The organism is Jiella avicenniae, assembly GCF_021390325.1.
Taxonomy (GTDB): Bacteria; Pseudomonadota; Alphaproteobacteria; order Rhizobiales; family Rhizobiaceae; genus Jiella; species Jiella avicenniae.
This window is the reverse complement of sequence record NZ_JAJUWU010000016.1, coordinates 57377-115047: the sequence shown is the minus strand read 5'-3', so window position 1 is coordinate 115047 and position 57671 is coordinate 57377. Positions and strand designations below refer to the sequence as shown.

Sequence of the window (57671 nt, the reverse complement as noted above, 5' to 3'; positions counted from 1 at the left end):
GGAGGAAAACATGCGCTTGAAATCGTTCGCCCTGGTTGCCGGCTTCGTCGCCGCGGCCTCGTTCGGGACGACGGCCCTCGCTGCGGATACAACCCTGCGGCTCGGCCACGGGCAGGATCCATCCGACCCGGTCCACACGGCTGCGCAGAAGTTTGCCGACGCCGTGGCCGAAAAGACGGGCGGCGACGTGGAGGTGAAGATATTCCCCTCGGCCAGCCTCGGCGATTACGAGCAGATGCAGGAGGCCATGCAGCAGGGCGGCATCGACATCGTCATCGAGTCGATCGGCACCCTGTCGCGCTATCATCCGCTGGCCGGTGTGGAGAGCATGCCGTATCTCTTCGACGACGCCAAGCACTATGCCGCGGTGTGGAACGGCCCCGTCGGCGAGGAAATCAAGAAGAAGATCGCCGACGAGGCGAACTTCCTCGTGCTCGGTCACATGTATCGCGGCGCACGTCAGCTCACGGCAAACCGCGAAATTCGTTCGCTCGACGACCTCGCCGGCCTGAAGATGCGCGTTTCCCCGATGAAGGAACGGCTCGTCACCTGGACGACGTTCGGCGCGAGCCCGACGCCCATGTCTTGGTCGGAGGTGTTCACCGCCCTGCAACAGGGGGTGATCGAGGCGCAGGAGAACCCGCTCGCCACGATCCAGTCTGCCAGCCTCGACGAGGTTCAGGATTATCTGATCCTGACGGCGCACATGGCCAACGGCTTCACCTTCCAGTTCAATGCCGATGCCTTCGAGGCCATGCCCGAGGAAACCCGGCAGGCGCTCCGCGAATCCGCCAACGAAGCCGCGGACTGGTACAACGACTACATTACGAAAGAGGAGGAGGCGATCCTCCAGGACCTGAAGTCGAAAGGCATGACGGTGATCGAGATCGACCGCGCGCCCTTCCGGGCCAAGGCGAGCGAGGTGGTCGCCGAATTTCCGGAGCTTCAGGAGTGGTACGAGAAGATGGTCGCAGCCAGCGACTGACCTGATCTTCCGAAAGACGGGCGCGGCTGCCCCGCAGAACGCCGCGCCTCTTCAAGCGCCGGACGTGCGAACAACGGCACGGAGGTCGCTCCGCCAAATGAAATCGACGCATCGCGCCTTCCGAGAATCGACGACGATTCGACGCTGATGCTGGAACATCGAGACAAGTCCGGAGAACATGTGATGAGCGACGGAACGCCCAAGGCGGCATACGAAATCGCCGTGGTCCGCGGAGACGGCATTGGCCCCGAAGTATGCGAAGCAGGACTGCAGGCGCTCGCTGCCGCACTTCCCGATCCCGCCAAGCTCTCGCTGAAAGAGTATCCGGCGGGTGCCGGTTGCTATCAGGAGACCGGCGTCGCGTTTCCCGAGACGACCTTCGAGGCCTGCCGCGACGCCGATGCGATCTTCCATGGTGCGGCCGGCATCCCCGGCGTCACCTATCGCGACGGGACCGAGGCGGGACTCGACTTCGGCCTCCAGCTCCGGTTTCGTCTCGACCTCTACGCCAACATCCGGCCGATCAAGCTGCATCCCGGTATCGTTTCGGCGTTGCGCCACTTCGAGCCCGGTTCGATCGACTACGTGATCCTGCGCGAGAATACCGAAGGCTTCTATGCCGCGCGCGGCGGCGGCAACGTGGTTCGCGGCGAGATCGCCAGCGACACCTCCATCATTACCCGCGCCGGCACCGAGCGGATCGTGCGCCAGGCCTTCGAACTCGCCCGTACCCGCAACGGTGCGCCGCGGGACGGCAAGAAGCGGGTGACGGTCTGCGACAAGGCGAACGTGCTGCGCTCCTACGCCTTCTTCCGGAAGGTCGCGACGGAAGTCGCAGAAAACTATCCGGACGTCGAACTCGACTTCGCGCTCGTCGACGCGATGACGGTCCACCTGGTCAAGCGGCCGGATTTCTACGACGTCATCGTCACGGAAAACATGTTCGGCGACATCATCTCAGACCTCGGCGCTGCGACCGTCGGCGGGATGGGCATGTCGCCCACGGCGGAGATCGGCGCGCAGAACGGTTTCTTCCAGGCCGCTCATGGCTCGGCGCCGGACATTGCCGGCCAGGGCATCGCAAACCCGCTGGGAACGATCCTCGCAGGCGCCATGATGCTCGAATGGCTCGGCAAGCGCCACCGGGACAACGTGCTGATGGACGCCGCCGCGCGCATCGACCGGGCCGTCGGAAAGGTGATCGAGGATCCTGCGATGCTACCGGGCGATCTCGGTGGCCGCGCGACATCGGCGGCGATCACGGAAGCAGTCTGTCGCGAGTGCCGTCAGCCGGCGTGATGCGAGGCTGCGACAACCGTCGCCTTATCGCCGGCCCGCGGGGCCCAACGGCTCGAAAGGCCGGCCCGGGCCAAGCGGGCCGAGGGACGCGGCGAGGTCGCGGAGAGTGAGGTCGTTGCCGAGGCCCGCGTCCCTGCTCCGCCCGCGCGATTCCGCCCCAGCACGATCTCCGACGCGGATCGCGATTGGCCGATCCTCGCAAGCACACTGGCACACTTGCCGGCACGTCAGCCCGATGGCTGACGTCAGCCGTCAGCCGTCAGCCTTCCCGGGGCGATTCATGCGCTCGATTTCGAGAATGAGGGCGGAGTGATCGGGGTCGCCTTCATGGGCTGCGAGATCGGCGAACAGTTGCGTCGTTTGATCGAGAAACGGGGCGGTGAAACCGATCTCTTCGGCCGCGGCACAGGCGTTTCGAAGGTCCTTGAGATGGGTCACCGTGCGCCCCTTGGTCTCGAAATCGCGATCGACCATGCGCTGGCCATGGAGATCGAGGACGCGCGACTGGGCGAAGCCGCCCATCAGAGCCTTTCTGACGCTCGCCGGGTCGGCGCCGCCGGCCGACGCCATCGCCAGACCTTCGGCGACCGCACCGATCGTCGCGCCGACGATCAGCTGGTTGATCAGCTTGGCGAGCTGGCCGGAGCCGATGGGCCCGACGAGGGTCGGTGTGCCGAGTTTCCTCAAGATCGGTTCGGCGCGGTCGAAATCCTCGGCCGAACCGCCGCACATGATGGCGAGCGTCCCGGCCTCCGCCCCGACCGTGCCGCCGGAAACCGGCGCGTCGAGATAGTCGACGCCCGCCTCGGCAAGCCGGGCCGCATGCTCGCGCGCCTCGGCAGGCCGGATCGAACTCATGTCGATCAGCAGGCTTCCCTTCGCGAGACCCTTGACCGCCGCCTCCGGCATGCCGAACAGCACCTCGCCGACGATCCCGCCATGTTCCAGCATGACGATGACCACGTCCGCGCCGGTGACGGCCTCGGCCGGCGTTTCGGCGAGGGTCGCGCCCTTCTCGACCAGCGGCAGCGCCTTCTCGCGGGTGCGGTTCCAGACGGTGACGTCATGGCCGGCATCGATCAGCCGGGGCGCCATGCGGCTTCCCATCAGTCCGATGCCGAGGACGGCGATGCGGGCCCCCGCAGCCATCAGACCATCACCTCGTCGAGCAGGGCCCGATACTTCTCGGCCGTGAGTTCCACCGGGTTGGTGGCATGGGAATGGTCGGCAAGCGCCCGCTCGACCACCCAGGGCAGGCTGTCCTCCGAAACGCCCAGGGTGCGAAGCCCCTTGGCGATGCCGAGCCTGCGATTGAGGTCGGCGAGTTCTTTTTCCAGATCGGCGCTTTCCGCCAGTCCCATGGCCCGTTTGAGCCGGGCGAGCTTGTCGCCGACATGCGGTGCATTCACCCGGACGACCGGCGGCAGCAGGATCGCATTCAGTGTGCCATGATGGAGCGACGGCCTCTTGAGACCGCCGAGGGCGTGGCTCAGGGCATGGATGGCGCCGAGCCCCTTCTGGAAGGTCAGGCCGCCTTCGAGCGCCCCCATCATCATCTCAGAACGCGCCTCGAGGTCGCTCCCGTCGGCGACCGCCTTTTCGAGGTTCCGCCAGATGCGCCCTGCCCCGTCGAGCGCGATCGCCTCGGCCGGGGGATTGAAGCGCGGCGAAAACAGCGTCTCGACGCAGTGCGACAGGGCGTCGAGCCCGGTGGCGGCCGTGAGCCCGGCCGGCAGGCCCAAGGTCAGTTCGGGATCGCAGATCGCCATCTTGGGAATGAGATGGCCGCTGATGAAACCTAGCTTCCGCCCGTCCATCAGGGTGATGAGGGCGGCCCGGCCGACTTCCGAGCCCGTCCCCGCCGTCGTCGGAACGGCGATCAGCGGCAGAACCTTGGGCGTGATCCGGGCAACCCCGCCATAGATCGCGGCATAATGTTCGAGATCGCCCTCGTGGGTCGCGAGCAGCGCGACCCCCTTGGCGAGGTCGATCGGCGAACCGCCGCCGATCGCGACGATGCCGTCGCAATCCCTCGAGCGGCAGATTTCGAGCGCGGCGAGCACCGCCTCCTCGGTCGGGTTGGACGGCACGTCCAGGAAGGTCGCGGCCGATCCCGGACAGAGTTCGAGAATGCGGCTGGTGATCCCCGCGTCGCTCACCCCCTTGTCGCTGATGACGAGGGGCCGCGAAACGCCGAGCGCTTCCAGGCTTTCGGAGAGTTGCTTGACCGCTCCCGGCTCGAAATGGATCTGGGTCAGATAGTTGATCAGGCTCATGGCTCAGGTCTCGCGGGGCGGAAGTGGGCGGATGTGGTCGAAACGCGGGTTCTTCTTGAAGACATCGGCGCGGACTCCGCCCGCCTTCAGCTCCGAACCGATTTTCGCCTCGATACGCGCGAGTTCCTCGGCATCCCCGATGATCTGTTCGGCCACATCCCGGGGAATGACGACGACACCGTCCGCATCGATGAGGACCATATCACCGGGACGAACCGCGAGCGACCCGCCGGCAAGCGCGGGCATCTGGACTGCGACGTCCTTTTCGACCAGTCGCCAGCGGCGCGCCCCGTTGTTGGGAACGACGCGTCCCGAATAGCAGGGGATGCCGTAACCGCGAATTTCGTCGGCGTCGCGGACGGCGCCATTGGTGACGATCGCCGCGCAACCTTCCCGCTGGAGGCTGTAGGCGACGAAGCCGCCGATGACGGCGCCCTCCGTGAAACCGCCGCTGTCGATGAACAGGACCGTGCCCGAGGAGCAGACGCTCTCCAGCGTGTCGGCCGGCAGGCCCGGCGCGGCATGGGCGGCCTTGAGCGCGGCTTCGCCCCGGACACAGGCGGCGATGCCGGCGACGGGCTGATGCGGCTTGAGCCCGGCGATCGACGGGTGAAGCACGTGGTTCGGCAGTCCCGCCTCGTCGAGCACGTCGCTGACCTGCCCGGTTTCGAGTGCGCCGAGGCGGGCGAGCAGCGCTTTCGTGTCAGCTTGCGGCATCGATCTCGACTCCCAATTCCTTCGCCGTCGCAATCACCTCGTCGAGCACCTTGCGGCCGAGCAGGATGCCCTCTGCGATCTGGCGTTCCTTTTTGAGGAACTCGATTTCGCCGGGCATGAAGATCTGCTCGAAGCCCGGCGCGAGTTCGGACGCCTTCATGATGTCGATGTAGTCGTCCATGCGTTGCTTGAACGACGCGACGTCGGTGAAGGCGGCGATGTTGAGCGCGATGACGAAATGACCGTTGCGTTGCGGCGTATCCAGATCGTCGTAGAGGTTCGTCAGTTCGGCGCCGAAGGCCCCGCCGGTCAGGATGCCGGACAGGATCTCGCAGGCGAGGATCAGCCCCCAGCCCTTGTGGCCGCCGACCGGCAGGATCCAGCCGCCGTTTCGCACCCAGTTCGGATCGCGCGTCGGCCGGCCTTCCGCATCGACGAGCCAGCCGTCGGGAAGCTCCATGCCTTTTTCGGCATAGTAGAGAATCTTGCCGCGCGAACTCATGCCGAGCGCGGCATCCAGCACGATCGGCCGATGGCGGGCTGTCGGGACGCCGATGGAGATCGGCAGCGGGCCGGTCAAGGGGGTCTTGCCGCCCCAGACCGGCATGATCGGCGACCCGTTCGTGGTGGCGATGCCGATCATGTCCTTCGCGACCGCCTGCTGGACGTAGAAGGCGCCCTCGCCGTTGTGGTTGGAATTGCGGATCCCGACCGCCCCGATGCCGTTCGTCCGCGCCTTTTCGATCGCCAGATCCATCGCCCGCTTGGTCAGCACCGAGCCCAGCCCCGACCCGCCGTCGATCAGCGCGGTGCCCGGCGTCTCGCTGACGACGTCGAACGCCGAGGTCGGCTTGAAGCCCCCCTCCCGCAGGCGCTTGAGATAGACCGGCAGACGCAGGACGCCATGGGAGTTCATGCCCCGCGCATCGGCCAGGACGAGGGATTCTGCGACGATGGCGGCATCCTCCGGCGGCACGTCGACGGTCGTCAGAAGCTTGACGACCAGCCCCCTCAGGTCTTCGAAGGGAATGCGATAATTGCCCTCGTCGTCGGGAACCGCAGGCAGTTTCCAGACGGGATCGGACGTGTCGGGTCGGGTCGGTTGGGACATTTTTTCACCATTGGGCCAAGCGGCTTCAGTCGAGCAGGAGATGCGGCAGCCACAGGGAGATGGCCGGCACGTAGGTCAGCACCAGAACCACCCCCATGCTGACGAGAAGGAAGGGCACGACGGCCACGATGCCCTTGTCGAGGGGGATGTCGCCGATCCGACAGGCCAGCGCGAGGACGATGCCGAGGGGCGGCGTGATCAGTCCGAGGCAGATGTTCGCCGTGACGATGACGCCGAAGTGGATCGGATCGATGCCGTAGGTGACGGCGATCGGAAACAGGACCGGGACCACCATGACCTTCGCGGCATTGGTCTCCATGAAGGTGCCGAGGACGAGCAGGAGCGCGTTCACGAGGAGCAGGAAGACGATCGGATTCTGCGTGAAATCGCCGATCGCCGCCGCGACGCGCTGGGGCACCTCGTCATAGGCGAGGATCCAGGCGAACAGCGATGCGCTTCCGATGATGATCATCACCACGGCCGTCGTCTCGATGGAGGAGCGGACGGCTTGCATGATGCTCTTGAAGTCGAGTTCGCGATGGACGACGACGCCGACGAAGAGCGCGTAGACGACGGCGACGGCCGAGGCCTCGGTCACGGTGAAGACGCCGAAGAGGATGCCGCCGAGGATGATGACGGGCATCATCAGGGCCGTCAGCGCCTCCCTGAACACCCGCCACAGCTCCTTCAGGCTGGTCTTCTCGAAGACGGGGAAGTCGAGGCGATAGGCCTGGATGACGATGAGGACGCAGATGGCACCCGACCAGAGGAGACCGGGCAGAATTCCGGCGAAGAACAGGCGGATCACCGACTGGTCGGTGAGGAAGCCGTAGACGATCCAGGCGATCGAAGGCGGGATCAGCGGCGACATCGGCGAGGAGGCCGCCGTGACCGCGACGCTGTAGGGCGCCTTGTATCCGAGCCGCTTCATCGCCGGGATGAAGGTGCCGCCGATGGCACTGGTGTCGGCGACGGCCGAGCCCGAAATGCCGCCGAAGAAGATCGACGCGACGACGTTGCCGAGCGCCAGCCCGCCGCGCAGGCGCCCCACCAGGGCGTTGGCGAGCGCGATGATGCGGTCGCTGAGCCCGCCCGCCGTCATCAGCGAGCCGGCGAGGAGAAAGAACGGGATCGCGAGCAGCGAGAAGCTGTCCATCCCGGCGAAGAGGCGCTGCGGCACCATCAGCGGATTGATGCCTGATCCGAAGGTCAGCGCCGCGATGCCGCCGATGATGATGGCAAAGCCCAGCGGCATGCCGAGGATCATCAGGACGAAGAAGCTGACGAAGAGGATCGTGGTCATGCCACGCGCCCCTTGTCCATCAAACGGTTCGCGACGACGAAGAGCGCGATCAGCGCTCCGCCGACGGGCAGCGCGAAATAGGCGTAGCTCATCGGCACGCCGATGCCGCTCGCGAGCCGGACCTGGCCGCGCAGCGCGAATTCGAAGCCGAAATAGGCGATGTAGCCGCCCATGACGACGACGATCACGTCGCGCAGACAGGCGATGGCGATCTGCAGGGGCTGCGGCAGGATGTCGACGAAGACGGTGACCGCCACGTGCTCGCTCCGGCGCAAGACGAGTGCGCTGCCGAGCATGGTCGTCCAGACCATCGAATAGCGCGCCAGCTCCTCCGACCAGACGGTCGGGCTGAGCAGGACGTAGCGCGCGAAAACCTGCCAGATGATGGCGAGGACCATGACCGTGAAGATGACGATCAGGACGGCCGAGAGGAGGCGTTCCAGAAAGGCGATGACGTTACGCATGTCGATCCGCATGAGGTGACGCGACTGGGTGGGCGACGGCCGGGTCCGGCCGCCGCCTCTTTGCGCATGCCGCCGGTCACTTGCCGACGTTCTGGAAGCGCTCGATCCACTCCTGGAGATCTTCCGGATACATGTCCTTCATCGGCTCGAGCTTGGCGCGGAAGGCCTCGCGGTCCGGCTCGACGATGGTCGCCCCGTTCTCTTCCAGCGTCTTCCGATAGCCGTCGATCGAGCCGAGGATCTCCTCGGTCGCCCAGTCCATCGCCGCCTCGCCCTCTTCCTGCAGCACTTTCTGCACGTCCTCGGGCAGGCCGTTGAACGTGTCGGCCGAGAAGATGAAGGTGTAGTAGGGGTTCACGTGATGCGTGAGGATCACGTAGGGCACGGCTTCGTAGTATTTCGAACGCAGATGCGCTTCGAGCGGGTTCTCCGCGCCGTCGATGATGCCCTGCTGGAGCGAGGTGTAGACCTCCAGGCTCGGCATCGGCACAGGGCTCGCGCCGAGCGTTTCCCAGGTCCGGCGATAGGTGACCTGGTTCGGAACGCGCATCTTCAGGCCGGACAGGTCTTCGGGCGTCTTGACCTCGCGCCGGCTCGCCATTTCGCGCGAGCCGCGGAAGCCGGCGCCGATGAGCTTGTAGCCGGTGCGTTTCTCCAGTTCGTCGTAAAACTCCTGGCCGACGCCGGCATCGCCGAAGATCTGCTTGAAGTGGTCGGCGTCGCGAATGAGGTAGGGATAGGCGCCGAGACCGGCGAGTTCGTCATAGACGTCGAGCTGGCTGACCTCCTGGATGACGAAGTCGACGCTGCCGAACTTCAACGCCTCGATCGTCTCGCCGGCGTTCCCGAGCGAGCCCGAATAGGACATGTTCATGTCGACCCGGCCGTCGGTGCGCTTCTCGACGGCCTCGGCGAAACGGTCGCCGACCTTCGCCCAGACGTTGTCGGGCGGCGCGATCGTCGCGCCCTGCAGCCGGATCGTCTCCTGAGCATTCGCGGCGGTCGCCATCACGGCGATGGTGACGGCGGCAAGTGTGCCTTTCAGTTTCATGACATTCTCCTCCCAGACATGAATTCTCGTAAAATTCGGTCCCGTGCGCTGCTCCCGGCCAAATTGCTATACGCTAACATAGCCTCGCGCAAGGCATGCCGTCCGGCGAAGGATCGCCGTGATCAGCATGGAGACCGCAAGAATGAACATGATATCGTACTTGTCAATCCATTTATTAATGCATACGTTGTGGCGACAAATAAGGCGGTCGGGGTGAGCACGCGAATGAAGGGACTCGTCGACGACGCCTATGGCCGGCTCAAAAAAGAGATCATGACGAGCGGAATTCCCGCCGGCCTCCAGGCGACGGAACAGGAATTCGCCGACCGTTTCGGGGTGAGCCGGACCCCGATGCGCGAAGCTCTGCTGCGCCTCAGTGCCGAAGGGCTCGTGGAACTCATTCCGCGACGCGGCGCACGGATCCTGTCGCTGTCGGTCGAAGACATGCGCGAGGTCTACGACATTCTGATCGCGCTCGAGCCGGAGGCGGCGGCACGCGTCGCGGCCTCGACGGTCTCAGAGGAGGCGCTCTCGGGTCTGGAAGACGCCACGAAGCGCATGGAAGAGGCGCTCGAAAAGGACGACCTCGACGCCTGGGCGAGCGCCGACACCGACTTTCACGAGCAACTTCTTCGATTGTGCGGAAACGCGCGGATGCAACGGATCATCCGCACCCTTCTCGACCAGTCGCACCGCGCGCGCAGCATCACCCTGCGCCTGCGCAGCAAGCCCCACCAGTCGACGCAGGAACATCGCGAGATCATCGAATGCATCCGGCGCGGCGATCTGGAAACCACCCGCAGGACCTTCCGCGAACACCGTGTGCGCGCCGCCGACGAACTGATGGCGATCCTCGAAAACATGAAGCATTTGCGGCTCTGAAGCCGCGGCGACAGCCGGAGCAGAATGATGGAATTCAACATTGCGACGATCAAGGGCGATGGCATCGGCGTCGACGTGACGGATGCCGCGATGGCCGTGATCGGTGCGGCCCAACGCCGGGTCGGCGGATTTTCGATCCTGTTTCACGAGGTGGATGCGGGTGCGGCCTATTATCGGGAAACGGGTCGGGACATTTCGCCCGAGGCCGAGCGCGCCGCGCGCGAACTCGATGCGATCCTTCTCGGCGCCATCGGTCTGCCGACGGTGCGCCACGAGGACGGGACCGAGATCACCCCGCATCTGCGTCTGCGCGAGGAGTTCCAGCTCTATGCCGGGGTGCGGCCGGTCAAGGCCTATGCCAACACGCCGCAGCGTCTGGCGGACCCGCGCGCCAGAAGCATCGACTTCATCGTTCTGAGGGAATGCACCGAGGGCCTATTCTATTCAGCCGCCACCCACAAGCGGAAAGGGATCGCCAATGACGACGAGGTGCAGGACATCCTGCGGATCACTCGACCGACCACGGAAAAGCTGCACGACTTCGCGTTCCATCTCGCCCGCAAGCGCAAGGAACGTGGCGGCAAGGGCCGGGTGACCTGCGTCGACAAATCCAACGTCTTCCGGTCCATGGCCTTCTTCCGCAAGATCTTCGACGAACGGGCGGTCGCCTTTCCGGACATCCGGGCCGATCACAACTACATCGACGCCCAGGCTCTCGACCTCGTGCGCAAGCCCTGGGAGTTCGACGTCATGGTGATGGAGAACATGTTCGGCGACATCCTGTCGGATCTCGGCGGCGGACTGGTCGGCGGCATGGGTATCGCCTCCTGCGCCGAGATCGGCGACGCGCACGGGCTGTTTCAGCCGGCCCATGGCTCGGCCCCCGACATCATGGGCGAGGACAAGGCCAATCCCCTCGCCGCGATCCTGAGCGGTGCCCTGATGCTCGACTATCTGGCGGACCGCAGCGGCAACGAGACGCTCGTGGCCGCTGCCGAACTGATCAACGACACCGTCGCCGCGGCCTTCGAGGCGAACCGCATCCGGCCGATGGAATATGGCGGCGAGATGGGGACGAAGGCCGTGACCCGCGAACTCATTGCGATGATCGAAACGCCATGAGGCCGGGCGGTTCGGATCCGGGATGAGGCGGTCCGGATGCCGAACTTCGGCCGTGGTCGGATCGCAGCCTCGCCCTCACGTGCTGTCGCGCACGACGAGTTCGAAGCCGACGTCGACCATCCGCTCGACGGAGCGACCGGCGATGGTCTCGACGATCATGCGCCCGGCCTGGCGGCCGATTTCATAGCGGGGCACGCGGATCGTCGTGATCGCGGGATCGATCACCGAAGCGATGTCCTGATCGTTGAAGCCGGCGATGGCGAGATCCGTCGGCACCCCGATCCCTTGCTTGCGGCACTCGCTGATCATCCCGGCTGCCCAGAGATCCGAAGCGCAGAACACCGCGTCGGGCATCGGCTGCATGCTTCTGTAGACATGCAGCAACTGCCGTCCTTCGACGATGCCGAACGGGCTCCTCAGGACCAGCGCCGGATCGAAGGCGATCCCGGCCTCGTCCAGGCCCTGCCTGTAGCCGGCGAGTCGCTGCAATATCCGGTCGTTGGTGGCGGGATCGGTTCCCACGAAGCCGATGCGCCGATAGCCCCGCGCGATCAGATGGCGCGTCATGGCCAGCGCGGCCTGGTGATTGGAATAGCCGACGGCCATGCCGATCGGTGTTTCGGGCAGCGTCCCGATCTCGACCACGGGCATCGCCGCCTTGCGCAGGAATTCCACGGTGCGCTCGCTGTGATTGGCCCCCTGGATGACGACGCCGGCCGGGCGATAGCCGAGGATGCTCCTCAGGATCGCCTCTTCCCGTTCCACCGACCCGGTGCTGTGGCCGAGAAGCACGTTGTAGCCATGGGCGTCGACGACGTCGGAGACACCCTGGATCGCCTCGGCGAAGACGCCGTGCGAGACGAAGGGCACGATCATCGAGACGATCGTCGACTGGGAACTCGCCAGTCCGCCGGCGACCAGATTGGGCACATAGCCGAGCTCGGCGATCGCGTCTTCCACGAGCTGCCGGGTCCGCTCGCTGACCTTTCCCGGCGTTCTCAGGAAACGCGAGACCGTGATCAGCGAGACACCGGCATGCCGCGCCACGTCGTGCATGCTGGCCTGGGGATGGGCTTTTCGCGTCCGCTTGACGTTGCCGGTCGAAGACTTGTTCATGGCGGAAGCCATAAGTGGCATCCCCGAAGATGAAAAGCGCGCAAACACTCGACAGCCGGGAGGCCGGACATTGGAACACTGCATCGTCACCGTCATCTTCACCATCAAGCCGGGACAGGAGGCGGAATTTCTCGAAGTGATGGAGGAAAACGCTCGACGCTCCCTGGAAGACGAGCCGGGATGCCGGCGCTTCGACGTGGTCGCGGTCGCCGGACGACCGGGGCTGATCGTGCTCTACGAGATCTATGACGACGACGCGGCTTTCGCCGCTCATCGAGAGACGCCGCATTTTCTCGAGTTCGACCGCGTTTCCGCGCCGATGGTCGAGACCAAGCAGGCCTTCGTCGGCCAGTGGACGCCGGGACGCCCCAAGCCGACAGAGACGCTCTGAACGCGCGCCCGAAGTCTCGACGGCCGTCGACGGATTTCCGATCGGCGACGAAGAGCGGAAGCCTCAGCTTCCGTGCGCCCGGCGCGCGCTCAGTCCGGTGAGTGACAAGCCCGTTCCAGCTCGGCGACGGCGTCTTCGCGGCGTATCGTGGCAAAGCGTTCGATCGCCCGAGCGGCGTTTCCATGGTTTCGCAGCACGTAGGCGGCATTCTCCGGGTGTCGCCGCGCCCGCCATTCGCTGATCGCGATCGTCATCGCGTGCCGGGTCGCGATGAGGTCGAAGAGGAGCGGAATTTCCTCCGCGGCCAAGGGGTGAACGGCGTGATAGGCCGAGAGCAGCATGGTGGCGAAGCCAAGCGGCGGCCCTTCGGCCGGGACGTGATAGGAACAGGCGACCGCAACGTCGAAGATCCGTGGCGCCTCCAGCATGTCCCCGAAATCGAGAATGCCGACGATCCGGCCCGGTTCGTCTTCCGCGACGAGAAGATTGGACGGGTTGAAGTCGTTGTGGACGATCTGCCGCTCCAAAGACGCCTGCCGCGGTGCGATCTCGGCGTCGAATCGAGCGAGAATCGCTTCGACCCGTCTCCGCAAATCCGGATTGGCAATGCTCGGCGCCAGCGACCGCAGCTTTGGTGCCCGCTGCATATCCCACAGGATCTCGTCACCCGGCGCAGGACGGGAAAACGTCGACAAAGCGAGGGACAATTCCCCCAGCAGCCGGCCGATCGCCGGCACATGCGTCGCGGTTCTCTCCACGCTGGCAAGAACGTTCCCGGGCAGATAGGTCAGAAGCCGCACCATGTGCTCTTCGCCGTCAGCCAAAGCGACGACCTCGCGCCGGCCCTGGAGGGTCCCGACGACGCGCGCGACCGGCAATGCCGGTGCAACGTCGGCAATGTGAACGAAAGCCGCGTTTTGAAAGCGGACCACCTCGGGGTTCTCGGCCGAATTGGCGATCTTGAGCACGAAACGGCGGCCGTCGCTCGCCTCGACGCCCATGGTGAGGTCGCGCTCGCTGGCCAAGGTCCGCAACTCGCCCTCGGTCCCGTAGTGATCCCACAGCAGAGCCCTGATCTCGGCGGACGTGAAGCGCGGTGTCATGACGGTGAAGGTCGCGGGGGCACCGGCGGCGTCGGCGAGGGTCATGGGGCGCTTCGATCCTTCTCGGGATGATGGACGGGAGGTGGCAGCCGGAGCCACGCCGAAAAGATTCACCCGGCAGCACCTCGCACTTCGGCCAATCACATTCAGGCAACATGATATACCACAGAATCGAGCGAGAATTGATAAAGTGCGAAAAACTCGAAGAACTGCAATTTTTTCGAAGACACAGCGGGCGGTGTCCGGATTTTGATATATGTTGCCGCATGAAAGACGAAGCGCATCGGAAGCCACCGCTCCGCGAGCCCTCCGCCGCGGAATCAATCCGCGGTTCGCGTTTCGTCACGAGCATGCGCGGGCGACGGCGCGGTCGCGTGCGTTTCCGAGGCCCTCATGGCTCCGCCGCCTCGCGCCATCTCGGGAGAGGCCGGAACCGAACGTGAGAAGTCGAACCGTCGCCGCGATACCCCTGCGCGGGCAGCGCACGAACCGGAGAGAGCAGCTATGAGTGCCAAAGCCGATCTTTCGATGCCGAACGCCTATGTTCCCGGCGTCGGCAATCTTTCGGCGAAATACGAGGCGATGATCGAGCGGCGCGCCCGCGTGCTCGGCCCTGCCTATCGTCTGATGTACGAGACGCCGCTGCATCTCGTGCGTGGCGAGGGCGTCTGGCTCTACGACGAGGAAGGCCGTGCCTATCTCGACGCCTACAACAACGTCGCCTCCCTCGGCCACTGCCATCCGCGCGTCGTCGAAGCCATCCGCGAGCAGGTCGGCATCCTCGCCACAAACACCCGCTACATTCACGGCCTGATCCTCGATTATGCCGAGCGGCTGGTCGCGACCTTCCCGGCTGAACTCTCGCAGGTCATGTTCGCCTGCACCGGCAGCGAAGCCAACGACCTCGCCATGCGGATCGCCCGCGCCTTCACCGGCGGCACCGGCATCGTCGTCACCGAAAATGCCTATCACGGCATCTCCGAGGCAGTCGCATGCTTCTCGCCATCGCTCGGCCAAGCGGTCGATCTCGGCATGCACGTCCGGACCGTCCCGGCCCCTGATGCCTATCGTGTGGCCGGCTCCGACGTCGGCGGAAAATTCACGGCCGACGTCGAAGCGGCGATCGCCGACCTGAAACGCCATGGAATCAAGCCGGCAGCCCTCATCGTCGACACGCTGTTCACCAGCGACGGCGTGTTGCCGGGGCCGAAGGGTTTCCTCGCCGGCGCCGTCGATGCGATTCACGCGGCCGGCGGCATCTTCGTCGCCGACGAGGTCCAGCCCGGCTTCGGACGCGCCGGCGACGCCATGTGGGGATTTCAGCGCCACGACGTCGTTCCCGACCTGGTCACGCTGGGAAAACCGATGGGCAACGGCCATCCGATCTCGGCCGTCGTCATGCGCCCCGAAGTCTGCGACGAATTCGGCCGCAACGCGCGCTATTTCAACACTTTCGGCGGCAACGCCGTGTCCTGCGCGGCGGCAATGGCGGTGCTTCGAACGATCGAGGAAGACGGGCTGATGGCCAATTCCGCCCGGGTCGGCGGCTACCTGACGGAGGGTATTCGCGGCATATCCGAAGGCCACGACGCCGTCGGCGACGTTCGCGGCGCCGGCCTCTTCATCGGCGTGGAGATCGTGACCGATCGCGCCAACCGCTCTCCCGACCGCCAGCGCGCCTCCCGGATCGTCAACCGGATGCGCGACCTCGGCGTCCTCATCAGCGTCACCGGAAAATTCCACAACGCCTTGAAGATCCGCCCGCCGCTCGTCTTCACTGAGGCGAACGCCGACCGGTTCATCGCGGCGATGGACGAGGCGCTGAAGACGACGGGTTGACGGCGCCAGGAGCAACCGGACAGCCGGCTCGGCCTGCCCCGGACCTATTGTGCCGCATCGCCTTCCGCGTGCTCGGCCTTCTCCGGCCGCCTGCCGCGCCGGTGCCTCGTCGACCTTGCGGCGCCCATCCGCAAAAGCTGCGGCAGGATGTGCCTGCTGGCGATGGTGATGTCGGCAACGAGACCCTCGCGGGCGTCCGCGCCATCCCGGCCTTCGAGAGCCCTCAGGATCCGCTTGTGCTCGCGATTGGCCTCGGGGCCGTATTGCTCCGAGACGAAGAGTTCGGACACGTAAGGCCCTGTCTGCCCCCAGAGATCCTGAATGATGCCGACGAGGCGCGGCGAACGGGCCTCGTCGTAGAGGGCGAAATGGAAGGTCTGGTTGAGGGCGCGATAGGCGGCGTGATCGTGCGCCTCCACGGCAACGTCGATGTCGGCGACGAGGCCCCTCAGGCGTTCCAGCCCGGCGGCGTCGACACGCTGGGCGGCAAGGTCCACCGCAAGCCCCTCCAGCTCACAGCGGATCCGCAGCAACTCCACATAGGCGTCGAGTTCCAGTTCCGGCACGGCGATCGAGCGGTTCGGCTTCATCACGAGAAGGCGCTCGGCAACGAGCCGCTGCAGCGCCTCGCGCACCGGCGTCGTCGACACGCCGAAGGCGGCGGCGATCGTGCGGATGACGAGGGTCTCGCCCGGTCGAAACGCCGCGGCCATCAGGCCCTCTTTGATCCGGTCGTAGGTCTGATCGTTGAGCGAGCGATATTCGAGCTTGTCCACGCGGCCTCCTGAAGGCCGTGATATCACACCTGTCGGAGGAGATCAGCGGCCACCGGAGACCGGCGTGACGTGACGGCGCTCAGGAAGAACCGAGAAATTCGCCGAGCCGGTTCAACCTCGCCTTTTCCTCTCGCCGTGCCGCGAGCGCTCCGTCCATGTCGATGGATTCGAAACGCACCGGCTGGTGCGGCTGGAGTTGGCCGATCAGGTCCATGTCGGCCGAGATCACCGTGCCGACCATGAAGTAGCCGCCCCCCGAGACCGCATCGCGATGGAGCACGATGGGCTCGGTGCCGCCCGGCACCTGGATCGAGCCGTAGGGATAGCAGCTGTCGACGATGTTGGACGGATCGGAGCCGGCGCCGAAGGGCGGCTCACGCGGGACGAAATCCAGCGCCCGACCGCCCTTGAAGCGGTAGCCGATCCGGTCGGCCTCCGGCGCGACCTTCCACTCGTCCTCGAAGAAGGTGCCCTGGGACTCCTCGGTGATGCGGTGCCAGTAGAGGCCCGGCATCGCCCGCAGCACCGTCCCCGATTGCGGGGCGTTGCGACGGATGTCTTCCGGAATGGTGACGCCCAGCCTGGGCGACCCCGCCGACACGCCGAACTTCACCGCATCGCCGGCCCTGAGCGCCCTGCCCTCGTAGCCGCCGAGCCCGCCCAGCGCATAGGTCGAGCGGGAGCCGTGGACCTCCGGCACGTCGATCCCGCCGGCGATGGCGACGTAGGCACGCGCCCCGGCCTTCAGATATCCGAAGGAAAGCTCCTGCCCCGCAGAGACCGCGAACGCCGTCCACAGCGGCTGTTCGACCCCGTCGAGCTTCGGCGGCATGGTCGCGCCGGTGATCGCGACCACGGCATCGGCCGAGAATTTCAGGACCGGGCCGAGAAACACCGCCTCGAGGCCGGCCGCGCCGTCGGCATTGCCGACCAGACGGTTGGCGGCGATCAGCGCGAAGCGGTCCATCGCGCCGGAGATCGGCAGGCCGAGATGGTAGTAGCCCGGCCGTCCGAGATCCTGGACCGTGGTGGCAAGGCCCGGCTTGACGACTTCGAACATCGCAGCAGCATCAGCCATCGAGCGCCTCCAGGAGCTTGGCGTTGTTGCCTTCGGGATCGGCGTTGAAGGCATCGAGCGAGAATTGGACGGAGGCGATCTTCGGCTGATAGCGCCCCGCCTCGACCTCTTTGAGCGTCGCGTCGTAGGTCTCTCGGTCGATCGGCTTGAAGCGGATGATGTCGCCCGGCCTGAACAGGAAGAGATCCTTCAGATAGCTCCGCTCGCCCTTCGGATCGTAGATCGGCATCGGTGTGATGCCGAACATCTGGTAGCCGCCGGCCCCGCGCACCGAATAGACGCAGCCGAAACAGCCGCCATAACCGACCGTCAGGCGCGGCGTATCGGTGCGGGGCCGCAGGTATTTCGGCACCTGGATCTGCCGTGAGCGTTCGACCAGCTGATAGGTGAAGGGCAGCCCGGCGACGAAGCCCACCATCGAGACGAACCAGGGCGCCCCGGAATGGGCCTCGATGAAGCTTTCCACGCTCGCGTAGCCGTTGATCCGCGCAGCATATTCGAGATCGGTCGACTTCGGATCCTGATGGCGCTCGCGAAACCGCATCAGCGTCTCGTGCGTCCACGGATCGTTGTAGAAGACCGGCATCTCGATGATGCGGGTGTCGATCGTCTTTTCGGCGTTCTCGGCCGCCGCCTCGAAGCCCTTCAACCGCTCCATCAACGCGTCCGGCGCGATCACGTCCGGGTCGAACTTCACCTGGAAGGACGCATTGGCAGGGCAGATCTCGGTGATGCCGTCGATCCCGGCCTCGCGGATCGCCGTGGTCATGGACAGGCTCTTGAAGAACGCCTCGAGCGACATTTCCTCATCCACCTCGACGAAGATGTGCTCGTCGCCGCCGAAAGAATAACGCGTCTTCATCGGCCCTCTTTCCCTGCTTCGGTTTGATCCATCCGGGCTTGTCCCGGCTCGACACGATCGTCTGCGAGCGGACGGCCCTTCAGCCATTCTTCCAGCCAGCCGGTGTGGAACGCGCTGCGGCGCACGTCGTCGTTGCGCGTGAGCGCCAGATGCAGCGCCGCCGTCGTCGGCAGCCCCTCCACGGTCAGCTCGCCGAGGGCGCGAGCGAGACGGGCGATCGCGGCTTCGCGGGTCTCGGCATGGGCGATCAGCTTGCCGAGCAACGAATCGTAGAAGGGCGGCACCTGGTAGCCGGCATAGAGCATCGTATCGAAGCGCACGCCCATGCCGCCGGGAACCTCCAGCGCCGACGCGGTGCCCGGATGCGGCCGGAAGTCGGCCGCCGGGTCCTCGGCATTGATCCGCGCCTCGACCGCATGGCCGCGCAGCGCGACATCGGCTTGCGAGAGCGACAGTTTCTCACCGCCGGCGATGCGGATCATCCAGGCGACCAGATCGACGCCGGTGACCATCTCCGTCACCGGATGCTCGACCTGGATACGGGTGTTCATCTCGATGAAGAAGAACTCCCCGCTCGCCTCGTCGAACAGATATTCGAGCGTCCCGGCGCCGCGATAGGCGACCCGCTCGGCGAGTTTCACCGCCGAGGCGCAGAGTTCCTCCCGCTGCCCGGGCGTCAGGCACGCCGCGGGCGCCTCCTCCCAGACCTTCTGGCGGCGGCGCTGGAGCGAGCATTCGCGCTCGTAGAGGTGGATCGCCCGCTCGCCGTCGCCGAGGATCTGGACCTCGACGTGCCGGGCACGGCGCACGAAGCGCTCGAGATAGAGCCCGCCATCGCCGAATGCGGCCTTGGCCTCGGCGCTCGCCTGGGGAACGAGGCTCGCGAGCTGATCGGCGTCGTCGGCGATGCGGATGCCGCGCCCGCCGCCGCCCGCCGCGGCCTTGATCATCACCGGATAACCGACGGCGCCGGCGGCTGCCTGCGCTGCAGCGGCGTCCTTCACGATCCCGTCCGACCCGGGCACGGTCGGGACCCCGGCGAGCTGCGCCTCGCGCCGGGCCTCGGCCTTGTCGCCCATCTTGGCGATGGTCTCCGGCTTCGGACCGATGAAGATCAGACCGGCTGCCTCCACCTTCGCGGCGAAGGCGGCGTTTTCCGAGAGGAAACCGTAACCCGGATGCACCGCGTCGCAGCCGGTCTCGAGCGCCGCGGCAATGAGGGCATCGGCATTCAGATAGGATTTCGAGGCATGGGCCGGGCCCACCTTCGCCGTCTCGTCGGCCAGCCGGGCCGCCAGCATGGTTTCGTCCGCCGCGCTTACAGCCTGCACCGTGGCGATGCCGAGCTCCTGCGCCGCGCGCACGATCCGAACGGCGATCTCGCCGCGATTGGCGACGAAGATCTTCCCGATCGCCATCGATCAGGCTTCGAGATCGTAGAGCGGCTGGCCGGCCATCACCGCGTCTTCGTTCTCGACGTGAAAGGCAACGAGGGTGCCGGCCGCCTCGGCGACGACGGGGGTGAAGGACTTCATCACCTCGATCAGGCCCACCGTGTCGCCGACGGCAATCGCGTCACCCACATTCTTGAACACCGGCTCCTCGGGCGAAGGGGCGCGATAGAACGTGCCGGGGATCGGCGCCTCGATGGTGGTCTTCGTCATGGGGGCTCGCCTGTGCTCGAGGAGAATTTCGACGAGCCTTGCAAAACTTCACGTCGGCGTAAAATTGCAAAACCGAAAACGTCACATCAAGAAAACAGATACCCCTATCCGGGATCGCCGGCAGTGATACAAAAGCCCACCGCAGGGCCAGTCCTGTGCGATCCTGCCGATGCGGGCGCGTCGTCCCAGCGTCACCGAAGAGAGTTCGCCCGTTGTCGATATCGCTGAAGCAGATCCGCTATTTCGTCGCCGCAGCCGAGAGCGGCCGGATCAGCCGCGCTGCCGTGGAACTCAACGTCTCCCAGTCGGCGGTGACGACCGCGATCCAGCAGCTCGAGGTCCTGGTCGGCGCGCCCCTGCTCGAACGCACGCCCCAGGGCGTGCGCGTGACGATCGAGGGCGGGCGCTTCCTGCCCCAGGCCAAGCAGATCCTCTCCTCCGTCGCGGAAGCGATCCGCAGCCCGCATATGAGCGGCGAGCAGATCACGGGCCAGGTCCGCGTCGGCGTGACCTATACCGTGTCCGGCTACTTCCTGCCGCCGCATCTGATCCGTTTCAACGCGAACTACCCCGGCATTACGCTCGAACTCTTCGAAGCGCCCCGCCCGGTCCTGGAGCAGGCGATCGTCGACGGAGCCCTCGACGTGGCCGTCATGCTGGTCTCCAATCTGGAAGACCGGGAGCACATCGCCAGCGAGATCCTCGAGCGCTCGCCGCGCCGTCTCTGGCTCGCCCCCAGCCACCCCCTGACCCGCAACGAGCGCGTCACCCTCTCCGACATCGAGCCGCATCCCTATCTGATGCTGACCGTCGACGAGGCGAAAATCACGTCGATGCGCTACTGGACGATTGCCGGTCTCGAACCGAAGGTGAGCTTCCGCACGGCCTCGGTCGAGGCGGTCCGTTCCATGGTCGCGGCCGGCATCGGCGTGACCATCCTGTCCGAGATGGTCTATCGGCCCTGGTCCCTCGACGGCCAGCGCATCGAGACGCGGGTCATCGACGAGGGCGTGCCGAGCATGGATGTCGGTCTCGCATGGAAGCGGGAGACGGCTTTCGACGCAGCCTGCACCGCCTTCTGCAATTTCATGCGCTATGCGACGGCGAGCAGCGGTAACCTGCAGCAGTAACCGAGTCGCCGGCGCCATAGATTTTGCAGATACCGGGTCGCGATTTATTCGATTTGACCCGACGCCCTGATCCCGTCCACCTTCAGAACCACTGCAAAGACGGCGGTTCGAGCAAAGGACGAGCAACTTGGGCGTCACCATCAATTGCGATATGGGCGAAGGCTTCAGCCTGTACGAGTGCGGCGACGATGCCGGACTGATGCCCTTCGTCGACATCGCCAACGTCGCCTGCGGCTTTCACGCCTCGGATCCCTCGGTGATGCGGGCGACGGTGGCGCTCGCCGCCCGCCACGGCGTCGCGGTGGGGGCGCATCCCTCTTTCCCGGATCTCCAGGGTTTCGGGCGCCGCGAGATGACGATGGACCGGGAAGAGCTGGCTGCCTGCCTGATCTACCAGATCGGGGCGCTCAAGGGCTTTCTCGACGAAAAGCGGCTGAAGCTCAACCACATCAAGCCCCATGGCGCACTCTACGGCGCGGCGATGCGGCACGAGCACGTCGCCAACGGCATCGCCGACGCGGCGCAGATCTTCGACGTTCCGCTGCTGTGCATGCGCGGCACGCTGCAGGAGGAGGTCTATGCCGCACGCGGCGTTCCCTTCCTGGCCGAATATTATGCCGACCTCGACTACGATGCGTCCGGCGGACTGATCATCACCAGGAAGCATGACGCCAAGGACCCGGAAGAAGCCGCACGCCGGGTCAAGCGGGTGCTGCTCGACAACAAGGCGACCACCACCGAGGGGACGCTGATCGACATGCGGGCGGACACGATCTGCATCCATTCCGACACGCCCGGCGCAGTCGAACTCGCCCGGGCCGTCCGGCAGGCGGTGGGCGAAGTCGCCTAAAATTGCATCGCCCGGTGGATGGACTCGCCGGTAGCCGTCGCGTCCACTGCACCGGCGCGACGAGAGGCGAAAAGAGCGACAAAACGACGAGGCGCCCGCAAGGGCTGTCCAGAGGCGCGACGAAGGGGATGCAAACGCCGCACGTTCGAGGATGATCGGAGTGAGTGTAATGCACGAGAGATTTTCGACCCGCGATCTCGCCCCGCCACAGCGTCGGTCGGCTTGGCAAAAGGCCGTCTCCGAGATCTATTTCCCCCTCGATCTGGCCTTTCACGGCTCGCGGCTCTTCGACGGCACGCTCGATGCCTGGACGCTCGGCGCCGTGTCGATCTCGCGAAACTGCTCCAATGGCATGCTGTATCGCCGCCATCAGCACCACCTCGTCGAGGAGCGGGACGAAAGCTACCTGATCACCGTGCCGGAACTTTCCGAGGTTCGCTTCGTCCAGGACGGCCAGGACGTTTCCTGCGCGCCGGGCGGCTTCCTGATCGAGCGCAGCCATCTTCCTTACGAGTTCAGCCACGCCGATCCGGCCTCGCTGTGGGTCCTGAAGGTGCCCCGCGCGGTATTGGAATCCCACATCAGCCGTCCCGAACGCCTTGCGACGTTGCGCTTCGACGCGAGGTCCGGCGCAGGTGCGCTCTTCGTCGACATGCTGCGCCTGGCGGTCGGACGCATCACAGAGTTCAACGAGGCCTCGTGCCGGCTGATCGGCGGGCAGCTCGTGGAGCTCCTCGCCGCGGCAGTGACGGAAGACAGCCGGGTCCTGTCCGGTTCGTCGACCACGGTGCGTAACGCCCATCTGTGCCGGGCCGAAGAGATCGTCCGCAACCGGCTCGGCGAGCCTGGCCTGACCCCGCAGAGGGTCGCCGACGCCTGCGGCATCTCACTGCGCTATCTCCAGCAGATTTTCGAGGAAGAAAACATCACCGTCGGCGGATACATCCGCAGCCAGCGCCTCGCGGCCAGTGACCAGCGGCTGCGCGATCCCCGCTTTCGAGGATCGATTTCCGAGATCGCCTATTCGTGCGGATTCAGCGATCAGGCCCAGTTCAGCCGCAGCTATCGCGCTCGGTTCGGTCGGACGCCGAGCGAGGCACGCACGGCGGCCCGCAGCCCCGGCTGACGCGCGCAGCCGGCCGTCGCCGGCCCTCGCCTGCTCACGCATGACGTCTGCATGACCATTGTGCTGCGCAGCAAATATGCATTTTTCGCAAGCGCAAAAAAATCAGGCCGCGAGTTCGCGCACGCGCAAGGAATCACGCGCCAATCGTCAAGAAGCGTCGAATGAAAGCTGTTTAGCTCGCCTCATGAGCCCACGGCCAAGCCGCTGACGAGGAGCGGTCTGGCGCAGGATCGGGAACGAGACCGTTGCAGAACCTCCGCGTAGCCGTCGATGTCGGCGGCACCTTCACCGACATGTGCATCATGGACGAGACCACCGGTCTCATCCGGATCGAGAAGACGTCGTCGACCAGCGATCCGATCGAGGGGATCATGACGGGCGTTGCCAAGGCCGGCATCGACCTTGCCGACGTCGCGCTGTTCTCGCATGGCACGACGGTTGCGACCAATGCGCTGATCACCCGCCGCCTGCCGCGAACCGCCCTCGTCTCCACCAGGGGCTTCCGAGACGTGATCGAGATCCGCCGCGCCAACAAGGAAGACCTGTGGGACGCCTACAAGGACGTCGTCAAGCCCTACGTCCCGCGCCGCGACCGGCTCACCGTTCCAGAGCGCGTCGACGCATCGGGCGCGATCATCGAGACGCTGGATCTCGATGCTGCCCGCGAGGTTGCGCGTATCCTGAAAAAGCGCGGCGTCGAGGCGATCGCCGTGTGTTTCATGAACGCCTATCTGAACGGCGAGAACGAGCGGGCGATGCGCGACATCCTCGTCGAGGCGATGCCCGACGTTCCGGTGTCGGTTTCGTCGGAGGTGCTGCCCGAGATCTTCGAGCACGAGCGGTTCTCGACCACCGTCGTCAACGCGGCTCTCAGCCCCGTCGTCGTCAGCTACACCAATCGGTTGGGGGACCGGCTGGCCGCCGACGGCTACACCCGCGACCTCCTGCTCCTGCACACCGGCGGCGGCGTGATGACGCCCGCGAGCGTCAAGGACTTCGCCGCCCGCCTTGCCGGCTCGGGCATTGCCGCCGGTGCCATCGCCAGCCGCCACATCGCCGGCCTCTGCGGCTTCCCCAACTCCATCGGCCTGGACATGGGCGGCACGTCGACCGACGTTTCGCTGGCCTATGAAGGCCAGTCGCGGGTGACCAAGGACTGGTACATCGAGTTCGGCTATCCCATCCGCTTCTCCTCGATCGAGGTGATGACCATCGGTGCCGGCGGCGGCTCGCTCGCCTGGACCGACGAGGCCGGCTCGCTGCGCAACGGTCCGCAATCGGCCGGCGCCAACCCGGGACCGGCCTGTTACGGGAACGGCAACGAACAGCCGACCAACACCGACGCCAACGTCACCCTCGGCCGGCTCGGCACCAGCCTTGCCGGCGGCTCGGTGCAACTCGACGCAGGGCTCGCCCGAACGGCGGTGGAAAGCGTCGCCCAATCGTTCGATCTCTCGATCGAGGCAGCGGCGGACGCGATCGTCCGGGTGGCCAACGCCAACATGTCCGACGCGGTGCGGCTGATCTCGATCAGCCGCGGCTACGACCCCCGCGACTTCGCCCTCGTCGCCTTCGGCGGAGCCGGCGCGTTGCACGGTGCCGACGTGGCCCGTGAACTCGCCATCCCCGTCGTGATCGTGCCGACGAATCCCGGCGTCACCTCGGCACTCGGCTGCCTGCTCGTCGACATGCAGCACGATTTTTCCGAAAACTGCATGGTCGAGGCGGCGGAAGCCGATCCCGAGACCATCGAGGCCCAGTTCGCGCGGATCGAGAGGGAAGCCCTGCACCGCCTGACCCACGAAGGCGTCGAGCCCGAGGACATCGTCTTCCAGCGCTCGGTCGACATGATGTATCGCGGCCAATGGCGGTCCCTTGCGGTCACGGCACCGAGCCCGATCCGCTCGATCGCCGACCTGGTCGAAGAGTTTCACCGCGAACATCACCGCGAATACAACTTCCGCCGGGACGACACGCCGGTCAGTCTCTTCCGGGTCAATCTGAAGGCGATCGGCGTCGTGCCGAAGGCCGACCTGAAGGTTCACGAGCCGACCGGCGAGACGCCCGGCCCCGCCAGCCGCCGGACCGTCTGGTTCGACGACGCGCCCCACGACACCCCGATCTACGACCGCGCGGAGCTACCGGCCGGCTTCGCGCTCGAGGGACCTGCCATCGTCGAGCAGGTGGACTCCACCACCGTCGTGCCGCCCTGGGCGAAGGCCGAGGTCGACAAGTATCTCAACATCATCATTCGCGCGAAGGGGTGAGACCGATGGCGAGCGAACCACTCGATCCCGTGACCTTCGAGGTCCTGAAGAACTCCTTCATCACCGCCGTCGACCAGATGGGCGAGCAGGTGCTGCGAACCTGCTATTCCTTCGTGATCTACAATCACGACTTCTCCAGCGGCCTGCACGACGCCGCGGGCGAATGTGCCGCGCAGGGCAACCAGGACATCGCCGTCCATGTCGGCACCCTGCATTTCACCTGCCAGGACGTCATGCGCCACTTCGAAGGCGACATGCACGAAGGCGACGTCTACGCCATCAACGACCCCTATGCCGGCGGTACGCACTTCTCCGACGTCCGGCTGGTGCGGCCGATCTTTTCGGACGGGAAAGTCATCGCCTACGCCCAGTCGAACGGCCACTGGTCCGACGTCGGCGGCTCGGTGCCGGGCTCCTTCGACGTCTCGGCGAAGGAAATGTTTCGCGAGGGCCTGCGGATCACGCCCGTCCGGCTGTTCTCCAAAAACGAAATCCACAAGGACGTCGCGGGCCTGATCGCCCAGAACACCCGCGATCCCGCCTCGATCATCGGCGACATGCAGGCCCAGGCTCAGGCGACTCGGGTCTGCGAGCGCGAGATCCTGCGCCTCGTCGACAAATACGGCCGCGACACGATCGAGACCGGGCTTTCGGCGGTGCAGGACTATGTCGAGCGGGCCGTGCGCCAGCGCATCGCGGCGATGCCCGACGGTGAATGGGAGACCGTCGACTATATCGACCGCGACCCCGCCGGCGGCGAAGGCATGATTCCGATCCGGATCAAGATGACCATCAAGGGCGACAAGGTGATCTACGATTTCACCGGCAGCCATCCGGTGATCGGCTCGATCTACAATTCCGCTTTCGGCACGACCTTCTCCGGCGTCGCCGCCGGCATGAAGACCTTCTTCCCGGATCTGCCGCTGAATTCCGGCTTCTACCGCGCCTTCGAGATCATCGCGCCGGAAGGCTCGATCGTCGACGCCAAATGGCCGGTCGCCGTCACCGGCTTCCTGATGCCCTTCGAGAAGATCATGAACTCGATCTACGAGATGTGGTCGCGGCTGATGCCGGAGCGGGCGCTCGCCTGCGCCTTCAACCTCGAATACCTCCTCACCGGCGGCTGGGACAAGCGCGCCTCCGACAAGTCGATCTTCATGTTCTACGACTGGCTGCCCGGCGGCTGGGGCGGGCGCAACGGCAAGGACGGCAACAACTGCACCACCGCCTCCTTCGGCACCGGCATGATGGCCCAGCCGGTCGAGGGGCAGGAGCGGGCGAGCCCGATCATCTGCACGGAAATGGAGATCATCCAAGACTCGCCCGGCCCCGGCAGATGGCGCGGCGGAGCGGGGCTGAAGAAGACCTCGCGCATGCTCGAAAGCGACAACGTCGTCATTTCCTACATCTGCGACCGCGAACGCGCCGTCGTCTGGGGCATCGAGGGCGGTCTGCCTTCCATGCCGCACGGCCTCACGCTGAACCGCAAGGGCGAGCAGCGCGACGAACGTCTCGGCGCGATCTTTTCCGACGTTCCGATCCACGAGGGCGACGTCTTCTCCCGCCCGACGGCGGGCGGCGGCGGCTTCGGAGATCCGCTCGACCGCGACCCCAGGCGCGTCCTCGAAGACGTCGTCGACGAGTATGTCTCGGTGGAACGCGCGGCGAAGGACTATGGCGTCGTCATCCGCGAAATCGACGCCGAGCTTTGCGAATACGAGATCGACCAGCCGGCGACCGAAGCCCTGCGCCAGGAGATCCGCTCGAAGCGTGTCGCCTGGGCGCGGGAGGATCCCGAAGGCGTCGCAGCCCGCTACAGGGCCGGCGAGATCGACGTGTTCGACGTCATCCGGCGGCATGCCGTCGTCCTCGAATGGGAGAGCGGCGAACTCCTGCCTGAATCGACCCGGCAGTTCCGCGAAGCCTTCGAACGCCGCTCGATCGGCGAATGGGCTCCCGCCTGAGAGCACACCGCATCGCCTCTGCATCCATGCCCAGACCAATGCCCCGAAACCTTCGAAAGGATTTTGAGATCATGGCCGCCAGACCGAAGACCCGCATCGCCCTCGCCACGGCGAGCTCCCTCGCAATGCTCGTCGGAGCGACCGTGCCGAGCATGGCTGCCGATGCCAAATCGTCGGCGTCCTGGTGGCCGTTCCCGGTCTTTGACGCCTCCTCCGGCACGCCCGAGGAGGCCGAGTACGAACCGCTCGACAAGGCGGAAAAGGCCCACGACATCTGCGTCCTCTTCCCGCACATGAAGGACAGCTTCTGGGTCGCCGTCGCCTACGGCATCGTCACCCAGGCCAAGGCCGAAAACGTCAACATGAACCTCTACGAGGCCGGCGGCTACGAGAACCTGCCCAAGCAGATCTCGCAGTTCGACGACTGCATGGCGAGCGGTGCGGATGCCATCGTCGTCGGCGCGATCTCCGGCGCGGGCCTCAGCCAGAAATTTGCCGAGGCGAAGGAAAAGAACATCCCTGTCGTCGGGGTGACCAACCCGCTGCCGAAGGACGCCCTGCCAGCCGCCAACTATGTCGACTTCGTCGCCATGGGCGGCGTGACGGCGAAGGGCCTGCTCGACCAGATCGGCGAGGAGGAGGCCAACGTCGTCACCTTCCCGGGACCCGCAGGCTCCGGTTGGGCGGAAGACTTCAACAAGGGTTTCAAGGACACCGTCGCCGGGCACGACAACGTCAAGATCCTCGACGAGAAGTTCGGCGACTCGGGCGTCGCGGTGCAGCTGAAGCTCATCCAGGACGCGCTGCAGACCTATCCCGAGATGAACGTCATCTGGGGGACGGCGCCGACCGCAGAAGCCGCCATCGGTGCGGTTCAGCTGGCCGGTCGCCCGGACATGAAGATCATCTCCTCCTACGAGAACCAGGCGATGCTCGACGCGCTGAACAACGGCCAGATCCTGGCCTTTGCGACGCAATATCCGGTCGCCGAGGGCGCCATGGCGATCGACCAGGCGGTGCGGCTGATCGAGGGCAAGGACGTGATGAAACTCGCCCAGCCGAAGGCCGACGTCATCACCGACGAGACGGCGAAGGACCTCAACATGGATCTCGTGCTTGCGCCGGCCGACTGGAGCCCGGAATATTCGGTCACGGCCCAGTAACGGCGTTTCGACCGACGATGGTGGACAGGCGAACGGCCTGTCCACCTCCTGCCGTTTCAGGAGTGGGCGATGACATCGGCCGACATCACGAGAACGACGACCCCGAACACGGCCGAACCGCTGCTCGTCCTGTCCGGCGTGACGAAGCGGTTTCCCGGCGTGCTCGCCCTCGATGGCGTCGACCTCGACGTGAAGGCCGGTGAACTCCACGTCCTCTTCGGCGAGAACGGCGCCGGGAAATCCACGCTGATCAACGTCATCGCCGGCACCTTCCCGCCGACCAGCGGCAGCTTCCGCTTCGGCGGCGAGGAGATGAGCGAGCTGACGCCGCACGAGGCCCGCGCCATCGGCATCAGCCCGGTCTTCCAGGAATTCTCCCTCGTTCCGAGCCTGACCGTCGAAGAAAACCTGTTTCTCGGCCGAGAGAAATCGGCGGCGGGCGTCCTCGATGCGGGCGGCATGCGCAAGCGGGCCCGCGAGCTGATCGGCGAACTCGGCTTCGACCTCTATCCGAAGGCCCGCGTCGACAGTCTCGATCGTGCTCACCAGCAGATGGCCGAGATCGCCAAGGCGCTGCTCGGCAACGTCAAGCTCCTGATCCTCGACGAACCGACCGCCTCCCTGACCGAACGCGAGACCGGCCGCCTGTTCGAGCTGATCGCGAAACTGAAGACCGACGGCGTCGGCATCATCTACGTGTCCCATCGCATGCGCGAGATCCGGGCGCTGGCCGACCGCGTCACCGTGCTGCGCGACGGCCGCCACATCAAGACGCTCGACGCGGCGACCGTCACGGACGGCGAACTCGTCGAACTGATGACCGGCCGCAAGATCGACGTCCTGTTTCCGACGATCGCCCACGATCCCGGCGAGACCGCGATCGAGGTCCACGATCTCTCGACCGCCGACGGCCTGGTCAAGGGCGTGGATTTCGTCGCCCGGGCCGGTGAGATCACCGGCATCGCCGGCCTCGTCGGCTGCGGAAAATCCGAATTGGTGCGGGCGATCTACGGCATCGCCCCGATCGCCTCGGGAAGCGTGGCCCTGCGCGGCAAACTTCTCGACAGGCTCGACCCGCGCACCAGCCTCAGGCGCGGCGTCGCCTATTTTCCGGCCAACCGCGGCGTCGAGGGCCTCGCCCTTTCCCGTCCCATCCGGGAAAACGTCTCGATGGCCGCCCTCGACCTCTCCCGCTACCAGCGTGGCGGCGTCATCCGCCGCGCAGCCGAGCGCGCCCTGATCGGGCCGATCATGGAGACGCTGAAGCTCCGCCCGCCCAACATCGAGCGCGCGGTCGGCGACCTGTCCGGCGGCAATCGCCAGAAGGTGATGCTCGGCCGGGCAATGGCCCGCGATCTCGACATCTTCCTCTTCGACGAACCGAGCGTCGGCATCGACGTCGGCGCCAAGGTCGAAGTCTACGAATTCATCAAGCGACTGGTGGAACAGGGCGCGGCGGTCGTCGTCGTCTCGTCCGAACTGCCGGAGGTGCTGGCCCTCTCGAACCGGCTCTACGTCATGCATCATGGCCGCATCGCGGCGCTGCTCGAGGGTGCGGCGAAAACCGAGCAGAACGTCCTGTCGAGCTTTTTCGAGGAAGAGAGCCGGGAGAAGGCCGCATGAATTCGACCGCGACCCTTTCTTCCGGAAACCGCACCGCCTCCTCCGGGGATGCGCTCGACCTCGTCCTCAGGATCGGGCTCCTGCCGATCCTGATGGCGATCGTCATCGTCGGCACGTCGCTAATGTCGCCGTATTTTCTCGGCTGGATGAACATCGTCAACATTTTGCGCATGGCCTCCTTCCTGGCGATCATCGCCTGCGGCCAGGCGCTGGTGATCATCGCCGGCGGCTTCGATCTGTCGGTCGGGGCGGTCGTCGCGCTGGCGAGCGTCGTGACGGCCAAGGCGATGGCCGCCGCGGCGAGCGCCATCGGCGGGCCGGACATCGTCGCGATCGTCATCGGCATCGGCGCCGGCCTCGGATCGGGGCTCGCCGTCGGCCTCTTCAACGGCATCTGCGTCTCGCGGCTGAAGGTCTCCGGCTTCGTCGTGACCCTCGGCACCATGTCTGCGACGGCGGGCATCGGCCTGCTCCTGACCAACGGCATCCCGGTCTACGGCATGCCCAAGGCCTTCGTGCAGGCGATCGGCCGCTCGCAGTTTCTCGGCTTTCCGCTGGCGATCTACATCGCGCTGGCCGTCATCCTCGTCATGGTCTTCGTCCAGCGCCGCACGCTCTTCGGTCGCTACGTCTATGCCATCGGCGGCAATCTGGACGCGGCGGTCGTCTCCGGCGTCTCGATCCGGCCGCATCTCGTCGGCACCTATGTCGTCTCGGGCGGGCTTGCCGCGCTCGTCGGCATCCTTTTGACCGCCCTCGTCGGATCGGGTCAGGCCAGTCTCGGCGGCGACGCGATGATGCTGCAGTCGATCGCCGCGGCTGTCATCGGCGGGGTCAGCCTGCGCGGCGGCATCGGCCGGGTCGAAATCGTCGCCGTCGCCGCTCTCTTCCTGACGATCCTCGGCAACGCGCTGAACCTCCTGCACATCGATTCCCGCATTCAGCCGATCTTCCTCGGCCTGATCATGGTCCTCGCCGTCGCTCTCGACGAGTTCAGCCGCCGGAGAACGTCCCGTGTCTGACGCCAATCTCACCGCCACCACCCGCTCCGCCGACCTCGACGGCAAAACCCGGGATCGGCGCGCGTTCGATCGCTCCTTCGGCCAGCAATGGCTGCGCAAGCTCGCCCTGCCGATCGCGCTCGTCGCCCTTCTGGCCGGCTTCGCCCTCGCCGACGACCGGATCCTGACGAGCTACAACCTCCTCAACATCGCCCAGCAGACGAGTTACCTGGCCCTCTTCGCCATGGCGCAGATGGTGGTGATCCTCACGCGCGGCTTCGACCTGTCGCTCGGCCCGACCGTGTCGATGGTGTCGGTCGGCGCGGCCCTGGCCATGGCCGGCATGGGCGGCGGCGAGGCCGGCGGCCTCGTCGTCGTCACAGCCGCGCTCGCCGCCGGCCTCGCGCTTGCGGTCGCCTGCGGCCTGTTCAACGGCGTCGTCGTCGCGCTTCTGGGAGTGAGCCCCCTGGTCGCGACGCTCGGCAGCATGAACATCGCCATCGGCGTCGCCACGACCATATCCGACGGCCGCCCCGTCCAGGGCGTCCCGTCGGCGTTCTCGCAGGTCTTCTACACAGGCTCGTTGCTGGGGCTGCCGATCGCCATCGTGATCGCCCTCGTCGTCGGCGTCGCTCTCGCCTTCGTGCTGTCGCGGACGGTCTTCGGCCGCTCGCTCTACATCATCGGCACCAATCCGCAGGCCGCCGCCGTCGCGGGCATCCCGGTGAAGCGCCTTCTCGTCTACGCCTATCTCCTCTGCTCCGCCCTCGCCGCCCTCGGCGCGCTGATGATGACGGCGCGCACCGGCTCCGGCGAGCCCAATCTCGGCGGCACCCTTTCGCTGCAATCCATCGCCGCTGCGGTGGTCGGCGGCACCAGCCTTGCCGGCGGTCGCGGCGGCGTCGCGACGGCGGTGCTCGGCGCCCTGTTCATCACCATCCTGTCGAACGGCATGAATCTCACCCGCATCGACGGCTACGTGCAGATGATCGTGCTCGGCGCCATCGTCATCCTCGGCGTCGTCCTCGACCGGCTGCGACTGAGTGCCCGCTGACCGAACCGATGCGGCCGGGGCGCATCCCCCTATCGGCCAAGAGGAAGAGAGCTTTGCCCGGCATGCTTCCGACGCCACGGTCGTCCGTCGCCCTGCCGACCAGCCTCGGCGAGGCGCTGGGCGCACTTTCAGACCACGGCCCCGGAGGCGGACCTTTCGCCGCCGGCGATCGTCTCGATGGCCACCGGGATCCGGCTTCACCGGTCGGGAGGGAGGCGAAGCCCCCGGACCTGCCGCGTTCCGCTCGCCGCGACGTCGTGCCGGTCGAAGCGGACGTCGCCGACATGGGTCGCCGACACGCGGACGACCTCCAGCCGACCGACGAGATCGCGTGAGACCCTTTTGCACCGACGCCGCATCCAGAGAGAGAACCGTTCCGATGAGCGACATTCCGAATTCCATCGAGGCCCGCGACCGCGCCTATCAGCTCCATCCGCTCGTCGATCTCAGACGGCACGAGACCACCGGCTCGCTGGTGATCGATCGCGGCGAGGGCGTCTATGTCTTCGACACCGACGGCAAACGCTATTTCGAGGGGCTCGCGGGCCTCTGGTCGGTCGCCCTCGGCTTCGGCGAAAAGCGGCTCGGCGAGGTGGCGAAGGCGCAGATGGACAAGCTGCCCTACTATCACATCTTCTCCCACAAGACCCACGGGCCCTCGGTGGAACTCGCCGAGAAGCTGATCCAGATCGCGCCCGTGCCGATGTCGAAGGTGCATTTCACCTCCTCGGGGTCCGAGGCTAACGACCTCGTCGTGAAGCTTTGCTGGTACCGCTCCAACGCCCTCGGCAAGCCCGACAAGAAGAAGATCATCGGCCGGATCAAGGGCTATCACGGCGTCACCATCGCCGCCGGCTCGATCACCGGCCTCGCCCGCAACCATGCGAGCTTCGATCTGCCGCTCGACCGCATGAAGCACACCGCCTGCCCCGATTACGGCTCGATGGCGCTGCCGGGCGAGAGCGAGGCGGAGTTCTCCCTCCGCATGGCCGACGATCTGGAGAAGCTGATCCTCGAGGAGGGCCCCGACACCATCGCCGCCTTCTTCGGTGAGCCGGTCATGGGATCGGGCGGCGTCTACGTGCCGCCCGAGAACTACTGGCAGGAGATCCAGAGGGTCCTGAGGAAATACGACGTCCTGCTCGTGGCCGACGAGGTGATCACCGGCTTCGGACGGACCGGCAACATGTTCGGGTCGACGACCTTCGGCATCGAACCGGACGTGATGGTCGTCTCCAAGCAGATGGCCTCGTCCTACATGCCGATCGCGGCGATCCTGATGAACGAGGGCTTCTACGCCCCGATCGCGGACGAATCGGCCCGCATCGGCGTCTTCGGCCATGGCTACACGGCCTCGGGCCACCCGGTGGCGACGGCCGTGTCGCTGGAAAACATCAAGATCATCGAGGAGCGCGATCTCGTCGGCAACTGCCGCAGGCTGTCGCCGAGATTCCTCGCCCATCTCGACGACCTCGCCCGCCATCCGAAGGTGAAGCTGCGGCGGGGAATCGGGCTGATCGGCGCCCTCGAACTCCACCCCGACGGCGAGCCCGGCAGAGCCGGCGCGGCAATGGCATCGGCGGCGCTCGAAGAGGGCGTCATCGGCCGCTCGGTCGGCGATGCCTTCTGCCTCTGTCCGCCGCTGATCATCACCGCCGACGAGATCGACGCGATGTTCGCAGCCGTCGGCCGCGCACTCGATCGGCTGGGATGAGGGCGAAGAGAACGGCGGCGATGACCGAGGTCCGGGCGCTGTTGGAAGAGCTGGGGGGATGGGGTACCTGAGGCGGCGGATTTGCCGGAGGCGGCGGAGTAATGGCAGGCCGTGCAGCGACCGATGCGATTATCAAGGGCAAATGTGCGATCTCGGTCAACGATCCGGGGCATCCCTTGCCGACGGGCTGGAGCCGTGCGCCGCTGACCGACGTCGCAGACCTCGGAACCGGGCACACGCCGAGCCGCCACGAGCCGGATTACTGGGACGGTGACATTCCGTGGATCGGCATTCGGGACGCCGGCGCCAATCATGGAAAGGTCATCAAGGATACCGCACAGCACGTCACAGAACTGGGGCTGGATAATTCCGCGGCAGTCCTCTTACCGAAGAACACCGTGTGCCTCTCACGAACGGCGTCCGTTGGATATGTCGTGAAGATGGGTCGAGACATGGCGACGAGCCAGGATTTTGTGAACTGGACCTGCAGCGAGGCGATCGACCCGGACTACTTGGTCAACGCGCTTCTTGCGGAAGGCGAAGACATTCGCCGCTTCGGCGAAGGCTCGACCCATACAACGATCTATTTCCCGGAAGTCAAAGCGTTTCACATCGACCTTCCCCCCGCCGCCGAACAGCGCCGGATCGTCGCGAAGCTGGACGCGCTGACCGCCCGCATCGCCCGTGCGCGGGTGGAGCTGGATCGGGTGGCGGCGCTGGCGGAAATAACGCGCCGCAGTGCTGTCGTCGCGGCGTTTCGCGGCGAACTCACAGCGAATTGGCGCGAGCGGGCCGGACTCCAGACGCACCTCTCCGAAGCAATTCTAGGGCGCGCCTACGAGACCTGCGCCGGCAAGAAGCGAAAAAAGCCCGCTGCCAAGATCGAATGGCGGCCAGACTTCGACCTGCCGCATGGCTGGAGATGGGCGTCCATCGACGAAATTGTCGGCGTCGTTCAGTACGGCACGTCAGCCAAGACTGACGACGATCTCTCGGGAATTCCAGTCCTTCGAATGGGAAATATCCAGAGCGGCAATCTCGATTGGGAGAACCTGAAGTTTCTATCAAAGGAGCACCACGAATTCCCGTAGCTGCTGCTCAAGGAAGGCGACGTCCTCTTTAATCGCACAAATAGCTTCGAGCTTGTCGGCAAAAGCGCTGTCTACCAGGGCTTCCAAACCCCCGCTTCGTTCGCGTCCTATTTTATCCGGCTTCGATGTTCGGCATTTCGCCCGCGATTGCTGGCCCGCTACATCAACTCGCCTATCGGGCGCGAGTGGGTGTCCAAATATGCCAGCCAACAAGTGGGACAGGCCAACCTAAACGGCTCCAAGCTTCGGGCACTTGGAATCCCCCTGCCACCGCCGACCGAGCAGATCCAGATGGAGCGCATTTTGGATTCGACTTTTGCCCGCGCCGACCGCATGGAGGCCGAGGCCGCCCGTGCCCGAAAACTCCTCGACCGGCTGGAGCAGTCGATTCTCGCCAAGGCCTTTCGCGGCGAGCTGGTCCCGCAGGACCCGAACGATGAGCCGGCGAGCGTCCTTCTCGAGCGCATCCGCACCGAGCGCGCGAAAGCGCCGAAGCCGAAGCGCGGCCGGCGAAAGGCCTCGGCGTGAGAGCCGCGGCCCCCGCCGAGGACTATCGCCGTTGGGTCGAACATGCCCTCACCGCGCTCGGCCCCTCGACGCCGTCGGCGGTCTATCACGGCCAGTCTGCTGTGATCGGAAATTCGTCTGTGAACGATTGCGATCTCTATTCTATAGATGCGACGCCATCGCGGCTTGGCGCTCGGTCGGAATTCCGTATTTGCGAGGAAAAGTGCGGTCGAACCAACCCGCGAAGGCTGCCTGTTCGGCCTCGGTAAGGTGGAGGCGCTGTTTGGTTCTGCGCCATAAGATGTCTTCGGCCGACATCGCCCATTCGTGGTTCACCAGATAGCGGACTTCTGCCTCGTAAAGCTTCCCACCGAAATGGCGGCCCAGTTTGTCGAGGGAGATCGCGGAGGCGACGATGCGGTCCATGCGGGTGCCGTAGAGGCGGCCATAGTGCTTGATCAGATCGCGCGGCATCCATGGATAGGCCGACCGCATCCTCTCCAGGAAGGAAATGAAGTCGGCGTTCTCGATTTCGCCTCCCGGCATGGGCGTCTCGGCGGTCCAGTCCTTGCCCATCTTCGGGAAGAACTTGCCGATCTTCCCGGCTGCATGTTCGGCGAGCTCGCGGAAGGTGGTGATCTTGCCGCCATAGACGTTCAGCATCGGCGCGCCGCCGTCCTCGTCGAGATCGAAGGAGTAGTCGCGGGTCACGGCCGACGGGTTGCCCTGCCCGTCGTCGAAGAGCGGGCGGACGCCGGAGAACGTCTCGAGGATATCCTCGCGGCGGAGCTTTTCCTTGAAGTAGCGGTTCACCGCCGCCATCAGATATTCGATCTCGCTCTCTTCGGCGGTCGCGTCCTCGGCCCGGCCGTCGAAGGCGATGTCGGTGGTGCCGATCAGCGCCTTGTCGCCCTCATAGGGGTTGATGAAGATGACGCGCTTGTCGTTGTTCTGGACGAGATAGGCCTGCGGCCCCTCCCAGAACTTCCGCACGATGATGTGGCTGCCCTTGACGAGGCGGACATTGCGCCTCGAATTGCGGCCCGCGACGCGGCCGACGATGTCGTTCACCCAGGGGCCGGCGGCGTTGACGATGCAGCGCGCGCGGATCGTTCGCGTCTCGCCGGTCGTCTCGCTCTTCAATTCGGCCGTCCAGGTCTCGCCGTCGCGGCGGGCCGAGATGCAGGCCGTGCGCGGCAGGATTTCCGCGCCCATCTCGGCGGCTCCGACGGCATTGAGAACGACGAGCCGGGCATCGTCGACCCAGCAGTCGGAATATTCGAAGCCCTTGGTGTATTTGTCGAGGATCGGCGCGCCTTCCGGATCGCGCTTCAGATCGAGCGTCCGCGTCCCCGGCAGCCTCTTTCGGCCGCCGAGATGGTCGTAGAGGAAGAGGCCGAGCCGCACGAGCCAGGCGGGCCGGTCCTCCGGGCTGTGCGGCAGGACGAAGCGCATCGGCCAGATGATGTGGCTTGCCGCGTTCAAGAGCACCTCGCGCTCGATCAGCGCCTCGCGCACCAGCCGGAACTCGTAATATTCGAGATAGCGCAGGCCCCCATGGACGAGCTTGCCGGATCGCGACGACGTGCCCTCGGCGAGATCGTCCTTTTCGCAGAGGATCACCGACAGGCTGCGCCCGGCGAGATCGCGCGCAATGCCGGTGCCGTTGATGCCGCCGCCGATGACGAGGACGTCGATCAGATCGTCTTTGCTCATCGGGTTTCGTCCTTCTTCTCGTCTGTCATGGTCGTATCGAGCGGCGTGGCGCTCGCATCCGCGCGGCGGTTCCGGCGCCGGTCCCTCGCGAGGCCGTCCCAGACCGGAACGAGGGCTTCACGGGCGAGCTTGTAGCTCGGATAAAGCGCCGCATAGGTTTCGGTGAGAGCCGGATCGGGCTTTTGCGGGGCTTCGAGGAGCGGCGTCACCCATTCGGCGACGCAGTCGTCCATCGAGCCATAGACCCCTTGCGCGACCGCCGCCATCATCGCGGCCCCGGCGGCGCCGGTTTCCTCGCGCCGGCAGATCCGCACCGGCGCACCGACGGCGGCGGAAATGATGCCACGAAAGGCCTTCGAGCGCGCCGCACCGCCGGTGAGGCGCAGTTCGCCGGGCATTGCGCCCATTGCCGCATAGCAGTCCCGCGCGGCCATGCCGAGACCCTCGACGACGGCGCGCATCAGGTCGGCGAAGCGGTGGCCGCTCGAAAGGCCGATGAAGCCGGCGCGGGCATCCGGATTGACGAAGGGGCCGCGCTCGCCCGCCGAGATATAGGGATGATAGAGGATCGCGCCGGGATCGCTGCGCGACAGCCAGCCGTCGGTATGGCCGACGAGATCGCTCCGCTTCGGGCTCTCCCCGAATTCGCCGGCGATATCGGCGGCGACGTCGAGCCACCAGTCGATGTTGAGGGTGGCGGCCATATTGGTCTGGACCTGCGTGACCATCCCGGGCGCAGGCAGCGCGATGACGTAGCCGGTGCCTTCGGCGTTCAGCACCACCGCGTCCGGCGTCACCGCCCGCATGTGGACGCCGGTGGAGCCGACCGTCGAGGCGGCAGCGGTCGGGTCTCCGGTGTGGACGCCCGCGCCGAGGCCAGTCATCGCCATGTCGACGTAACCGAGGGAAACCGGCGTTCCTTCGAGAAGCCGGGTCTGCGATGCCGCAGCGGCCGTCAGCTTGTGCGTCGACTTCGTCCCGTCGACGATCTCCGGCAGGAGATGGCGATGGGCTTTAAGGCCGAGCGCCGCGATCACCGTGTCGTCATAGGCGCGCGTGCGGAAATTGCCGAAGGTGAAGCAGGCCTCGGAGGGGTCGGTCGCCCGCACGCCGGTGAGGTTGAGATAGAGCCAGTCCTTGCAGTGGAGCGCGGCCTCTGCGCGGACCAGGAGCCCCGGATGATGCGCTGCCATATGCGCCATCTGGGAGCCCTGCTGGCAAGTATTGAGGCCCGTTCCCGTCGCTTCGAATCGCGCGCGTTCGTTTGCACTGGCAGCCAGCTTTCGGACGGTCGGTGCCGATCGCGCATCGAGCCACAGCCAGGCATCGCCAACCGGTTCGTTGCCCACCCCGACCAGCCATGTGCCATCGCCCTGGCCGGTGACCGAGAGGGCGAGCGTCCGGGCGGCAAGGTTCTCGATCTTTTCGCCGAGCCCGCGCAGGGCCTCGGCGCAGTCGGTCCAGGTGCGTTGCATCGGCTGGGTCGCCGAGCCGTCCTCGCCCTCGTCGTAGCGGTTGAGCACCGCGCTCGACGCGAGCTGCCGGCCCGTGAGGTCGAAGGCGACCGCCTTGATCACGGACGTGCCCGCATCGATGCCGATCAGGATGTCGCCGCGATCAGCCATGACCGGCGGGCTCCGATCGCGCCTCGCATCCGGGCCTTGTCCTGTCCATCCTGATCATACCGCCTCCCTGTCGGTCGTTTCGATCGGGCGTTACATGCTCTCCAGCGCCAGCGCGGTGACCTCGTCGACGATGAGGTCGCTGACATAGCCGCTGCGCAGAACCGCCGAGAGCGGCGCGACCTTTTCCGGCCCGCCCGCGATCGCGACGACCCGGCGGCCGGAGAGATTGTCGAGACCCGGCGAGACCGTCCGGCCGTCGAGCGATGTCGGCACCGGCCTGCCTTCGGCATCGAAGAAATGGCCGAGAAGCTCGCCCACGGCCCCCGCCGCGCGCGCTTCCTCGATCTCGTGGGCTTCCAGCATGCCGGAGACGCGAAGCTGGGTGTCGGTGACCACCGTGCCGATGCCGACCACCATGATGTCGGCCCCGAGTGCCTTGTCGAAGATCTGGCGCACGCCGCGCTGGGCAAGAAGCACGTCCCGGTCCTGCGCCGTGTTGGCGAAGAAGGGCACCGGCAGGCAGTAGCTCGCAACGCCGGTCTTCTGGGCGAGACGGAACATCACGTCGTGCGGGTTGGCGGCATAGTTTCGCGTGACGCCGCCGAGAAGGGAGACGAATTCGAGCCCGCTCCCGTCGACGTCGGACATGGCGTCGATCGCGGCCGCGAGCGTCCGCCCATGGCCGAGGCCGAGCGTGATCCCCTCCGCGCTCTCGATGGTGCGTTCGAGAAAGGCTGCGCCCGCCCGTCCGAGCGCCCTGAGCGGCAGACCCTCCTCGCCGAGATCTGGCACGACCTCGCATCGTGCGAGCCCGAATTTCTCCCGCAGCCGCTCGCCGAGCGACAGACAGTCGGCGACCGTCCCGACGACCGAAACCCTCACCGCGCCGCTCTCGTGCGCGCTGGCGATCAGGCGGCTCGCCGTCGCGTTCGACACTTTCAGGCGCTTGGCGACCTCGGCCTGGGTGATGCCTCCGGCATAGTGCAGCCAGGCCGCGCGCACGGCGAGGCTGGCATCCCCATTCCGCTTCGTCGATCCGCTCGCCATTCGCTTCCCGTCCCCGCCTCGTTTTGCGATGCAATAAATTTCATAACAAGAAACTTATTGCATTCTGCCCCGGATTGCCAGTAGGATCAATCCTGTTGCTGCCCGGAATGACCTCCCGAGGGCCAATGATCGGGCGGCGGCAAAGGCTTCGGGAGGAGGCCTTCAGGATCAGGCGAGGCCGCGCCGTTCGACGTTCGATCGGCCGCCGCCCCGGGTCCCCGCACCGTCTCGCTCCCGCATGATTTTCGAACGGACAGCCCGAGGGATCGAGCGCATGAGCCTCCAGTCCACATCACGGTCCAAGAACGGCGGCGGCCTTCTCTCCGCCCGCGTCCTGCTGCCGGTGGCGGGTGCCGTCCTGATCGTAGCGATGGCGCTCGACACGCGGATCGTCTGGGAAGGCTCGGAAGAGGCGGCGTCCTTCGCCTCGGACAGCTTCTCGCCGGAAGATTTCGGAGCCGCCCAGTTCCCGGAAATCCAGACATTCGTCGAGACCCGCGCCGTCGAGGCTGCGACGCTCGCCGAGGCGATCGCGGCCGACAAGGCTGCGGCTTCTGAAAAATACGGGGTGTCCGCCGGCGTCGGCGCGGTGATGCCGGTGAAATTCTCCGGCGTCGTCGGCGAGGGCCGCTCGGGCGTTTTCGACGTCGATGTCGAGGGAGTGCCGGACGAGACCCGCGTGCGCGTCCAGACCGGCCCGGCCGTCAACGGCACCGACCTGCGCGATGCCATGGGCACGATCGAGTTCGGCCAGTTCAAGAACCAGATCGAATACCAGAACGCCGGCGCGGCCATCAACGACGTGATGAAGGCCGAGGTTCTCCAGCCCATCGACAATTCCGAGCTGACCGGCAAGACGATCACCGTCACGGGCGTCTTCAAGTTGATCAACCCCAAGAACTGGCTGGTGACGCCGGTTCGCATGAGCATTGAACAATGACGGCGGGGCGCGACCATGCCATCGGCGACGTCGTCCTTTCGGCGCGTGACGTCGCGAAGTCCTTCGGCAACATCCACGCGCTGAAGGGCGTCAACTTCGACGTCCACAAGGGTCAGGTGACGACGCTGTTCGGCGAAAACGGGGCCGGCAAGTCGACGCTGATGAAGATCCTGTCCGGCGTCATGAAGCCGACCTCCGGCGAGATCATCCTCGACGGCGAGCCCGTGACCTTCGCCTCCTCCACGGATGCGCGCGATCGCGGCGTCTCGATCATCCACCAGGAGCTCAGCCTCGCGCCCAATCTCTCCGTGCGCGACAACATCTTCATGGGCCGCGAGATCAAGGGCCGGGCCGGCGGCGTCGACTATGCCGAAGAGGAGCGCCAGACGCGCCTTCTCATGGAGGAGTTGGAGGAGGACATCCATCCGCTGACGATGGTCGAGGACCTGCGCCTCGGCCAGCAGCAGATCGTCGAGATCGCCCGCGCGCTGTCGGTCAATTCGCGCATTCTCATCATGGACGAGCCGACCTCGGCGCTTTCGGCGACGGAGGTCGAGGTGCTCTTCAGCGTCATCCGTGACCTCAAAAGCCGCGGCGTCTCGATCGTCTACATCTCTCACCATCTGGAAGAAGCGCTCCAGATCACCGATCACGCCGTCGTCCTGCGCGACGGATCGATGACCGCCCGCGCGCCGCGCGCCGAGATCGATCTCGAATGGATCGTGCGCAACATGGTGGGCGAAGGCTTCGACCTCGGTTCTCCGCCGACCGGCCACGAAATCGGCGAAGCGGCGCTCTCCATCGAAAACCTCTGCGTTCCCGACAAGGTCAATGCCGAGCGGCTTCTGGTCGACGATGTCTCGATCGAGGTGAAGGCCGGCGAGATCGTCTGCATTTACGGCCTGATGGGCGCGGGCCGCACCGAGCTGATGGAATGCGTCGCGGGCCGCCTGCAGGAAACCAGCGGCACGATCCGGCTGAACGGCCGCACCATGAACGGCCTCTCGATCGCGGGCCGCATTGCCGAAGGGCTGGTGCTCGTGCCGGAAGACCGCCAGCGCGACGGCCTCGTCCAGACGATGTCCGTCGGACAGAACCTCTCGCTCGCCTCGATCGGCGCCTTCACCAAGGGGCTATTCACCTCGAAGAAGCGCGAGAGCGACATCGTCACGGGCTCGATCCGCAACGTCCACATCAAGACCGATGGCGGCGAGGCCCCGATCACCTCGCTCTCGGGCGGCAACCAGCAGAAGGTCGTGATCGGCAAGATGCTGGCGACCGAGCCGAAGGCCGTCCTTCTCGACGAGCCGAGCCGGGGCATCGACATCGGCGCGAAGGCAGAGGTGTTCAAGCTTCTCGCCGACGGCGCAAGGCAGGGCCTTGCGGTGCTCTTCACGACCTCCGAGGTCGGCGAGTGCCTGTCGATCGCCCATCGCATCATCGTCATGAGCCGCGGCCAGATCGCCGCGGAATTCGGCCCCGACACGACCAAGGAGGCGATCATGGCCGCCTCCGGCGAGTCGAAGGCCGCGGCCTGAACCCCTTTCAAGCGGAGCCTGACCAGATGTCCGATATCGGCGCTTCACGCAAAGCCGCGATCCCCGGCCTCACGGACGGGCGGTTCGACATCGCGCGGATCCTGCTGGAAGGCCGCGCCTTCTTCGCGCTGATCGCGATCATCGTCGTCTTCTCGATCCTGTCGCCGGTCTATTTCTCGCTGAACAACTTCCTCATCATGTCCTCGCATGTGGCGATTTTCGGCCTGCTCGCGATCGGCATGCTCCTGGTGATCCTGACGGGCGGGATCGACCTCTCGGTCGGCTCGGTGCTGGCGCTCGCCGGCGTCGTTGCGGGCGCGCTGATGCAAGGCGTCGCCTTCGAAAGCTTCGGCTTCACCGCCTATCCACCGGTCTGGGTGGTGGCGATCCTCACCTGCTGCGTCGGGGCCTTCGTCGGCCTCGTCAACGGCGTCCTCATCGCGTTCTTCAAGGTGCCGGCCTTCGTCGCGACCCTCGGCCTTCTCTATGTGGCGCGGGGCGTCGCGCTGCTGATGACCAACGGCCTCACCTACAACAATCTCGGCGGCCGCGAGGAGCTCGGAAACACGGGCTTCGACTGGCTCGGCTTCAACCGTCTCTTCGGCGTGCCGATCGGCGTCATCGTGCTCGCCGTCGTCGCCGTCATCGCCATGCTCATCCTGAAGCGGACCGCCTTCGGCCGCTGGATCTATTCCACCGGCGGCAATGCCCGCGCCGCCGAGCTCTCCGGCGTTCCGGTGCGCGGCGTCACCATCGCGGTCTATGTCCTGTCGGGCATCTGCTCGGCGATCGCGGGGCTCGTCCTCTCCTCGCAGCTCACCTCGGCCGGTCCGACGGCGGGCCAGACCTACGAGCTGACGGCGATCGCCGCCGTCGTCGTCGGCGGTGCGGCGCTCTCCGGCGGCCGGGGCCGTGTCGGCGGCACGCTGCTCGGAGCCTTCGTCATCGGCTTCCTCGCCGACGGCCTCGTGATCATCGGCGTCTCGACCTACTGGCAGACCGTCTTCACCGGCGCGGTCATCGTGCTCGCCGTCCTTCTCAACTCGATCCAGTACCGCTCGGGTGGCCGCAAGCCGTCCGGATCGGGAACACCGTCATCTCCGCAGGCCAAGGCCAAGAAATAGCGCTCGAGACCTGCGGAAAGCCCGCCGGCTGAGCCGGCTCGACCCAACGGGAGGAAATCCATGCTCACAATTACCCGCCGCGTCGCCATCGCCGCCATGGCATCCGCCACGCTCCTTGCCGGAGCCGGCGTCTCGATGGCTCAGGACAAGGGTCTGATGACGATCATCGTCAACGATCCCGCGAACCCCTACTGGAAGACCGAGGGCGACGTCGCCCAGGCGACCGCCGAGAAGATGGGCTATCAGGCCAGCGTCTCGGCCCACAAGGGCGACACCAACGTCGAGAGCAATCTCATCGACACGGCGATCACCAACCAGTCCGCCGCGATCCTGCTCGACCCGGCCAATGCCGACGGTTCGATCGGCGCGGTCAGGAAGGCGGTCGATGCCGGCATCCCGGTCTTCCTGATCAATGCCGAGATCAACGAGACCGGCCTCGCCAAGGCGCAGCTCGTCTCCAACAACGCCCAGTGCGCCGCCGACGGCGCGGTGAAGTGGGTCGAGCTCGCCGGCGACGACGCCAAATATGTCGAATTCTTCGGCAATCCGGCCGACAACAACGCCGCAACCCGCTCGAACGGCTACGAGACCGTGCTCTCCCAGTATCCGGATCTCGAAAAGCTCGCCCAGGAGACCGCCAACTGGGACCGCACCCAGGGCTACAACAAGATGCAGTCGATCATGCAGGCGAACCCGAATGTCGGCGCGGTCATCTCCGGCAATGACGAGATGGCGCTCGGCGCGATCGCGGCGCTCAAGGAAGCCGGCAAGTTCACGGACGGCATGGTCGTCGGCGGCTTCGACGGCAATCCGGACGCGGTCGATTCCGTGAAGGCGGGCGAGATGTCCTACACCGTGCTTCAGCCGGTCGCGGAGTTCGCGGCCGAAGCGGTGCGCCAGGCCGACGCGCTGATCCAGAACGGCACCGAGCCGGAGACCGAGAAGCAGCAGTTCAACTGCACGCTGATCACGCCGGAAAACGTCGACCAGATGACCGGTCCCTTCACGCTCGGAAGCTGACCGACACGCCTATCGGCGCGGACAGCTTCGTCCGCGCCATTTCCACGACGCCCCCGGGTCCGTCCTCCCAGGCACCGCCCGGGCCGTCATCCGATATGATGGAGAAAGATTTCAATGGCACAGACGGAACGCGAGCTGCGGGAGGCGATCGTCGAAAAGGCGCGCTGGATGAATGCCAGCGGCCTCAACCAGGGCACGTCGGGCAACATCTCGGCCCGGCACGAGGAGCGGATGCTGATCACGCCGTCGGCCACCGCCTATGATTCCATGACGCCCGACATGGTCGCCTCGATGCCGATCGACGGCGAATACGGCAGTTGGGAAGGCCCGCTGAAACCCTCGACGGAATGGCGCTTCCACCTCGACATCATGAAGGGCCGCCCGGATGTCGGCGGCATCGTCCATACCCATTCGACCTATGCGACGGTGCTCGCCATCGCCGGCAAGTCGATCCCGGCCTGCCACTACATGATGGCGGCCTTCGGCGGCATGGACATCCGCTGCTCGGACTACGCCACCTTCGGCACCAAGGAACTCTCCGTGGCCGCGCTCGAGGCGCTCGAAGACCGCACCGGCTGCCTCCTCGCCAACCACGGCATGATCGCGACGGGTGCCAATCTCGACAAGGCGATGTGGCTCGCCGTCGAACTCGAGACCATCGCCAAGCAATACTACATGTCGCTCCTCATCGGCGGCCCGAACCTCCTCAGCGAAGGCGAGATCGCCGACACGGTGAAGTCCTTCGGCAGCTACGGTCTGCAGGACCACGAGGACGAGGCGGCCTGAGGCCCGGTCGATCCAGACTCGCAGCTCGATAATGACGGCGGCCTCTTCGGATGCCGCTGCTTTCTCTCTTGTCGCGGGTGGCGAGAATTCTTACGCAAGCTCGCAGATGGTCGCGAAGAGCGAGTTTCCTTAAAGGCGAAGGGTCGCCAAGGTGATAGGAAGCTTGAAGCGTCTAGGTGCGGCGCTGCCTGGGTTCAGAAAGAGAAGGCCGTCGATCGTTTCTTGGCGGGGTCGATGAGAATGGCCAAAAATCACGACGTCATGCCCTGCCTCGGCGGGACCCAACGCGAGTTCGTTTCGGTCGTGAATGACGAAGAAGCGGCGACCGAGCAGTTCCACGTATGCCGTTTCCCGGAAGTCCTGCGGCCACGCCGCATGGTCGATATTGCCGGGAATGGCCGTGACCGGCGCGATCTCGGGCAAGCGCGGAATGATGTCCGGCTTGCCGATGTTGAACCGCACCGGCTTCTGCGAATGGAAGCGGCGCTTTCAGACGCAAGGGTTCGAGGGCCTGAAGGATCTGCCGCCGATCCACAAGAGCCATCCGCAGACGACCCTCGCCGGCGACCGACTGGCATCCCGACGAACTCTATCTCGACCTCAACGGTATCGAGCAGCGGCGAACAAGGGTCCGGCCCCCAAAACCAACGGCTTCGACGAGCGCTTCAACGGCAGGCACCATTCTCGACGAGTTCTTCCGCATCACCATGCGCGAGACGTTCCATGAAACGGTCGAGGCCCTGCAGGCCGATCTCGATGCCTGGCTCGTCCACTGCAACACCGAACACCCGCACCTCGGCTACCGCAACCTGGGCCGCAGACCCGTCGAAACCGTCATGTCATTCGTCAGTCAAGAAGCTCAAGAAGACATGCAATCGCGCGAGCAGCTCCCCCCGATCCCTTGCCGCGTCATCCCTCGGCCAGCGGCTTTTCCGGCATCAGGACGTAGCTGAGCGTGGTGCCGGCCATGGCGAGGGCGGCGGCGTAGAAGATGATCGCATAGAGCCCGGCCTCTCCTCCGCCTTGCGCTGCGGTCACGGCCCCTTCGCGCGACATCGGCAGGCCGTAGGCGAGCGCGATCGCGCCGAGGACGGCAACGCCGATCGCGCCGCCGAGCTGGCGCAGGAAGGTGACGAGACCGGTCGCCGCGCCGAGCTCCGACTGCGCGACGGCATTCTGCGCCGAGATCGTCGCGATCGGGAAGGTGAGGCCCGCCCCGAAACCGGCGGCGATCATCAGGGCCTCGGCGAGAAAGAGGGAGGCGAGACCGGCGGTCAGCCCCATGACCAGGATGCCCGCCGCCGAAATCCCCGCGCCGAAGACCGCCATCAGCTTGTAGCGCCGGACGCGCATGAGCAGCCTGCCGCTGATCCAGGCACCGAGGACGGTGCCGAGCATGAAGCCGAGAAGCGCGGAGCCCGACGCGCTGACCGACATGTCGAGGCTCGTCTGGAGATAGATCGGGATGAAGACCGTGAGGCCGAGATGGGCCCCTTGCGTGAGGGCGACGGCGGCGCTCGCGGCGCAGACGATCGGGTTGCGCAACACTTCGAGCGCGATCAGCGGCTCCGGCGCCGTCAGGAGCCGCCAGGCGAGCACCGCGCCGAGCGCAAGGAAGCCGGCGATGAGCGAGAGGATCGGCAGCGAGGTCCACGCATAGGTGTTGCCGCCCCAGTTGAGCGCGAGGAGCAGCGCCGTCGTCGCGACGACGAGGAGCCCCGCGCCGGCGAGATCGAGCCGGCGGTCCGGATTGCCCTTCGTCAGCGCCTTCAGCGGCGCGTTCATGATCGCCAGCGCGAGGACGCCGAGCGGGAGGTTGATCCAGAAGATCAGGGACCAGTGGAGATGATCGGCGAAGGCCCCGCCGAGAAGCGGCCCCGCCACGCTCGCGACGGCCCAGGTTCCGGCCGTCCAGGCGGTCAGCCGGCCACGCTCGCGCGGCGGCACGAGATCGCCGATCACGATCATCGCCATGGCGAAGAGGCCGCCGCCGCCGAGCCCCTGGATCGCGCGGCCGAGGATCAGCACGAACATGTGGCCCGCCAGCCCGCAGACGACGGAACCGGCGACGAAGAAGAAGACCGCCGCGAAGATCGTCGGCCGCCGCCCGTAGAGATCGGCGATCTTTCCATAGAGCGGCGCGGTGGCGATGGAGGTGAGGAGATAGGCCGTCACCACCCAGGGCAGATAGTCGACGTGCCCCAGACGATCGCCGATGGTCGGCAGGGCGGGCGCGACGATGGTCTGGTCGAGCGCCGCAAGCAGCATCGCCAGCATGACGCCGCCGACGATGAAATACATCTGCCGCGTCGAGATCGGCGGCGCGGTGAAGCCGTCGGCACGGGCATTCGTCTGCGCGTTGCTCATCAGGGAGTCTCCGGATGCGGCCGGCGGCCCCGCCGGCTCTTCGGCTCGATCGCCCGCCTTTCGAAATTCATGCGGCGTCGCGGCCCGCCCTGGTCACCCGGCCCCACCAGGCGATCTGGTCGAGAAGCTCGGTCGCGCTGCGCATGATCGCCGGTTCGATCTCGGCGATCGGCTGGCGCTGGTGGACGACCTTCACATATTCGCTGCCGCCGATGTGGATCGCCGAACGCACGGGCACCATGTGGAGCTCGATGGCGATGGTGCGGGCATGATCGATCGCGTGGGAGGCGCCCACCGCGCCGTAGCCGAGAAAGCCGATCGGCTTGCGGTTCCACTCGACATAGGCCTGGTCGAAGGCGTTCTTCATGGCGGCGGTCAGCGAGCGGTTATATTCCGCCGTTACGACGATATAGCCATCGAACTCGCCGATCTTCTTTTGCCATGCGACGGCGCGCGGATCCTCGCTCGGCGCCCCGAGATTGGACATGCGCTCGTTGAAGAAGGGGAGATCGAAGCTCTTCAGGTCGACGAGCTCGACATCGAGATCGTCGCGCCGGCTCGCAAGGTTCACCATCCATTCGGCCGGGATCGGCCCGAAGCGGGTGTCGCGGGTGCTGCTGATGATGACGGCGATCTTGAGCTTGGGCAAACGGGCTCTCCGGATTTGACATCGACGGATCGACATGGGCGGGAAGAGGCATGCTGAGATCGACATCGGTCGCGCAGACGATGTGGCAAAGCCCGATCGGTGAACGAACCGTCTACGAATGCCATGCCCGAGACCGAAAGCACGCGTGATGGGGCCGCAGGCCGAAACGACCCGCGGCCCCGGCTTTCGGCGGATCAGCCGGCGATGACGGCGACGGGGGTGATCTCGACCAGAATGTCGGGATGCGCGAAGGCGGCGACGGTGACGAGCGTGCTCGCCGGAAAATCCTTGCCGTAGATTTCCTTGCGGATGTCGGTGAACACCTGGGAATAGCGGCCGTCGCAGACCGAGACCGTCATCCAGACGATGTCCGTCAGATCGCCGCCGACCCGGCCCATGGTCGCTTCGAGATTCTTGAAGGCCTGGCGCACCTGCCGCTCGAACTGGCCGGCGAGCGACTGGCCGTCATCGTCCATGAAGCCGACATGGCCGGCGAGCCAGACGGTCTTGCCGCCTTCGGTCACGACGGCCGGGGAATAGGCGTATTTGGCTTCCCAGGTGGGTTCCAGCGTGGTCTTCGTGAATGCCATGGATCGTTCTCCTGTCGTTGTTGGGAGGATTTCTCGGCGTGAGGTGCGGGATGGCTGCGTTACGAGGCAAAGCCGGCTTCGCGGAACGCTCTAGAGTTTCGATTTGAGGAACCACATCAGGCGCGGCGCGAGGAAATGCGTGAAGCTCTCCGGCTCGTCGATCGGGTCCCAGATCCAGAGATGGGGCGCGCCCTGCACGATGACGGGCAAGGCGGATATCCTTGCCTGCTTCAGCGCCGTCAGAAAGGCGAGCGACTGGCTTTCGGGTTCGACCACGTCGTCCTCGGTACCGTAGACCACGAGGAACGAGGGATTGCGGTCGCGAATTTCGGCATGGGCGATCGGGGAAGCCTCGAAATAGGCCTGGCGGTCGCGCATCGGCGGGACGCCGATATATTTCTCGGAAATCTGATCGGCCGGTCGCGCGATCTGATCGTGCTCCCACTGGGCGGCCATGTCGAAGACGCCGTAGAAGGTCGCCACCGCCTTCACACCGGGGCTGACGTCGGCATAGGTATCGTCGGGATAGGCGCCCTTGAATGGCTCCTCGTTGCCGGCGAGTGCGACGAGCGCCGCGAGATGTCCGCCGGAGGAATCGCCGAGGAGGGCGATCCGATCCGGATCGACGTTCAATTCTCCTGCGCGACCACGGACATACTGAACCGCCGCGACGACGTCCTGTACCGACTGCGGATAGGTCTTCTCGCCGAGGCGATATTCGATCGCGAAGACCGAATACCCCTTCTCCGCCAGATACGGGCCCCAGTATTTGTAGACGGTCCGGTCCCCGACCTGCCATCCGCCCCCATGGACGGCGACGATCACCGGCGCCGGTTCGGGTGTCTCCGCCTTGTAGAACGTGCCGCCGAGCGAGACGCCGTCGTGGTTCGCATATTCGACGTTTTCCATGACGCTGAATTCGACGGCGTCGGCAATATCGACCCGAGCGACCACGACCGCCATCGCAATCATTGCGAGCGACGTCGCTCGCCTCGTTCGCCCAAACAGCTTCGTCACAAGCGATCGCATGGTAGTCCCTCTCCGTTGGTGGACAAAAAGCCGAGAGTGCGGGGGCGTCCGGTTCTTCACATGGCGGTCGATGCGGGCCGGACGTCCGCCGGCAGATCGGCGAGGCGCGCGCCGTTGCCGAGATCGACGGCGGCGCCCCAGACGTCGCGGGCGCGCAGGAGCGGGGTCGCGCGAACGGCAAACGTCTCGCCGTCGAGCACGATCTGCCCGCCGTCCCAGTCTTCGGGCCGACAGTCGCGGAACTCGACGTTCAGGTGGACGTCGCTGTGATAGTAGAGATGCCGGATCGCGCGCACCGGCAATGTCGCGGCGAACGCCGCGTCGGGCCGCCATTCGGCCTCTTCGTCGGTCAGGCCTTCGCGCAGGCCCTTCAGAGCCAGGGCCAGCGCCCGCGCCCGGTAGCTGACATGGGCGATGAGACGTGGCCGGCTCATGCCAGCCCGCAGAGAGGGGGCCGCAAAGTCCGCGTCCTTCAGTTCGTTGATCTTGCGGGCGAAGAAGGCGGCGCCGCGGCGGGCGAGCAGGAGTTCCTCCGCCGGGGCGTTGGGCGCGTCGTAGCGCGCGCCCTCGCCCTGCCTTGCCCGCAGCGCTTCGCGCGCCGCCGCGTCGATGTCGGCTGACGGCATCAATCCCGCCCTTCGATCCTGGTGCGCGCGAAGTGCAGCCGCTCCATGATCGGCGCATCGGAAAAGGCGAAGAGATCGAACTGCGTCTCGGCCTGGAAGGAGAACGGGATCCAGGAGGGCACGACGAACATGTCGCCCTTTTCGAGCGTATGCGTCTTGCCGCCCAGAACCACCGCGCCCCTGCCGTGGAACACCTGGAAGACATTCGAACCGACGTCCTGGCGGGTCGGCGTTTCGACGCCTTCCCTCAGACGATGAAATTCGCAGCGGATCGTCGGCATGACGTCGCCGCCGGTCGTCGGATTGACGTAGCGGATCGCCGCGTGGCCCTGCCCGACCGTCGCCGGCTGGCCCTCGTCTTCGAGGAGGAGCTGCTCGGTGAGCGCGCGGTCGGTGTATTCCCAGCGATAGGCGCCGATCGGCGAGGAGACCGTATCGCGAAGCTGCGACAGCGGCCTCAGTCCCGGATGACACCACAGCCGCTCGCCGCGCGAGAAGTTGGGCGTCGCATAGTCGGTGACGCGGTCGGAGCCGAATTCGAAGAAGCCGACGTCCATCTGCTGGCTGAAGGGAATGTCGAGCCCGTCGATCCAGGCCATCGGCGCGTCGCGGTCGTTGTGATGGCCGTGGAAGTTCCAGCCCGGCGTCAGCAGGAGATCGCCGCGCGACATGCGGACCGGATCGCCGTTAACCACCGTCCAGACCCCCTCGCCTTCGACGACGAAGCGGAAGGCATTCTGCGAATGGCGGTGTTCGGGCGCGGTCTCGCGGGGGCCGAGATACTGGATCGCCGCCCAGAGCGTCGGCGAGATGTAGGCGTTGGGCGCGAGGCCCGGATTGGCGAGACCGATCGCCCGGCGCTCGCCGCCGCGCCCGACCGGCACGAGCTCGCCGGATCTCTCGGCAAGCGGCAGAAGCTCGGACCATTTCCAGACGAAGGGGACCGCCTTCGATTTCGGATGGACCGGCATCAGGTCGCCGAGCTGGGTCCAGAGCGGGATCAGATTGTTGTCGGCAAATCCCTTGTAGAGTTCGCGCAGTTCCGGGGTGTCCTCGGGCTGCATGGCGTGCTTGACGCTTTCGTGGGTCACGGCCTCGTTCATGACAATCCTCCGTTCGTTGACTTGGCGCCGCCCGATAAGGCTCAGGCGGCATCCGGTTGGTTGGGGGGCGCGGCATCGCGGAAGGCCGGCAAGGCATCGAGCCGCTCGAAAATGCCGGCGATCACCGGCCAGGTCGCGATGTCGATCTCAAAGCGTTTGTTGTTCCAGACCTGCGCGTATAGGCAGAGATCGGCGAGCCCCGGCGTGTCGCCATGGCAGAATTGGCCGGTCTCGGCATCGCGGGCGAGCGTCGTTTCCAGCGCGTCGAAGGTGGTCGTCACCCAATGGGTGAACCACGCCTTCTGGGCCGCGTCGTCGGCACCGAAATGCTCGGCGAGATAGCCGAGCACCCTCAGATTGTTGAGCGGATGAACCTCGAGCGCGATCATATGGGCGAGCGCCCGCACCCGCGCCCGGCCGTCGGCGTCCTTCGGCAGAAGCGCGGGCTCGGGATGGGTCTCCTCCAGCCACTCGATGATGGCGAGCGACTGGGTGAGAACCTTGCCGTCTTCCCGTTCCAGCGAGGGAACGAGCCCCTGCGGATTGCGCTTCAGATAGTCCGGCGTCCGCGTCTCGCCCTTCCGCAGCACGTAGGGCACGTAATCATATTCCAGCCCTTTCAGGTTCAACGCGGCGCGAAGCCGCGTCGAGGTCGAGGAGCGGAAGAAGTTGTGCAGCGTCAGCGCCATCGTCACGACTCGCGCGGTCCGATCGTCGTGGTGATCTCGCCGAGGCCGGCGATCGAAACGACGCAGCTGTCGCCTGGCTTCAGCGGCCCGACGCCCGCCGGCGTGCCGGTCATGATCAGATCGCCGGGGCGCAGCTCGATGGAATGGGAGAGGATCGAGACGATCTCGTCGACACCCCAGATCAGCTCGGCGAGATCGGCATCCTGCTTCACCTCGCCATTGACGGTGAGGCGGATCGAACCCTCTTCCGGGTGACCGGTCTCGGAAACAGGATGAACGGGGCCGATGACGGCCGAGCGGTCGAAGCCCTTGCCGAGATCCCAGGGCCGGCCCTTGTCGCGGGCGGCGAGCTGGATGTCGCGGCGGGTGAGATCGTTGCCGACGGCATAGCCCCAGACATGGGACAGCGCGTCGGCCTCGGGGATATCCTTGCCCGCCGTCCCGATCACGGCGATGAGTTCCGCCTCATAGTGAAAATTCTCGGTCTCCGGCGGATAGGCGATCGTTTCGCCATCCATCACCACGGCATCCGCCGGTTTGGTGAAGAAGAAGGGCGGTTCGCGATCCGGGTCCTTGCCCATCTCGCGGGCATGGGCGGCATAATTGCGCCCGACGCAGAAGATGCGGCGCACCGGCAGGCGATCGTCGCTGTTCGCAACCGCGACGGTCGGGGTCGGTGCCGGGGGAAAGACGTAGGCCATTCTAACTTCCTTGCTTACCAGGATTGGTGTTCGAGCGGATGGAACGACAGCGCCTAATGGCGCACCGCCTCCGCCAGCTTGTCTGCCGAGGTCTCGCGTCCGAAACCCCAGGCGGCCGCCAGCCCCAAAAGGCCGGCGCCGTTGATCCAAAGCGTCAGGTCACCGCCGATGCCGGGGGGAAGGAGGAGCGCTGCGCCAGCAATTCCGATCGCGATCCGCCGCAAGGGACCGGCCGGGCCGTGCAGCCAGCCGATGAAGGCGGCCGAGATCGCGTAGACGCCGAGCACCGCCGTCACGACCGCGATTAGGCTGTCGAGCGGGCTGCCGATCAGGAGCAGCGCCGGCGAGAAGACGAAGAGGAAGGGGATGATGTAGGCCGTCCAGCCGAAGCGCATGGATTCGAAGGCGGTTTCCATGGGCGGCGCCTTGGCGATCGAGGCGGCGAAGAAGGCGCCGATCGCGACCGGCGGCGTCACCATGGACATCATGCCGAGATAGAAGATGAAGAGATGGGCGGCGATCGGATCGACGCCGGTTTCGACCAGGGAGGGCGCGACCAGGACGGCCAAAAGCAGATAGACGCCGACCGTCGGCATGCCCATGCCGAGCACGAGACAGACCGCCGCCGAAATCAGGAGCAGCAGGAACAGGTTGCCCTGCCCCAGATCGACGAGAGCATAGGTGACGGCGAAGCCGAGGCCGGTGACGTTGAGGACGCCGATGATGAAGCCGGCGGCCGCCGAGATCATGATGATGTCGGTGATCGCGACACCGGTCTCGACGAGGCAGTCCCAGAGATGGCGGAGTGCCATCCGGGTCTCGCCGTAGCCGACCGTCAGGCCGATCGCCAGTGCGGCGCCGGCGCCCCAGAGCGCCGCCGTCTCGGGCCGCTGGTTGAACCAGAACAGCGCCACCACGATTGCGGCGAAGGGCAGGATGAACACCCAGCCACGCGCCATCACGCCCCCGATCGGCGGCATCTCCTCGCCCTCGACCGGCTTGATGTGCTGCTTGGCGGCGAGAAGATCGGCCTGGGCGAAGAGCGAGACGTAATAGAGCAGCGCCGGCACGATCGCGGCGACGACGATCTCGGAATAGGGCTTCTGCAGGATGTCGGCCATCAGGAAGGCGACGGCGCCCATGACGGGCGGCGCGATCTGCCCACCGGTGGAGGCGACGGCCTCCACGGCAGCGGCCGTGGTGCGGCGAAAGCCGGAATTGACCATCAGGCGGATCGTGACGACGCCGGTCGCGACGATGTTCGAGACGACGACGCCCGAGATCGAGCCGAAAAGGCCGGAAGCGACGATCGAGATCTTGGCGGCCCCGCCCCGCCGGCGGCCCATCGTCGCCGAGGCTATGTCGTTGAAGAAGCCGGCGCCGCCGGAGTGGAGGAGAAGCTGTCCGAAGAAGACGAAGGCGATGACGACCGTCGCCGCGACGTTCAAGGTCAGGCCGAGGAGACCGTTCGGATCGAAGGCGAGATAGACCGCCATGCGCGCTGGGGCGACCTCGCGCGTCTGCAGGATGCCCGGCACCAGATGGCCGATGAGGCCGTATCCGGCAATCACCAGAACCACGATGACGAGCACCCAGCCGACGCAGCGTCGCAGCGCCTCGAGAACGAGGATGAAGAGGAGAATGCCCGTGATCAGCGCATCCCAGGGCAGCATCAGCGCCCGGCCGACCAGCGAGGGATAGAACCAGGCAACATACAGAGAAAGGCCGAGGCCCACCGCGGCGAGGACGAGGTCGAGAACGCCGAGCCCGCGGCGAGAGGACGCGGTGCCCTGCATGCCGTTCTGGCCGAGGAAAACGAGCGCGAGGCTCAGACCCAGGACGACCGCCAGGAACTGCTCGGTATAATAGGAATAAGCGAGACGCGAGCCGACATCGGCGGCCTGCCCCAGCGACAGAAGCGTGAGAAGGCCGGCAAGCGCGGCCCTCGTCACGCCGGTCCATCGCGGTTCGTTCCGGCGGGGTCCACCGAGCCCCCGCGCGCCGGAAGTTTCTGATCGCTCGTCGATCGCCATTCAGGAGCCCTTGGTGTGGAAGCGGCGGAAGGCCCTCATGGCCTCCCGCCTCGTCATGCTCTGTCGCTCAGTCGGCAGGCGTCTGCGCGACGCCGCGCTCCTCGAAGAAAGCGACCGCCCCCGGGTGGTATTCGAGGCCCGGATAGGCCTTGTAGGCGGTCTGAAGGTCGAGGGCGCGGAGCGGCGGATAGGCCTTGCCGATCGCATCCGCCTCGTCGAAGAGGACCGTGAGCAGCGTCTTCACCTGTTCGTCGGACACATGGGTTCCGGCGACCAGGATGTTGTCCCAGGTGACGAAGGCCATCGGTTCCTTGACCCCGACGCGCGGCGGCGCGGGCGTCACGTCCGAGAAATAGAAGGCCGGGCGCACCTTCTGGATCTTGGCGAGGTTCTCCTCGCTCGGATCGACCGTCAGGAAGCGCACGCCGCCGACCGAGGCGTCGACCTCGGCGACTTTCGGCCCGCCGACGGCGAAAAAGGCGCTGTCGACGCGGCCGGACGCCATGTCGTCGGAGCCGCGGATGAGCTCCGGCACGGGCACCTTGGTCACGTCGTCCCAGATCAGGCCGCCGGCGGCGAGGATAGCGGTGATGTGCGAGCGGGCGATCGGAAAGGCATCCCAGCCGGAGGGAACGCTCTTGCCCTTCAGGTCGGCGACCGAAGTCATGCCGGAGCTTTCCTTGACGTAGAGCCCGATCGGGAACGGGTTGATCCGCGCCACGACGCGCAGATTCGGAAGCGCAGCGTCGTATTCGCCGCTCCCCTCGACCGCCGTGATCACGTCGTTGACGTCGTTCAGCGAAAACTCGGCGAGCCCCTCGTTGACGGACTGCATCATCTGCGCGTTGCCGCCATAGGGCTGGACGACCATGCGCATGCCGCCGCTCTCGCGCGCCTGGCCGGCGATGACGCTGGCCATCGTGTTCCACACCGAGCCCTGCGGCGGGGTCGAGATCGACGACACCTGCGCATGGGCGGCGCCCACGATGCCGAAGGCGAAGCCCGCCGCCATCAAATGTCTGAAAACCTTCATGTCATTCCTCCCATTCGAGCCGACCCTCTCCGTCGGAGCGTCTTCTTCGGTTCGCCGAGGCCACGAGCCCGCGGCCCCTGCCCGTCTCCAGCCTCAGGCGCTCGAAACCAGAGCCTGCCGGTCGATCTTGCCGGTGCCGGTCTTCGGCAACTCCTCGACGAATTCGAACAGGCGCGGCGCCTTGTAGGGCGCGAGCTTGGTCTTGACGTAGTCGCGGAGCCGCGCCGTCAGGGCATCGCCCGCGACGACGCCGTCCTTCAAGGTGACGATCGCCCGCAGCGCCATGCGCCGGTCTTCCAGTTGATGGGCAAAGACCGCGCATTCGTGGACTTCCGGATGTTCGTTGAGGCAGCGCTCGACCTCCAGCGGCCAGACCCACTGGCCCGAGACCTTGATCAGTTCGTCGGCGCGGCCCTGGAAATAGTAGAATCCGTCGCGCTCCAGGAAACGGTCGCCGGTATAGAGCCACTCGCCGCGCATGGTGTCGGCGGTCTTGTCCGGCCGGTTCCAGTAGAGCGGCGCGTTGGAATGGCCGCGCACCAGCATGACGCCTTCCTCGCCGGGTTCGGCCGGTTTGCCCTCGGGCGTTTCCAGCCGGACCTCGTAGCCGGGAACCCGGCTTCCCGCCGCGCCGATCCGGTGATCGTCGATCCGGTTCGAGAGATAGACGTGCAGCACCTCGGTCGAGCCGAGCCCTTCGGTCGGCCCGTGCCCGACGAGCTTCTTCCAGGCGTTGTAGACGTCTTCCGACAGGATCTCGGCCGCCGACATGGACTGGCGGATCGAAGCGAGGTCTCGGCGTTCGACGCCCTCGGCGCGGCAGAGTGCGGTGAAGAGGGTCGGCAGGCCGAAGAAGACGGTCGGCTTGAAGGCTTCGATCGCATTCAAGACCGTATCCGCCTTCGGCTGGCCGGGGACGAGAAGCGCCGTCGCGCCGATGGAGAAGGGAAAGACGATCGAATTGCCGAAGCCATAGGCAAAGTATTGCTTCGGCACCGAATAGCCGATGTCGTCGGGCCGAAGCTTCAGGACGTGGGTCCCGAAACTTTCCTGGATGTAGGCCATGTCGTGATGGAGATGGACGATCCCCTTCGGCCTACCGGTCGATCCGGACGAGTACATCCAGAAGGCCATGTCGTCGGGGCCGGTATCGGCAACCGCCAGATCGCCGGGCTGGCCAACGATGAAGTCCGCTGCGGAAATGCGGTCCGGGCCGGATGCCGCGCCATTGGCGACGATCGTCCTTTCGAGCGCGGTGCCCTTCAGCGTGTCGCCCTCGAAGATCCGCGAAAAGCCCGCATCGACGAGAGCGAGGCGGGCGCCGGAATCCGCGAGAAAGAAGTTCAGCGTGTCGGGCGGCGTCAGGATATTGAGGAGTACCGGCACGAAGCCGGCCCTGACAGCACCGAAGAACGCCGCCGGAAAGACCGGCGTATCATCGAGGAAGAAGGCGATGCGCTCGCCCCGCCTCAGCCCGAAGGCCTGGAAGGCATGCCCCCACCGCGAGGCCTCTTCGACGAGTGCGG

Annotated in this window: 53 protein-coding genes and 1 pseudogene (1 of these 54 cut by a window edge); 25 read left to right on the top strand and 29 right to left on the bottom strand. The window is 66.0% G+C overall.

Going from position 1 to position 57671, the window contains the following annotated elements:
* Positions 1-10 precede the first annotated feature (10 nt).
* Together LZD57_RS15885 and LZD57_RS15880 are read left to right on the top strand one after the other, a co-directional pair.
* Positions 11-985 carry a TRAP transporter substrate-binding protein gene (locus LZD57_RS15885; protein ID WP_233720461.1) on the top strand — a complete coding sequence of 325 codons (975 nt, stop codon included), beginning with the start codon at positions 11-13 and terminating at the stop codon, positions 983-985.
* Positions 986-1168: 183 nt separating this feature from the next.
* Complete coding sequence (locus LZD57_RS15880) at positions 1169-2284, top strand: isocitrate/isopropylmalate dehydrogenase family protein (RefSeq protein WP_233720460.1); 1116 nt, start codon at positions 1169-1171, stop codon at positions 2282-2284.
* 252 nt (positions 2285-2536) lie between these two features.
* Here LZD57_RS15880 and LZD57_RS15875 read toward each other — a convergent pair whose 3' ends face one another.
* The 7 genes from LZD57_RS15875 to LZD57_RS15845 form a co-directional block, all read right to left on the bottom strand.
* Positions 2537-3433: an NAD(P)-dependent oxidoreductase gene (locus LZD57_RS15875; RefSeq protein ID WP_233720459.1), complete on the bottom strand. Its 897-nt coding sequence runs from the start codon at positions 3431-3433 to the stop codon at positions 2537-2539.
* Positions 3433-4560, bottom strand: a complete 1128-nt coding sequence (locus LZD57_RS15870) for an iron-containing alcohol dehydrogenase (RefSeq protein WP_233720458.1) — start codon at positions 4558-4560, stop codon at positions 3433-3435. The genes LZD57_RS15875 and LZD57_RS15870 overlap by 1 nt, the downstream gene beginning before the upstream one ends.
* Before the next feature lie 3 nt (positions 4561-4563).
* Entirely contained in the window at positions 4564-5277 is a 714-nt protein-coding gene (locus tag LZD57_RS15865) for an RraA family protein (protein WP_233720457.1), read from the bottom strand.
* Positions 5264-6388 (bottom strand): Ldh family oxidoreductase, encoded by a 1125-nt coding sequence (locus LZD57_RS15860; RefSeq protein WP_233720456.1) that lies wholly within the window; start codon positions 6386-6388, stop codon positions 5264-5266. Before LZD57_RS15860 ends, LZD57_RS15865 begins: the two co-directional genes overlap by 14 nt.
* Before the next feature lie 25 nt (positions 6389-6413).
* Positions 6414-7691: a TRAP transporter large permease gene (locus tag LZD57_RS15855; RefSeq protein ID WP_233720455.1), complete on the bottom strand. Its 1278-nt coding sequence runs from the start codon at positions 7689-7691 to the stop codon at positions 6414-6416.
* Positions 7688-8155 carry a TRAP transporter small permease gene (locus LZD57_RS15850; RefSeq protein WP_233720454.1) on the bottom strand — a complete coding sequence of 156 codons (468 nt, stop codon included), beginning with the start codon at positions 8153-8155 and terminating at the stop codon, positions 7688-7690. The genes LZD57_RS15855 and LZD57_RS15850 overlap by 4 nt, the downstream gene beginning before the upstream one ends.
* Positions 8156-8231: 76 nt before the next feature.
* The gene (locus LZD57_RS15845) at positions 8232-9206 is read right to left on the bottom strand and encodes a TRAP transporter substrate-binding protein (RefSeq protein WP_233720453.1); all 975 of its coding nucleotides are present in this window, start codon (positions 9204-9206) and stop codon (positions 8232-8234) included.
* Between the two features lie 18 nt (positions 9207-9224).
* Between LZD57_RS15845 and LZD57_RS15840 the strand changes: the two genes are divergently transcribed.
* Together LZD57_RS15840 and LZD57_RS15835 are read left to right on the top strand one after the other, a co-directional pair.
* Entirely contained in the window at positions 9225-10088 is an 864-nt protein-coding gene (locus tag LZD57_RS15840; RefSeq protein WP_233720452.1) for a GntR family transcriptional regulator, read from the top strand.
* A gap of 27 nt (positions 10089-10115) precedes the next feature.
* A complete protein-coding gene (locus LZD57_RS15835) occupies positions 10116-11210 on the top strand; it encodes an isocitrate/isopropylmalate dehydrogenase family protein (protein ID WP_233720451.1) in 1095 nt (364 codons plus the stop codon).
* 75 nt (positions 11211-11285) lie between these two features.
* Here the strand turns inward: LZD57_RS15835 and LZD57_RS15830 are convergent, their stop codons facing one another.
* Positions 11286-12326 (bottom strand): LacI family DNA-binding transcriptional regulator, encoded by a 1041-nt coding sequence (locus tag LZD57_RS15830; protein ID WP_233720450.1) that lies wholly within the window; start codon positions 12324-12326, stop codon positions 11286-11288.
* 70 nt (positions 12327-12396) lie between these two features.
* On the opposite strand from LZD57_RS15830, the gene LZD57_RS15825 reads away from it, so the two are divergent.
* Positions 12397-12717, top strand: a complete 321-nt coding sequence (locus LZD57_RS15825) for a putative quinol monooxygenase (RefSeq protein WP_233720449.1) — start codon at positions 12397-12399, stop codon at positions 12715-12717.
* Positions 12718-12806: 89 nt separating this feature from the next.
* Here LZD57_RS15825 and LZD57_RS15820 read toward each other — a convergent pair whose 3' ends face one another.
* A complete protein-coding gene (locus LZD57_RS15820; RefSeq protein WP_233720448.1) occupies positions 12807-14114 on the bottom strand; it encodes a phosphotransferase in 1308 nt (435 codons plus the stop codon).
* Between the two features lie 210 nt (positions 14115-14324).
* Between LZD57_RS15820 and LZD57_RS15815 the strand changes: the two genes are divergently transcribed.
* Positions 14325-15659 carry an aspartate aminotransferase family protein gene (locus LZD57_RS15815; protein ID WP_420844824.1) on the top strand — a complete coding sequence of 445 codons (1335 nt, stop codon included), beginning with the start codon at positions 14325-14327 and terminating at the stop codon, positions 15657-15659.
* Positions 15660-15703: 44 nt separating this feature from the next.
* Here the strand turns inward: LZD57_RS15815 and LZD57_RS15810 are convergent, their stop codons facing one another.
* From LZD57_RS15810 to LZD57_RS15790, 5 genes are all read right to left on the bottom strand, one after another.
* On the bottom strand, positions 15704-16435 hold the full coding sequence (locus LZD57_RS15810) for a GntR family transcriptional regulator (protein ID WP_233720447.1): 732 nt from the start codon (positions 16433-16435) through the stop codon (positions 15704-15706).
* A gap of 79 nt (positions 16436-16514) precedes the next feature.
* Positions 16515-17513 carry a 5-oxoprolinase subunit C family protein gene (locus LZD57_RS15805; RefSeq protein ID WP_233720446.1) on the bottom strand — a complete coding sequence of 333 codons (999 nt, stop codon included), beginning with the start codon at positions 17511-17513 and terminating at the stop codon, positions 16515-16517.
* Positions 17506-18375, bottom strand: coding sequence for a 5-oxoprolinase subunit B family protein (locus LZD57_RS15800; protein ID WP_233720445.1), 870 nt, complete (start codon positions 18373-18375; stop codon positions 17506-17508). Before LZD57_RS15800 ends, LZD57_RS15805 begins: the two co-directional genes overlap by 8 nt.
* Complete coding sequence (locus tag LZD57_RS15795; protein ID WP_233720444.1) at positions 18372-19793, bottom strand: acetyl-CoA carboxylase biotin carboxylase subunit; 1422 nt, start codon at positions 19791-19793, stop codon at positions 18372-18374. Before LZD57_RS15795 ends, LZD57_RS15800 begins: the two co-directional genes overlap by 4 nt.
* 3 nt (positions 19794-19796) lie before the next feature.
* Positions 19797-20039, bottom strand: a complete 243-nt coding sequence (locus tag LZD57_RS15790) for an acetyl-CoA carboxylase (protein WP_233720443.1) — start codon at positions 20037-20039, stop codon at positions 19797-19799.
* Between the two features lie 212 nt (positions 20040-20251).
* Between LZD57_RS15790 and LZD57_RS15785 the strand changes: the two genes are divergently transcribed.
* The 13 genes from LZD57_RS15785 (at position 20252) to LZD57_RS15725 (ending at position 35550) form a co-directional block, all read left to right on the top strand.
* A complete protein-coding gene (locus LZD57_RS15785; RefSeq protein ID WP_233720442.1) occupies positions 20252-21169 on the top strand; it encodes a LysR family transcriptional regulator in 918 nt (305 codons plus the stop codon).
* A 127-nt stretch (positions 21170-21296) separates the two neighbouring features.
* Complete coding sequence (locus LZD57_RS15780; RefSeq protein ID WP_233720441.1) at positions 21297-22019, top strand: LamB/YcsF family protein; 723 nt, start codon at positions 21297-21299, stop codon at positions 22017-22019.
* Between the two features lie 169 nt (positions 22020-22188).
* Positions 22189-23145: an AraC-like ligand-binding domain-containing protein gene (locus tag LZD57_RS15775; protein WP_233720440.1), complete on the top strand. Its 957-nt coding sequence runs from the start codon at positions 22189-22191 to the stop codon at positions 23143-23145.
* Between the two features lie 245 nt (positions 23146-23390).
* Entirely contained in the window at positions 23391-25412 is a 2022-nt protein-coding gene (locus LZD57_RS15770) for a hydantoinase/oxoprolinase family protein (protein WP_233720439.1), read from the top strand.
* Positions 25413-25417: 5 nt separating this feature from the next.
* Positions 25418-27376, top strand: a complete 1959-nt coding sequence (locus LZD57_RS15765; RefSeq protein WP_233720438.1) for a hydantoinase B/oxoprolinase family protein — start codon at positions 25418-25420, stop codon at positions 27374-27376.
* Positions 27377-27447: 71 nt separating this feature from the next.
* Positions 27448-28539, top strand: coding sequence for a TMAO reductase system periplasmic protein TorT (torT, locus tag LZD57_RS15760; protein WP_233720437.1), 1092 nt, complete (start codon positions 27448-27450; stop codon positions 28537-28539).
* A gap of 69 nt (positions 28540-28608) precedes the next feature.
* Complete coding sequence (locus tag LZD57_RS15755; RefSeq protein WP_233720436.1) at positions 28609-30162, top strand: sugar ABC transporter ATP-binding protein; 1554 nt, start codon at positions 28609-28611, stop codon at positions 30160-30162.
* The gene (locus tag LZD57_RS15750) at positions 30159-31184 is read left to right on the top strand and encodes an ABC transporter permease (protein WP_233720435.1); all 1026 of its coding nucleotides are present in this window, start codon (positions 30159-30161) and stop codon (positions 31182-31184) included. Before LZD57_RS15755 ends, LZD57_RS15750 begins: the two co-directional genes overlap by 4 nt.
* Positions 31177-32217, top strand: coding sequence for an ABC transporter permease (locus tag LZD57_RS15745; RefSeq protein WP_233720434.1), 1041 nt, complete (start codon positions 31177-31179; stop codon positions 32215-32217). The genes LZD57_RS15750 and LZD57_RS15745 overlap by 8 nt, the downstream gene beginning before the upstream one ends.
* A 62-nt stretch (positions 32218-32279) precedes the next feature.
* Positions 32280-32552, top strand: coding sequence for a hypothetical protein (locus tag LZD57_RS15740; protein WP_233720433.1), 273 nt, complete (start codon positions 32280-32282; stop codon positions 32550-32552).
* 44 nt (positions 32553-32596) lie between these two features.
* Positions 32597-33931 (top strand): aspartate aminotransferase family protein, encoded by a 1335-nt coding sequence (locus LZD57_RS15735; protein WP_233720432.1) that lies wholly within the window; start codon positions 32597-32599, stop codon positions 33929-33931.
* A 101-nt stretch (positions 33932-34032) separates the two neighbouring features.
* Complete coding sequence (locus LZD57_RS15730) at positions 34033-35022, top strand: restriction endonuclease subunit S (RefSeq protein WP_233720431.1); 990 nt, start codon at positions 34033-34035, stop codon at positions 35020-35022.
* A 147-nt stretch (positions 35023-35169) separates the two neighbouring features.
* Positions 35170-35550 (top strand): restriction endonuclease subunit S domain-containing protein, encoded by a 381-nt coding sequence (locus LZD57_RS15725; protein ID WP_233720430.1) that lies wholly within the window; start codon positions 35170-35172, stop codon positions 35548-35550.
* A 141-nt stretch (positions 35551-35691) separates the two neighbouring features.
* On the opposite strand, the gene LZD57_RS15720 is transcribed toward LZD57_RS15725, so the two are convergent.
* The 3 genes from LZD57_RS15720 to LZD57_RS15710 form a co-directional block, all read right to left on the bottom strand.
* On the bottom strand, positions 35692-37245 hold the full coding sequence (locus LZD57_RS15720; RefSeq protein ID WP_233720429.1) for a glycerol-3-phosphate dehydrogenase: 1554 nt from the start codon (positions 37243-37245) through the stop codon (positions 35692-35694).
* On the bottom strand, positions 37242-38870 hold the full coding sequence (locus LZD57_RS15715; RefSeq protein WP_233720428.1) for an FGGY-family carbohydrate kinase: 1629 nt from the start codon (positions 38868-38870) through the stop codon (positions 37242-37244). The genes LZD57_RS15720 and LZD57_RS15715 overlap by 4 nt, the downstream gene beginning before the upstream one ends.
* A gap of 90 nt (positions 38871-38960) precedes the next feature.
* Entirely contained in the window at positions 38961-39917 is a 957-nt protein-coding gene (locus tag LZD57_RS15710) for a sugar-binding transcriptional regulator (protein WP_233720427.1), read from the bottom strand.
* Between the two features lie 274 nt (positions 39918-40191).
* On the opposite strand from LZD57_RS15710, the gene LZD57_RS15705 reads away from it, so the two are divergent.
* From LZD57_RS15705 to LZD57_RS15685, 5 genes are all read left to right on the top strand, one after another.
* On the top strand, positions 40192-40857 hold the full coding sequence (locus tag LZD57_RS15705; RefSeq protein ID WP_233720426.1) for a DUF2291 family protein: 666 nt from the start codon (positions 40192-40194) through the stop codon (positions 40855-40857).
* Entirely contained in the window at positions 40854-42395 is a 1542-nt protein-coding gene (locus LZD57_RS15700) for a sugar ABC transporter ATP-binding protein (RefSeq protein WP_233720425.1), read from the top strand. Before LZD57_RS15705 ends, LZD57_RS15700 begins: the two co-directional genes overlap by 4 nt.
* 26 nt (positions 42396-42421) lie before the next feature.
* Complete coding sequence (locus LZD57_RS15695; protein WP_233720424.1) at positions 42422-43519, top strand: ABC transporter permease; 1098 nt, start codon at positions 42422-42424, stop codon at positions 43517-43519.
* 60 nt (positions 43520-43579) lie between these two features.
* On the top strand, positions 43580-44539 hold the full coding sequence (locus tag LZD57_RS15690) for a D-ribose ABC transporter substrate-binding protein (protein WP_233720423.1): 960 nt from the start codon (positions 43580-43582) through the stop codon (positions 44537-44539).
* Positions 44540-44653: 114 nt separating this feature from the next.
* Positions 44654-45325 carry a class II aldolase/adducin family protein gene (locus tag LZD57_RS15685; RefSeq protein ID WP_233720422.1) on the top strand — a complete coding sequence of 224 codons (672 nt, stop codon included), beginning with the start codon at positions 44654-44656 and terminating at the stop codon, positions 45323-45325.
* 129 nt (positions 45326-45454) lie between these two features.
* Here the strand turns inward: LZD57_RS15685 and LZD57_RS15680 are convergent, their stop codons facing one another.
* Entirely contained in the window at positions 45455-45787 is a 333-nt protein-coding gene (locus LZD57_RS15680; RefSeq protein ID WP_233720421.1) for a metallophosphoesterase family protein, read from the bottom strand.
* A gap of 104 nt (positions 45788-45891) precedes the next feature.
* On the opposite strand from LZD57_RS15680, the pseudogene LZD57_RS15675 reads away from it, so the two are divergent.
* Positions 45892-46182, top strand: a pseudogene (locus tag LZD57_RS15675) (integrase core domain-containing protein); the annotation flags it as partial.
* A 52-nt stretch (positions 46183-46234) separates the two neighbouring features.
* Here the strand turns inward: LZD57_RS15675 and LZD57_RS15670 are convergent.
* The 11 genes from LZD57_RS15670 to LZD57_RS15620 all read right to left on the bottom strand — a co-directional run.
* Positions 46235-47692 (bottom strand): MDR family MFS transporter, encoded by a 1458-nt coding sequence (locus LZD57_RS15670; protein WP_233720420.1) that lies wholly within the window; start codon positions 47690-47692, stop codon positions 46235-46237.
* A gap of 67 nt (positions 47693-47759) precedes the next feature.
* Entirely contained in the window at positions 47760-48341 is a 582-nt protein-coding gene (locus LZD57_RS15665; protein WP_233720419.1) for an NADPH-dependent FMN reductase, read from the bottom strand.
* A gap of 194 nt (positions 48342-48535) precedes the next feature.
* Positions 48536-48931, bottom strand: coding sequence for a RidA family protein (locus tag LZD57_RS15660; RefSeq protein ID WP_233720418.1), 396 nt, complete (start codon positions 48929-48931; stop codon positions 48536-48538).
* A 90-nt stretch (positions 48932-49021) separates the two neighbouring features.
* Positions 49022-49894, bottom strand: coding sequence for an alpha/beta hydrolase (locus LZD57_RS15655; RefSeq protein WP_233720417.1), 873 nt, complete (start codon positions 49892-49894; stop codon positions 49022-49024).
* A 122-nt stretch (positions 49895-50016) separates the two neighbouring features.
* On the bottom strand, positions 50017-50586 hold the full coding sequence (locus tag LZD57_RS15650; protein ID WP_233720416.1) for a maleylpyruvate isomerase N-terminal domain-containing protein: 570 nt from the start codon (positions 50584-50586) through the stop codon (positions 50017-50019).
* Positions 50586-51689 carry a cupin domain-containing protein gene (locus LZD57_RS15645; protein WP_233720415.1) on the bottom strand — a complete coding sequence of 368 codons (1104 nt, stop codon included), beginning with the start codon at positions 51687-51689 and terminating at the stop codon, positions 50586-50588. The genes LZD57_RS15650 and LZD57_RS15645 overlap by 1 nt, the downstream gene beginning before the upstream one ends.
* 41 nt (positions 51690-51730) lie before the next feature.
* The gene (gene maiA, locus LZD57_RS15640; RefSeq protein ID WP_233720414.1) at positions 51731-52378 is read right to left on the bottom strand and encodes a maleylacetoacetate isomerase; all 648 of its coding nucleotides are present in this window, start codon (positions 52376-52378) and stop codon (positions 51731-51733) included.
* A gap of 2 nt (positions 52379-52380) precedes the next feature.
* A complete protein-coding gene (locus tag LZD57_RS15635; RefSeq protein ID WP_233720413.1) occupies positions 52381-53079 on the bottom strand; it encodes a fumarylacetoacetate hydrolase family protein in 699 nt (232 codons plus the stop codon).
* 53 nt (positions 53080-53132) lie between these two features.
* Positions 53133-55031, bottom strand: a complete 1899-nt coding sequence (locus LZD57_RS15630; protein ID WP_233720412.1) for a TRAP transporter permease — start codon at positions 55029-55031, stop codon at positions 53133-53135.
* A gap of 148 nt (positions 55032-55179) precedes the next feature.
* Complete coding sequence (locus LZD57_RS15625; protein WP_233720411.1) at positions 55180-56145, bottom strand: TAXI family TRAP transporter solute-binding subunit; 966 nt, start codon at positions 56143-56145, stop codon at positions 55180-55182.
* 93 nt (positions 56146-56238) lie between these two features.
* Positions 56239-57671 carry the 3' portion of a benzoate-CoA ligase family protein gene (locus LZD57_RS15620; protein ID WP_255699991.1) on the bottom strand. It continues 193 nt past the right edge of the window, so the window shows 1433 of its 1626 coding nt (coding positions 194-1626); its start codon lies off the right edge, out of view; its stop codon occupies positions 56239-56241.

Bases quoted from the DNA above. Each gene is read 5' to 3' on its own strand.
- LZD57_RS15885 (WP_233720461.1), top strand. From the start codon at position 11: ATGCGCTTGAAATCGTTCGCCCTGGTTGCCGGCTTCGTCGCCGCGGCC.
- LZD57_RS15880 (WP_233720460.1), top strand. From the start codon at position 1,169: ATGAGCGACGGAACGCCCAAGGCGGCATACGAAATCGCCGTGGTCCGC.
- LZD57_RS15875 (WP_233720459.1), bottom strand. From the start codon at position 3,433: ATGGCTGCGGGGGCCCGCATCGCCGTCCTCGGCATCGGACTGATGGGA.
- LZD57_RS15870 (WP_233720458.1), bottom strand. From the start codon at position 4,560: ATGAGCCTGATCAACTATCTGACCCAGATCCATTTCGAGCCGGGAGCG.
- LZD57_RS15865 (WP_233720457.1), bottom strand. From the start codon at position 5,277: ATGCCGCAAGCTGACACGAAAGCGCTGCTCGCCCGCCTCGGCGCACTC.
- LZD57_RS15860 (WP_233720456.1), bottom strand. From the start codon at position 6,388: ATGTCCCAACCGACCCGACCCGACACGTCCGATCCCGTCTGGAAACTG.
- LZD57_RS15855 (WP_233720455.1), bottom strand. From the start codon at position 7,691: ATGACCACGATCCTCTTCGTCAGCTTCTTCGTCCTGATGATCCTCGGC.
- LZD57_RS15850 (WP_233720454.1), bottom strand. From the start codon at position 8,155: ATGCGTAACGTCATCGCCTTTCTGGAACGCCTCCTCTCGGCCGTCCTG.
- LZD57_RS15845 (WP_233720453.1), bottom strand. From the start codon at position 9,206: ATGAAACTGAAAGGCACACTTGCCGCCGTCACCATCGCCGTGATGGCG.
- LZD57_RS15840 (WP_233720452.1), top strand. From the start codon at position 9,225: ATGAATTCTCGTAAAATTCGGTCCCGTGCGCTGCTCCCGGCCAAATTG.
- LZD57_RS15835 (WP_233720451.1), top strand. From the start codon at position 10,116: ATGGAATTCAACATTGCGACGATCAAGGGCGATGGCATCGGCGTCGAC.
- LZD57_RS15830 (WP_233720450.1), bottom strand. From the start codon at position 12,326: ATGAACAAGTCTTCGACCGGCAACGTCAAGCGGACGCGAAAAGCCCAT.
- LZD57_RS15815 (WP_420844824.1), top strand. From the start codon at position 14,325: ATGAGTGCCAAAGCCGATCTTTCGATGCCGAACGCCTATGTTCCCGGC.
- LZD57_RS15805 (WP_233720446.1), bottom strand. From the start codon at position 17,513: ATGGCTGATGCTGCTGCGATGTTCGAAGTCGTCAAGCCGGGCCTTGCC.
- LZD57_RS15800 (WP_233720445.1), bottom strand. From the start codon at position 18,375: ATGAAGACGCGTTATTCTTTCGGCGGCGACGAGCACATCTTCGTCGAG.
- LZD57_RS15795 (WP_233720444.1), bottom strand. From the start codon at position 19,793: ATGGCGATCGGGAAGATCTTCGTCGCCAATCGCGGCGAGATCGCCGTT.
- LZD57_RS15790 (WP_233720443.1), bottom strand. From the start codon at position 20,039: ATGACGAAGACCACCATCGAGGCGCCGATCCCCGGCACGTTCTATCGC.
- LZD57_RS15775 (WP_233720440.1), top strand. From the start codon at position 22,189: ATGCACGAGAGATTTTCGACCCGCGATCTCGCCCCGCCACAGCGTCGG.
- LZD57_RS15765 (WP_233720438.1), top strand. From the start codon at position 25,418: ATGGCGAGCGAACCACTCGATCCCGTGACCTTCGAGGTCCTGAAGAAC.
- torT (WP_233720437.1), top strand. From the start codon at position 27,448: ATGGCCGCCAGACCGAAGACCCGCATCGCCCTCGCCACGGCGAGCTCC.
- LZD57_RS15755 (WP_233720436.1), top strand. From the start codon at position 28,609: ATGACATCGGCCGACATCACGAGAACGACGACCCCGAACACGGCCGAA.
- LZD57_RS15750 (WP_233720435.1), top strand. From the start codon at position 30,159: ATGAATTCGACCGCGACCCTTTCTTCCGGAAACCGCACCGCCTCCTCC.
- LZD57_RS15740 (WP_233720433.1), top strand. From the start codon at position 32,280: ATGCTTCCGACGCCACGGTCGTCCGTCGCCCTGCCGACCAGCCTCGGC.
- LZD57_RS15735 (WP_233720432.1), top strand. From the start codon at position 32,597: ATGAGCGACATTCCGAATTCCATCGAGGCCCGCGACCGCGCCTATCAG.
- LZD57_RS15730 (WP_233720431.1), top strand. From the start codon at position 34,033: ATGGCAGGCCGTGCAGCGACCGATGCGATTATCAAGGGCAAATGTGCG.
- LZD57_RS15720 (WP_233720429.1), bottom strand. From the start codon at position 37,245: ATGAGCAAAGACGATCTGATCGACGTCCTCGTCATCGGCGGCGGCATC.
- LZD57_RS15715 (WP_233720428.1), bottom strand. From the start codon at position 38,870: ATGGCTGATCGCGGCGACATCCTGATCGGCATCGATGCGGGCACGTCC.
- LZD57_RS15710 (WP_233720427.1), bottom strand. From the start codon at position 39,917: ATGGCGAGCGGATCGACGAAGCGGAATGGGGATGCCAGCCTCGCCGTG.
- LZD57_RS15705 (WP_233720426.1), top strand. From the start codon at position 40,192: ATGAGCCTCCAGTCCACATCACGGTCCAAGAACGGCGGCGGCCTTCTC.
- LZD57_RS15700 (WP_233720425.1), top strand. From the start codon at position 40,854: ATGACGGCGGGGCGCGACCATGCCATCGGCGACGTCGTCCTTTCGGCG.
- LZD57_RS15695 (WP_233720424.1), top strand. From the start codon at position 42,422: ATGTCCGATATCGGCGCTTCACGCAAAGCCGCGATCCCCGGCCTCACG.
- LZD57_RS15690 (WP_233720423.1), top strand. From the start codon at position 43,580: ATGCTCACAATTACCCGCCGCGTCGCCATCGCCGCCATGGCATCCGCC.
- LZD57_RS15685 (WP_233720422.1), top strand. From the start codon at position 44,654: ATGGCACAGACGGAACGCGAGCTGCGGGAGGCGATCGTCGAAAAGGCG.
- LZD57_RS15670 (WP_233720420.1), bottom strand. From the start codon at position 47,692: ATGAGCAACGCGCAGACGAATGCCCGTGCCGACGGCTTCACCGCGCCG.
- LZD57_RS15660 (WP_233720418.1), bottom strand. From the start codon at position 48,931: ATGGCATTCACGAAGACCACGCTGGAACCCACCTGGGAAGCCAAATAC.
- LZD57_RS15655 (WP_233720417.1), bottom strand. From the start codon at position 49,894: ATGGCGGTCGTGGTCGCTCGGGTCGATATTGCCGACGCCGTCGAATTC.
- LZD57_RS15650 (WP_233720416.1), bottom strand. From the start codon at position 50,586: ATGCCGTCAGCCGACATCGACGCGGCGGCGCGCGAAGCGCTGCGGGCA.
- LZD57_RS15645 (WP_233720415.1), bottom strand. From the start codon at position 51,689: ATGAACGAGGCCGTGACCCACGAAAGCGTCAAGCACGCCATGCAGCCC.
- maiA (WP_233720414.1), bottom strand. From the start codon at position 52,378: ATGGCGCTGACGCTGCACAACTTCTTCCGCTCCTCGACCTCGACGCGG.
- LZD57_RS15635 (WP_233720413.1), bottom strand. From the start codon at position 53,079: ATGGCCTACGTCTTTCCCCCGGCACCGACCCCGACCGTCGCGGTTGCG.
- LZD57_RS15625 (WP_233720411.1), bottom strand. From the start codon at position 56,145: ATGAAGGTTTTCAGACATTTGATGGCGGCGGGCTTCGCCTTCGGCATC.